This window comes from Lacticaseibacillus salsurae, from assembly GCF_045862175.1.
GTDB lineage: Bacteria > Bacillota > Bacilli > Lactobacillales > Lactobacillaceae > Lacticaseibacillus > Lacticaseibacillus salsurae.
Window position 1 is genome coordinate 1 of the sequence record NZ_BAAFZI010000007.1, and the last position, 57,671, is coordinate 57,671.

At 48.9% G+C, this 57,671-nt stretch carries 54 protein-coding genes and 1 rRNA gene; 18 read left to right on the forward strand and 37 right to left on the reverse strand.

Annotated features, from left to right (window positions below; translation table 11 throughout):
- From ACKTSG_RS03850 to ACKTSG_RS03860, 3 genes are all read right to left on the reverse strand, one after another.
- Positions 1 to 204, reverse strand: a 16S ribosomal RNA gene (locus ACKTSG_RS03850); the annotation flags it as partial.
- 478 nt (positions 205 to 682) lie between these two features.
- Entirely contained in the window at positions 683 to 1,051 is a 369-nt protein-coding gene (locus ACKTSG_RS03855; protein WP_407892138.1) for a CvfD/Ygs/GSP13 family RNA-binding post-transcriptional regulator, read from the reverse strand.
- Positions 1,052 to 1,636 carry a peptidylprolyl isomerase gene (locus ACKTSG_RS03860; RefSeq protein ID WP_407892279.1) on the reverse strand — a complete coding sequence of 195 codons (585 nt, stop codon included), beginning with the start codon at positions 1,634 to 1,636 and terminating at the stop codon, positions 1,052 to 1,054.
- Between the two features lie 122 nt (positions 1,637 to 1,758).
- Between ACKTSG_RS03860 and ACKTSG_RS03865 the strand changes: the two genes are divergently transcribed.
- The 3 genes from ACKTSG_RS03865 to ACKTSG_RS03875 all read left to right on the forward strand — a co-directional run bounded on the left by ACKTSG_RS03865 (position 1,759) and on the right by ACKTSG_RS03875 (position 3,971).
- Positions 1,759 to 2,742, forward strand: coding sequence for an NAD(P)/FAD-dependent oxidoreductase (locus ACKTSG_RS03865; RefSeq protein WP_407892281.1), 984 nt, complete (start codon positions 1,759 to 1,761; stop codon positions 2,740 to 2,742).
- 11 nt (positions 2,743 to 2,753) lie between these two features.
- Positions 2,754 to 3,257: a phosphatidylglycerophosphatase A family protein gene (locus tag ACKTSG_RS03870; protein ID WP_407892140.1), complete on the forward strand. Its 504-nt coding sequence runs from the start codon at positions 2,754 to 2,756 to the stop codon at positions 3,255 to 3,257.
- A 72-nt stretch (positions 3,258 to 3,329) separates the two neighbouring features.
- Positions 3,330 to 3,971, forward strand: coding sequence for a VTT domain-containing protein (locus tag ACKTSG_RS03875; protein WP_407892142.1), 642 nt, complete (start codon positions 3,330 to 3,332; stop codon positions 3,969 to 3,971).
- A gap of 35 nt (positions 3,972 to 4,006) precedes the next feature.
- On the opposite strand, the gene ACKTSG_RS03880 is transcribed toward ACKTSG_RS03875, so the two are convergent.
- The 8 genes from ACKTSG_RS03880 to ACKTSG_RS03915 form a co-directional block, all read right to left on the reverse strand.
- Positions 4,007 to 4,624 (reverse strand): TIGR01906 family membrane protein, encoded by a 618-nt coding sequence (locus ACKTSG_RS03880; RefSeq protein ID WP_407892144.1) that lies wholly within the window; start codon positions 4,622 to 4,624, stop codon positions 4,007 to 4,009.
- Between the two features lie 2 nt (positions 4,625 to 4,626).
- Positions 4,627 to 5,403: a TIGR01457 family HAD-type hydrolase gene (locus ACKTSG_RS03885; RefSeq protein WP_407892146.1), complete on the reverse strand. Its 777-nt coding sequence runs from the start codon at positions 5,401 to 5,403 to the stop codon at positions 4,627 to 4,629.
- A gap of 9 nt (positions 5,404 to 5,412) precedes the next feature.
- Entirely contained in the window at positions 5,413 to 5,967 is a 555-nt protein-coding gene (locus ACKTSG_RS03890; protein ID WP_407892148.1) for a YutD family protein, read from the reverse strand.
- A 109-nt stretch (positions 5,968 to 6,076) separates the two neighbouring features.
- Entirely contained in the window at positions 6,077 to 6,316 is a 240-nt protein-coding gene (locus ACKTSG_RS03895) for a hypothetical protein (protein WP_407892150.1), read from the reverse strand.
- 63 nt (positions 6,317 to 6,379) lie between these two features.
- Positions 6,380 to 6,973: a metallophosphatase gene (locus tag ACKTSG_RS03900; RefSeq protein WP_407892152.1), complete on the reverse strand. Its 594-nt coding sequence runs from the start codon at positions 6,971 to 6,973 to the stop codon at positions 6,380 to 6,382.
- A complete protein-coding gene (locus ACKTSG_RS03905; protein ID WP_407892154.1) occupies positions 6,970 to 7,704 on the reverse strand; it encodes a YibE/F family protein in 735 nt (244 codons plus the stop codon). The genes ACKTSG_RS03900 and ACKTSG_RS03905 overlap by 4 nt, the downstream gene beginning before the upstream one ends.
- Complete coding sequence (locus ACKTSG_RS03910; RefSeq protein WP_407892156.1) at positions 7,701 to 8,804, reverse strand: YibE/F family protein; 1,104 nt, start codon at positions 8,802 to 8,804, stop codon at positions 7,701 to 7,703. The genes ACKTSG_RS03905 and ACKTSG_RS03910 overlap by 4 nt, the downstream gene beginning before the upstream one ends.
- Positions 8,770 to 9,084 (reverse strand): hypothetical protein, encoded by a 315-nt coding sequence (locus ACKTSG_RS03915; protein WP_407892158.1) that lies wholly within the window; start codon positions 9,082 to 9,084, stop codon positions 8,770 to 8,772. The genes ACKTSG_RS03910 and ACKTSG_RS03915 overlap by 35 nt, the downstream gene beginning before the upstream one ends.
- A 46-nt stretch (positions 9,085 to 9,130) precedes the next feature.
- On the opposite strand from ACKTSG_RS03915, the gene ACKTSG_RS03920 reads away from it, so the two are divergent.
- A complete protein-coding gene (locus ACKTSG_RS03920; RefSeq protein ID WP_407892160.1) occupies positions 9,131 to 10,462 on the forward strand; it encodes a glycerophosphodiester phosphodiesterase in 1,332 nt (443 codons plus the stop codon).
- A 114-nt stretch (positions 10,463 to 10,576) separates the two neighbouring features.
- Positions 10,577 to 11,980 (forward strand): dipeptidase PepV, encoded by a 1,404-nt coding sequence (gene pepV, locus ACKTSG_RS03925; protein WP_407892162.1) that lies wholly within the window; start codon positions 10,577 to 10,579, stop codon positions 11,978 to 11,980.
- A 138-nt stretch (positions 11,981 to 12,118) separates the two neighbouring features.
- Here the strand turns inward: pepV and ACKTSG_RS03930 are convergent, their stop codons facing one another.
- Positions 12,119 to 12,802 carry a YjjG family noncanonical pyrimidine nucleotidase gene (locus ACKTSG_RS03930; protein ID WP_407892164.1) on the reverse strand — a complete coding sequence of 228 codons (684 nt, stop codon included), beginning with the start codon at positions 12,800 to 12,802 and terminating at the stop codon, positions 12,119 to 12,121.
- Positions 12,803 to 12,970: 168 nt separating this feature from the next.
- Here ACKTSG_RS03930 and ACKTSG_RS03935 point away from each other — a divergent pair, with 168 nt between their 5' ends.
- Positions 12,971 to 15,418 carry a transglycosylase domain-containing protein gene (locus ACKTSG_RS03935; RefSeq protein WP_407892166.1) on the forward strand — a complete coding sequence of 816 codons (2,448 nt, stop codon included), beginning with the start codon at positions 12,971 to 12,973 and terminating at the stop codon, positions 15,416 to 15,418.
- Between the two features lie 95 nt (positions 15,419 to 15,513).
- On the opposite strand, the gene ACKTSG_RS03940 is transcribed toward ACKTSG_RS03935, so the two are convergent.
- Entirely contained in the window at positions 15,514 to 16,617 is a 1,104-nt protein-coding gene (locus tag ACKTSG_RS03940) for an aminopeptidase P family protein (protein ID WP_407892168.1), read from the reverse strand.
- A gap of 202 nt (positions 16,618 to 16,819) precedes the next feature.
- Between ACKTSG_RS03940 and ccpA the strand changes: the two genes are divergently transcribed.
- Complete coding sequence (gene ccpA / locus ACKTSG_RS03945) at positions 16,820 to 17,821, forward strand: catabolite control protein A (RefSeq protein ID WP_407892170.1); 1,002 nt, start codon at positions 16,820 to 16,822, stop codon at positions 17,819 to 17,821.
- Between the two features lie 40 nt (positions 17,822 to 17,861).
- Here the strand turns inward: ccpA and ACKTSG_RS03950 are convergent, their stop codons facing one another.
- Genes ACKTSG_RS03950 through ACKTSG_RS03960 form a run of 3 tightly spaced genes read right to left on the reverse strand, consistent with a single transcriptional unit; the run spans position 17,862 to position 19,895 of the window.
- Positions 17,862 to 18,212, reverse strand: coding sequence for a hypothetical protein (locus tag ACKTSG_RS03950; RefSeq protein ID WP_407892172.1), 351 nt, complete (start codon positions 18,210 to 18,212; stop codon positions 17,862 to 17,864).
- 13 nt (positions 18,213 to 18,225) lie between these two features.
- Positions 18,226 to 19,518 carry a Y-family DNA polymerase gene (locus ACKTSG_RS03955; RefSeq protein ID WP_407892174.1) on the reverse strand — a complete coding sequence of 431 codons (1,293 nt, stop codon included), beginning with the start codon at positions 19,516 to 19,518 and terminating at the stop codon, positions 18,226 to 18,228.
- The gene (locus tag ACKTSG_RS03960) at positions 19,515 to 19,895 is read right to left on the reverse strand and encodes a DNA-directed RNA polymerase subunit beta (RefSeq protein ID WP_407892175.1); all 381 of its coding nucleotides are present in this window, start codon (positions 19,893 to 19,895) and stop codon (positions 19,515 to 19,517) included. Before ACKTSG_RS03960 ends, ACKTSG_RS03955 begins: the two co-directional genes overlap by 4 nt.
- Positions 19,896 to 20,779: 884 nt before the next feature.
- Here ACKTSG_RS03960 and ACKTSG_RS03965 point away from each other — a divergent pair.
- The 4 genes from ACKTSG_RS03965 (at position 20,780) to ACKTSG_RS03980 (ending at position 25,035) form a co-directional block, all read left to right on the forward strand.
- Positions 20,780 to 21,670, forward strand: a complete 891-nt coding sequence (locus ACKTSG_RS03965) for an ABC transporter ATP-binding protein (protein ID WP_407892177.1) — start codon at positions 20,780 to 20,782, stop codon at positions 21,668 to 21,670.
- Between the two features lies 1 nt (position 21,671).
- Entirely contained in the window at positions 21,672 to 23,294 is a 1,623-nt protein-coding gene (locus ACKTSG_RS03970; RefSeq protein ID WP_407892179.1) for an ABC transporter permease, read from the forward strand.
- 66 nt (positions 23,295 to 23,360) lie between these two features.
- Positions 23,361 to 24,017 (forward strand): TetR/AcrR family transcriptional regulator, encoded by a 657-nt coding sequence (locus tag ACKTSG_RS03975; RefSeq protein ID WP_407892181.1) that lies wholly within the window; start codon positions 23,361 to 23,363, stop codon positions 24,015 to 24,017.
- Positions 24,010 to 25,035, forward strand: coding sequence for a DNA glycosylase AlkZ-like family protein (locus ACKTSG_RS03980; RefSeq protein ID WP_407892183.1), 1,026 nt, complete (start codon positions 24,010 to 24,012; stop codon positions 25,033 to 25,035). Before ACKTSG_RS03975 ends, ACKTSG_RS03980 begins: the two co-directional genes overlap by 8 nt.
- Before the next feature lie 26 nt (positions 25,036 to 25,061).
- Here the strand turns inward: ACKTSG_RS03980 and ACKTSG_RS03985 are convergent, their stop codons facing one another.
- From ACKTSG_RS03985 to ACKTSG_RS04035, 11 genes are all read right to left on the reverse strand, one after another.
- Entirely contained in the window at positions 25,062 to 25,862 is an 801-nt protein-coding gene (locus ACKTSG_RS03985) for a glycosyltransferase family 8 protein (protein ID WP_407892185.1), read from the reverse strand.
- Position 25,863: 1 nt separating this feature from the next.
- Complete coding sequence (locus ACKTSG_RS03990) at positions 25,864 to 26,436, reverse strand: histidine phosphatase family protein (protein ID WP_407892187.1); 573 nt, start codon at positions 26,434 to 26,436, stop codon at positions 25,864 to 25,866.
- 203 nt (positions 26,437 to 26,639) lie between these two features.
- Positions 26,640 to 27,560 (reverse strand): FAD:protein FMN transferase, encoded by a 921-nt coding sequence (locus ACKTSG_RS03995; RefSeq protein WP_407892189.1) that lies wholly within the window; start codon positions 27,558 to 27,560, stop codon positions 26,640 to 26,642.
- The gene (locus ACKTSG_RS04000; protein ID WP_407892191.1) at positions 27,557 to 28,243 is read right to left on the reverse strand and encodes a PAS domain-containing protein; all 687 of its coding nucleotides are present in this window, start codon (positions 28,241 to 28,243) and stop codon (positions 27,557 to 27,559) included. The genes ACKTSG_RS03995 and ACKTSG_RS04000 overlap by 4 nt, the downstream gene beginning before the upstream one ends.
- Before the next feature lie 17 nt (positions 28,244 to 28,260).
- Positions 28,261 to 28,851, reverse strand: coding sequence for a hypothetical protein (locus ACKTSG_RS04005; RefSeq protein ID WP_407892193.1), 591 nt, complete (start codon positions 28,849 to 28,851; stop codon positions 28,261 to 28,263).
- Positions 28,852 to 28,865: 14 nt separating this feature from the next.
- The gene (gene spxB / locus ACKTSG_RS04010; RefSeq protein WP_407892195.1) at positions 28,866 to 30,638 is read right to left on the reverse strand and encodes a pyruvate oxidase; all 1,773 of its coding nucleotides are present in this window, start codon (positions 30,636 to 30,638) and stop codon (positions 28,866 to 28,868) included.
- 203 nt (positions 30,639 to 30,841) lie between these two features.
- A complete protein-coding gene (locus ACKTSG_RS04015; RefSeq protein ID WP_407892197.1) occupies positions 30,842 to 32,233 on the reverse strand; it encodes a DHA2 family efflux MFS transporter permease subunit in 1,392 nt (463 codons plus the stop codon).
- An 89-nt stretch (positions 32,234 to 32,322) separates the two neighbouring features.
- Positions 32,323 to 32,730, reverse strand: coding sequence for a MarR family winged helix-turn-helix transcriptional regulator (locus ACKTSG_RS04020; RefSeq protein WP_407892199.1), 408 nt, complete (start codon positions 32,728 to 32,730; stop codon positions 32,323 to 32,325).
- 58 nt (positions 32,731 to 32,788) lie between these two features.
- Positions 32,789 to 32,887, reverse strand: a complete 99-nt coding sequence (locus tag ACKTSG_RS04025; RefSeq protein ID WP_407892283.1) for an AraC family transcriptional regulator — start codon at positions 32,885 to 32,887, stop codon at positions 32,789 to 32,791.
- Positions 32,888 to 33,054: 167 nt separating this feature from the next.
- Entirely contained in the window at positions 33,055 to 35,739 is a 2,685-nt protein-coding gene (locus ACKTSG_RS04030; protein WP_407892201.1) for an alpha-mannosidase, read from the reverse strand.
- Between the two features lie 30 nt (positions 35,740 to 35,769).
- Positions 35,770 to 37,041, reverse strand: coding sequence for a glycoside hydrolase family 125 protein (locus tag ACKTSG_RS04035; RefSeq protein ID WP_407892202.1), 1,272 nt, complete (start codon positions 37,039 to 37,041; stop codon positions 35,770 to 35,772).
- A 121-nt stretch (positions 37,042 to 37,162) separates the two neighbouring features.
- Here ACKTSG_RS04035 and ACKTSG_RS04040 point away from each other — a divergent pair, with 121 nt between their 5' ends.
- Complete coding sequence (locus tag ACKTSG_RS04040; protein ID WP_407892204.1) at positions 37,163 to 38,200, forward strand: GntR family transcriptional regulator; 1,038 nt, start codon at positions 37,163 to 37,165, stop codon at positions 38,198 to 38,200.
- Between the two features lie 2 nt (positions 38,201 to 38,202).
- On the forward strand, positions 38,203 to 40,242 hold the full coding sequence (locus ACKTSG_RS04045) for a GH92 family glycosyl hydrolase (protein WP_407892206.1): 2,040 nt from the start codon (positions 38,203 to 38,205) through the stop codon (positions 40,240 to 40,242).
- 49 nt (positions 40,243 to 40,291) lie between these two features.
- On the opposite strand, the gene ACKTSG_RS04050 is transcribed toward ACKTSG_RS04045, so the two are convergent.
- Entirely contained in the window at positions 40,292 to 41,128 is an 837-nt protein-coding gene (locus ACKTSG_RS04050; protein ID WP_407892208.1) for a helix-turn-helix transcriptional regulator, read from the reverse strand.
- A gap of 161 nt (positions 41,129 to 41,289) precedes the next feature.
- On the opposite strand from ACKTSG_RS04050, the gene ACKTSG_RS04055 reads away from it, so the two are divergent.
- Both ACKTSG_RS04055 and ACKTSG_RS04060 read left to right on the forward strand, forming a co-directional pair.
- Positions 41,290 to 43,026, forward strand: a complete 1,737-nt coding sequence (locus tag ACKTSG_RS04055) for an ABC transporter ATP-binding protein (RefSeq protein ID WP_407892210.1) — start codon at positions 41,290 to 41,292, stop codon at positions 43,024 to 43,026.
- Positions 42,980 to 44,806 carry an ABC transporter ATP-binding protein gene (locus ACKTSG_RS04060; protein WP_407892212.1) on the forward strand — a complete coding sequence of 609 codons (1,827 nt, stop codon included), beginning with the start codon at positions 42,980 to 42,982 and terminating at the stop codon, positions 44,804 to 44,806. Before ACKTSG_RS04055 ends, ACKTSG_RS04060 begins: the two co-directional genes overlap by 47 nt.
- 153 nt (positions 44,807 to 44,959) lie before the next feature.
- Here the strand turns inward: ACKTSG_RS04060 and ACKTSG_RS04065 are convergent, their stop codons facing one another.
- Positions 44,960 to 47,404, reverse strand: a complete 2,445-nt coding sequence (locus tag ACKTSG_RS04065; protein ID WP_407892285.1) for a glycyl radical protein — start codon at positions 47,402 to 47,404, stop codon at positions 44,960 to 44,962.
- 180 nt (positions 47,405 to 47,584) lie between these two features.
- A complete protein-coding gene (locus tag ACKTSG_RS04070; protein WP_407892214.1) occupies positions 47,585 to 48,343 on the reverse strand; it encodes a DeoR/GlpR family DNA-binding transcription regulator in 759 nt (252 codons plus the stop codon).
- Between the two features lie 134 nt (positions 48,344 to 48,477).
- Here ACKTSG_RS04070 and ACKTSG_RS04075 point away from each other — a divergent pair, with 134 nt between their 5' ends.
- The 3 genes from ACKTSG_RS04075 to ACKTSG_RS04085 all read left to right on the forward strand — a co-directional run bounded on the left by ACKTSG_RS04075 (position 48,478) and on the right by ACKTSG_RS04085 (position 51,050).
- Entirely contained in the window at positions 48,478 to 49,272 is a 795-nt protein-coding gene (locus tag ACKTSG_RS04075; protein WP_407892216.1) for a glycyl-radical enzyme activating protein, read from the forward strand.
- A gap of 3 nt (positions 49,273 to 49,275) precedes the next feature.
- Positions 49,276 to 50,220 carry a sugar-binding transcriptional regulator gene (locus ACKTSG_RS04080; RefSeq protein WP_407892218.1) on the forward strand — a complete coding sequence of 315 codons (945 nt, stop codon included), beginning with the start codon at positions 49,276 to 49,278 and terminating at the stop codon, positions 50,218 to 50,220.
- A gap of 143 nt (positions 50,221 to 50,363) precedes the next feature.
- Positions 50,364 to 51,050, forward strand: coding sequence for a fructose-6-phosphate aldolase (locus tag ACKTSG_RS04085; protein ID WP_407892220.1), 687 nt, complete (start codon positions 50,364 to 50,366; stop codon positions 51,048 to 51,050).
- A 110-nt stretch (positions 51,051 to 51,160) separates the two neighbouring features.
- Here ACKTSG_RS04085 and rpsI read toward each other — a convergent pair whose 3' ends face one another.
- The 7 genes from rpsI to ACKTSG_RS04120 all read right to left on the reverse strand — a co-directional run bounded on the left by rpsI (position 51,161) and on the right by ACKTSG_RS04120 (position 56,649).
- The gene (gene rpsI / locus ACKTSG_RS04090) at positions 51,161 to 51,553 is read right to left on the reverse strand and encodes a 30S ribosomal protein S9 (RefSeq protein ID WP_054715218.1); all 393 of its coding nucleotides are present in this window, start codon (positions 51,551 to 51,553) and stop codon (positions 51,161 to 51,163) included.
- A gap of 13 nt (positions 51,554 to 51,566) precedes the next feature.
- Positions 51,567 to 52,013 carry a 50S ribosomal protein L13 gene (gene rplM, locus ACKTSG_RS04095; RefSeq protein ID WP_407892222.1) on the reverse strand — a complete coding sequence of 149 codons (447 nt, stop codon included), beginning with the start codon at positions 52,011 to 52,013 and terminating at the stop codon, positions 51,567 to 51,569.
- Positions 52,014 to 52,203: 190 nt separating this feature from the next.
- Positions 52,204 to 53,373, reverse strand: a complete 1,170-nt coding sequence (locus tag ACKTSG_RS04100) for an MFS transporter (RefSeq protein ID WP_407892224.1) — start codon at positions 53,371 to 53,373, stop codon at positions 52,204 to 52,206.
- A 25-nt stretch (positions 53,374 to 53,398) separates the two neighbouring features.
- Entirely contained in the window at positions 53,399 to 54,142 is a 744-nt protein-coding gene (truA, locus tag ACKTSG_RS04105; protein ID WP_407892226.1) for a tRNA pseudouridine(38-40) synthase TruA, read from the reverse strand.
- Between the two features lie 41 nt (positions 54,143 to 54,183).
- Positions 54,184 to 54,978: an energy-coupling factor transporter transmembrane component T family protein gene (locus ACKTSG_RS04110; protein ID WP_407892230.1), complete on the reverse strand. Its 795-nt coding sequence runs from the start codon at positions 54,976 to 54,978 to the stop codon at positions 54,184 to 54,186.
- On the reverse strand, positions 54,971 to 55,837 hold the full coding sequence (locus ACKTSG_RS04115) for an energy-coupling factor ABC transporter ATP-binding protein (RefSeq protein WP_407892232.1): 867 nt from the start codon (positions 55,835 to 55,837) through the stop codon (positions 54,971 to 54,973). The genes ACKTSG_RS04110 and ACKTSG_RS04115 overlap by 8 nt, the downstream gene beginning before the upstream one ends.
- A complete protein-coding gene (locus ACKTSG_RS04120) occupies positions 55,813 to 56,649 on the reverse strand; it encodes an energy-coupling factor ABC transporter ATP-binding protein (protein ID WP_407892234.1) in 837 nt (278 codons plus the stop codon). Before ACKTSG_RS04120 ends, ACKTSG_RS04115 begins: the two co-directional genes overlap by 25 nt.
- Between the last annotated feature and the right edge of the window lie 1,022 nt (positions 56,650 to 57,671).

The window sequence follows — 57,671 nt, forward strand, 5'->3', positions numbered from 1 at the left end:
TTCTGAGGTTTATGCAGTATTAGCATCTGTTTCCAAATGTTATCCTCCACTTAAGGGCAGGTTACCCACGTGTTACTCACCCGTCCGCCACTCGGTTTTAAAGCAATCAGTCCGAAGACTTCATGCAGCAAAACCTCGTTCGACTTGCATGTATTAGGCACGCCGCCAGCGTTCATCCTGAGCCAGGATCAAACTCTCATATAATGAGTTATTTGAATAGCTCGTTTGTTGTTCTTCACTAAAGCCGAAGCTTTAGATCCGAGATTTACTAGCGAATTGACTTCGCTCATGTTTAATTCTTTTCAATTAAGAAAAGCCCTATCACATTTACGAAACTTTGTTCAGTTTTCAAAGGACTACCGTTGCCACAAGACAACTTAATCAGTATATCTCGCAGGTAAGTCATTGTCAACAAGTATTTTTCAGTGATGAATATTTATTCACGCTGCTGAAACTTTACTTATGGCTGAGAAACAATCGCTCCTCATGACAACAACAAGTATCTTACCAGCTTTTGCTAGGGCTCGTCAACAATTTTCTCGACTTTTTTTGTCAGAACAAACTTCTCCGAATAACCCCGAAACAAATGCCTAGAGAATGAATATTCACCCAGCGTTTTTCCGAACAAAAGCATCTGAAACGTAGATAATGTTAACAAAAATAGATCGGCGATTGAGCCGATCTACTTGTCTAACCGTTCAAGATATTCATCGATCCAATCTTGTAAGTGACTGGCGATGGGGGCAAAGCCCGTGTGGACTTTGCGCGTGGTCCAATAATGCTTGCGGCGGCGAAAGGTGGTCATTTCTGGTGCTGGCATTAAAGCCCGCAGCGACAGCGAGATCTTGCCTGAAAACTCATCGATGTCCAAAATCACCACGGTTAAAGTCTGCCCGATGTGAAAATGGCTGTTTAACGACTTCACAAAGCCGTGTTGACATTCTGAAATATGCACGAGTCCTTGAGTGTGATCATCTAATAGTACAAACACCCCATAAGGCTGGATCCCAGTCACTTTACCTTCAATGATATCGCCGATGCGATAGTTCATTTATTCGCTGATCGTGACGGAATTGATCAAAATGTCTTCAACTGGCTTGTCACCTGGCAAGGTTTTGCACTTGCTGATGGCATCAACAACATCTTCGCCGGCTAACACCTGACCAAACACAGTGTGGCGATGATCTAACCACGGCGTGCCGCCATTTTTGTACGCTTCGATAATTGGTTCTGGATACCCTGCGGCTGGCATTTGAGCTGCCATTTGCGGGTTGAGATGTTCATTTGAGACGATGAAAAATTGTGAGCCGTTGGTGTTTGGCCCAGCATTGGCCATAGACAAGGCGCCTTTTAAGTTGAAAAGTTCGTTTGAGAACTCGTCTTCAAAAGGATGGCCCCAAATGCTTTCACCACCAGCACCGCTGCCCGTTGGATCGCCGCCTTGGATCATGAAATCGGCGATCACGCGATGAAACGAAATGCCATCATAGTAGCCTTTCTTGGCGAGGCCTAAAAAGTTCTCGACAGTTTTTGGGGCTTGATCTTTGAACAATGCAAAGGTCACATCCCCTTTGGTCGTATGCAAGGTCGCTTTGGGCCCGGCAAAGTTGGCTAAGTCTAATTGTGGGTACATAATTGCCTCCTAAAAGATTAATCTTACCTATTGTAACCGATGCATGACGCAATTGCGACGGAAGATAGTCGCAAGGCCTCAAATATGTTAGGGTAAAGCTATTAATTATTCCGTTTGGAGGATCCATTTTGACAACACATCGTTATGATATCACCGTGATCGGCGGCGGCCCAGTAGGTATGTTTGCAGCTTTTTATGCCGGCTTGCACAGCGCCGATGTTTTATTGTTGGAAAGCTTAGCCGAACTTGGTGGCCAACCTGGTAACTTGTATCCTGCTAAGATCCTTTATGATATTGGCGGCTACCCCCATATTTCTGGCCAAAAACTCGTTGAACAGCTTAAAACCCAAGTGGCGCACTTTAACCCGGCGATCCAAACCGCTACGAATGTGCAAACCATCACCAAAAATGACAGTGGTTTTACCCTAACGACCACCAATGGCACATTTGAAAGCAGATCTGTGATCATTGCGACTGGTGGCGGCGCGTTTACCCCACGCAAGCTGGCGATCGATTATGATCCGGCCTTAGACGATCACTTGGTCAATTATTTTGTTCGCGACTTAAACACCTTTAAAGACTTGGATGTGGCCATTGCTGGCGGCGGGGATTCAGCGATCGATTGGGCTTTGGCGATCGCACCGATCGCCAAAAGTGTGCATTTGATCCATCGCCGCAACCAATTCCGCGGGTTGGAATCCAGTGTTGAACAACTCAAAGCCAGCTCAGTCGTGCTGCACACCCCTTATTTGATCGATGGGGTCCAAGCTGACGGCAAGCGCGGCAATATCAGCTTAAAAGAAGTCCGTGGCGACCATACCCAAGTCCTCAACGTCGACAAATTGCTGGTCAACTATGGCTTCATGAGCGAAAACAAACAACTGCGCAATTGGGGATTGGATCTGGTCCATAACCAAATCGCTGTAGATTCGCAAATGCGCACCAATATTGCTGGTATTTATGCCATTGGCGATGCCGTCACTTACCCAGGTAAATTGAAATTGATCGCGTCTGGCTTTGGTGAAGCACCGATCGCGATCAATGAAGACTTACAAGCATTGTATCCAAATCGGCGCCAGCCTACTCACAGTACTCAGCTTTACCACTAAGGAGTCATATCATGACAAATGAAGAACGTTTAGAACAGCATACCCATGATCTGTTGACCGAACGCGGCGTTTCAATAGAAGCGATCGGCGAATTGGTCATGTTCTTACAAGAAAAATTCATCCCAGATCTGACGCTTGAACAAGCTTGTGACAACGTCAATATCGTCTTGCGCAAACGCGAAGTCCAAAACGCCGTGATGACAGGCATCCAGTTAGACAAGCTAGCAGAAGCCGGCCAATTAGACGCCCCTTTGGAAAATATCATTGCTGAAGATGAAGGCTTATACGGTGTCGATGAGATCTTAGCTTTTGCCATTGTTAATGTTTACGGCTCCATCGGCTTTACCAATTATGGCTATATCGATCGGGTCAAGCCTGGCATTTTAGCCAAGCTCAACGCCCATGAACCGGGGATCATTCACACCTTTTTAGATGATCTCGTCGGCGCGATCGCCGCTGCAGCTGCTAGCCGGTTGGCCCACGCTCATCCTGAACTTGAAGATGACAATTACTAAGTTTCAGCAAAAATCATGGCATCTTGCCTAAAAGCGCCTATAATCAAAGAAACTACGAAAAAGGAGTCGGGCATGCAACTGATCGATTTTATTTTACACATTGATGAGCACTTGATCTATATTGTGAACGATTTTGGCAACTGGACCTACTTGATTTTATTCGCGATGGTTTTCATTGAAACGGGTGTCGTGATCTTTCCTTTCTTACCAGGCGATTCGCTGTTATTTGCCGCTTGTGCATTAGCGGCAAACCAAGCCTATCACTTAAATGTTTGGTTGTTTTTCGGGCTATTTCTCGTTGCGGCAGTGCTTGGCGACACGGTCAATTACGAGATCGGCAAACACATTGGCTTGGCCGCCTCGAATTCCAGCGTGTTTGGGCGTTTGATCAACCACGATAAACTGGCTAGCGCCGAGCACTTCTTCAACAAGCACGGAGGCAAAACCATTGCCATTGCGCGCTTCATGCCGCTGATCCGGACTTTCGCCCCATTTGTGGCAGGCGGTTCGAATATGCATTACGGCAAGTTCATCCACTATAACTTCTTAGGTGGGTTCTTGTGGGTCACCATGTGTTGCACGTTAGGCTTTTTCTTCGGCAACGTGCCGTTTGTCAAAGCGCACTTTTCAGTCGTGGTCCTTGGGATCATCTTCATTTCCTTGATTCCAGTATTAGTCACCGCGTTGCGTAGCCGCAAACCCGTCACAGAATAGCAAAAATGCCTCCCCCAGTTTTGGGGAGGCATTTTTTAATGTCTGGCATCTTGGCGACCGCGCCAAATGCCATAGATCATCACCGCTTCAAATAAGATCAAGGCGAGGGCAAAACACGCTGAAAAGAAATCTTCTGGCAAGACATTGATGATTGGGTCAACTGCTGGGTCAAACAACCAATCATCGTTGCGAAACAACACTTCATGAAAGCGAATGAACACCGCATTAAAGTTCACCGCCATCAAAGCGCCTAACACCAATGGCACCACTGCACCGATTTGAAAACTGCGCACCATTTGCCAGCGCTGACGCTTTTGTGTCAGTTGCCGCCAAGTGCGCACCCCTGGGATCACCGTCAGCAAAAAAACGACAATGTCGAAGATAAATAACTTGCGCACATCAGCAAAATGCGTCGCGCCACTCACTGAATCGGTGAAATCAAGCATATGTAACTTCGGGATCCAAGGCAGCTGCAAGTAAGCCATCAACTGCACATAATTGTGATAAAGCCGGCCAAATGATAACCCACTGACGCGCGTTAAGCCGTCTTTGAGCACAAATACCGGAAAAATCGCGTAAGTCAACAACACTGTGCCCCACACCACGCCTGAAATGATCAATAACCATAAGGCGACTTTTTGCCACCAACGCATGGCTATACCTCCCAGTCTGCTAAGCTTTCCACTTGATGCGTCGGTTGGATCGGTTGCGCCGCGACGAATTCATGCGTGGAAATGCCGGTATACACCAGTAATTGATCGATATTGGCATTGATCCCAGCTTGAATATCGGTTTTGTAGTTATCGCCGACCATCACCACTTTATCACGCGCCAAACCCATGCGCTTCAAGCCTTGTTCCATAATGATCTTTTCTGGCTTGCCGATGTAAAAGGCTTTTTGTTGCGTGCTGCGTTCAACTAAAGCGATCACTGAGCCTGCACCTGGCACATGGCCGCGTTCATTAGGCAAGTTGGTATCGGCATTGGTGCCGATGAACTTGGCGCCGCGTTGGATCGCCAACGTCGCCAGTTCAAACTTGTGATAAGTGACATCATAATCCAGCCCCACTACCACATACTCAGGATCAAACTCGTTAAACGTCAGCCCCACATCCAGCATCGCTTGTTTCAAGCCGATCTCGCCGATCACATAAACCGAATGGCCATGGGCGTCGCCACCACAATCTTGTTGGATCCACGCTGCCGTGGCCAAACTCGGCGTATACACTTGTTCAGGGGTGGCATGGATGTCATGATTTTCTGCCAAGTTCTTGCAAACAGCCGCCGGTGATTTGGTGGTGTTATTGGTTAAAAACAAAAATGGGATCTGCGCTTTTTGCAGGCGTTCCACAAAATCTTTGGCTTCTGGGATGCGCTGGCGTCCGCGATAAACCGTACCGTCTAAATCGATCATGTAACCAGAATATTTCAAGTTGTGCCCCTACTTCTCATTGGATTCACGCTGGCGGATCGTAAAATGCCGCTTGCGTGGTTGACTTGGTGCAACAGTTTGCGCGTGTTGCTTTTTGATGCCACCAGTGGTCACTGGTTGGCGCCGTTCTTGATATGGTTTTTTATTGGTATTGCGGCGCCGTGAGCGCCCGCGTTCATTGCGACCTTTGTGCTTAGGCTTTGGTGCTGGTGCATCCAAGCGCTGCAACACAAAATACGCACAGCCAAAATTACAATATTCATTGATGTAATCCATCAACGTGGCAATGGTTTGGCCTTTAGTCGCATGGCGGCTGTCGTTGGCGTAAAAGCCTTTCAAACGCAACTGGTCATATCCCCAGTCACCGACGACAAAGTCATATTTGTCTAACACGTCGGTATAACGCACGGCAAAAGCCGCCACGTCAAAAGGTTGTTTGTGCAGCAACACGATCTTGTAGCGGCGCTGATCGATGGTGATCATATCGTCAGCAACTTTTGCCACTGCCACCAAAGGCAATTCCACGCGTGGTGGGGTTTGCTCATCTGGGTTCTTTTTTGGCATGAGACAGCCTCCTTTCATAATGTTTAAGTATAGCACTATCCTGGCACCAGACGAAACCGCCCCAGCTTGATGTGCCCATGAAAAAAGCCGCCGCAGCGACTTTTAACGATCAAGCTTGTACCAAGGCTTCAAACCTGGTGGCTAACGTGGATTGGGCGGCTGGCTGCAACAATGGTCGCAATTGAGGCCAAAAGCTGAAGTGAAAATACGCCGCTGAAAAACCGTGATCGGCTAATTTACGAAACCCCAAAGTGATCAACCCATTCACTTGCCCCAAATTTGGCGGCGGGGTGCTTGCTAACACGTCGCGGCGCAAAGCTTGCAACGCTTGAACATCATCTGCTGCCATTATCCCACCTCCTAGATGTATAATGACAGTTTATCTAGAATTCCATTAAAAATCAATGTGAAATCATCGGTTTTGGAGCTTTTTTTGTTTGATGGCAAACAGCTGATGGACTTCTGCCGCTGACAACGGACTGCCCCATGGGATCGGCAACCAGTCGCGTTCTGGCGCGTCAACCCCGACATTGAGATTTTCGGCGATCGGCACCATGTTGTGATGAATATGCCCGTGCAGATTCAACGTTTGTTTGGTGATCCCTAACAACATGGGGTAATGAGTCATAATGAATTGGGTGTGATCGTCTTTAATAATGGTGCCGACTGGATGAAATTCAAATTTCGCTTGCCCATGCCAGCCAGGGTCGTTTTTGTGCAAGAATTTAAACAAGCTTTGGTAATCGTGATTGCCTTTAATGAAGCGAATGCGGCCATTAAGTTGCAATAAAATCGCCAATACCGCTTGATCTGTCGGCACCTGTTCCGGATTCATGGCGATATCGCCTAAGTGATACACCACATCATTGTCATCCACACGCGCATTCCACGCGTGGATCAAAGCCGTATCCATGGCCTCAACGGAATCAAATAAGCGCGGGGCGAAATCATTTTGGCCGAGTAAGTCGCGATGAAAAAAATGGGTATCTGCAATAAAAAAGTTCATTTAATCGCTCCTTTTTGCCGCTGACGTACGACCCACATGGTGGTCGGTACCGTCAAGATCACGGCGATCACTGAAAATAACACTTGCAACAACTCGCCGACAAAGATCTGGTTATTTAAGATCTGCCACAGTGGATACTTCAACTGGGCAAACCAAATGAACAGCGCCGAAAAACCGCCAAAAAAGCCAAAAAACAAGGTATTCATTGCCGTACCGATAATGGTGGTTTCAATTTCCCGCAAACCAGGTACCGTCGCGGCATCCCCTAACTCGATCACCCCAGCGGCAACAGCACAAGCCGCTTCAGCAATGGCGCCAAGCGTACCTAACAAGCCGGTGGCGATCATCAATTGTTGAAAGCTGACACCGATATACACACTAAAGCCTTCCAGCTCTTCAGAGTCTTCTTGGCCAAACCCAGAAGTTTGGGACAACCACACGCCTAACACGACCACCAGCAACACGCCAGCCATCACCAGCAGCGACGCCACAAATGCCGGTCCGGCCACTTGCAAACGACTGGTACTCATAAAAATCGTCGTTGCCAACACCAATAAGCCGATCACAAACGCCACTGCCACTGGCGAAAAGCCGCCTGCCATCAGCACCACTGCTAAGATCATCAACACGGTATTGATCGCCAACGCCAAGAAATTACTGATGCCTTGCCTGCCACCGACTAATACCATTAACACCAATAACGCGATCACTAAGCCGACCATTGCATTCATGCCGCACGCCTACTTTCTTGCCAATGTGCGACCAAAGCCGCTAACCCGCTGGTCAAAGGGATCGCCAAGACGATCCCAAACGCTGAGATCAACGCTTGGGCAAACCCCAAACCCATCACCCAACTGACAGTGGTGGCAATGGCATTGTCATTGCGCAACCACAACACGGCTTCATTAAAGGTCCCAGCAATAAAAATCATAAACAAAACGGCGATCAGCGGACCCATCACATTGCGACCGATTGCCATGCCTGCTTGAAACCGGGCTTTGGCGCCATCGGGCAATTGAAAAATCGCCACCGCAATATCGGAGCATTCATCAAGCACTGCCCCAAGTGAGCCGATAATGATCTGCACAAAAAATAGCAACTGTGGCGCTTGTGTGACATAATTGACCGTTTCCAAATGCAGTCCTTGATAATGCGTCGCCGCAAAAATCGCATACCCTAACGCCACTGCCAAAGCCGTGGCTAAAATCGTCGCGGTGCTGACCACTGTAGCCAAGGGTTTAAATCCGACCACAAACAAAGTCGTGATCACTGCAAACGCAATGGCCACGAGGCTAAACAAGAAAAAAGCAAGCACTTGATGGCTGGCGATCTCCACATGCAACGCCAAAATAAACACCACCGCATTGGCTGCTAGTGAGGCCAAAGTCACCCATAAGTGCTTTTTCATGATCAACCCTAGCAATACCACCGTGGCTGCTACTAAGGCCAACAGTGTGGCATCGCGTTTGATTCCAGAGATCGTATAATGTGCAGCAGCATTTTGCGATAAGAACACTTGCGCGCCGACATGCAACTTGGCATCTTCAGCGCCGCTATTTGAATAGGCATTGCGCAAATGCAACACTTGCCCGGAATTTTTGGTGTTGAGCAGCTTGGCTTGCAACGCTTGGGTATGCAGGCGATCATGATTATCAAAGTTGTCAGTTTGCGCCACCGTACGAATGGTTTTTGTTGCCGTCACCCGCGCGATGGGTTTGGTATACATGCCAGCGTCAAATTGCCCGCCAACAAATACCACCACAAACGCCACGAGTGGCCACAACCATTTCAGCCACTTAGCCAATGTGATTTTGCCGTAAGATCTCGTCATAAGCGTCTTTGATCGGGCCTTGGGGCTTTTCCCATTGTTCCCAGTGGTCCAAATCTACCGGCGGCATAGTATAATGGTCATTAATGTAGCGTTCATACTTGCGCACTGCGGTAGAATGAGGAATATTAAGTTGCATGATCCGCACATACCGGATCAAGTGCTTCATGACCGCTTTTTCTGCGCGTCCATTCATTAAAATATTACCCAATTCATAATATCGGGTGCCATCATTCAAGGTGATCTCTTGAATCAAATCAAAAACCTGATCATTTTTAGCCATATTATCCCTCTTATTTCGTTATCGTTAATTTGCAAAGGAGCTCACGATGTCAAAAACTTTGCGCCTCTCGCTTTTGTTGGCTTTTTGGGCCTGTTTATCCGCTTTTGTAGTCGTCGGCCATCGCGGCGATCCGCTTGCTTATCCAGAAGAAACCTTCCAATCGGATTCAGCTGCGTTTGCCGCTGGCGCTGATTATGTGGAACTTGACGTGCAAGTCGCCAAAGACGGGACGTTAGTGATCCAACATGATCCCACCTTGTTGCGCACGACAGGATCAGATGTCACCATCGCCAGTTCCAATTATTCGCAAATCCAGCAATATCATACCAAAAATGGCGAACCGATTCACAGCCTCCAAGCGCTTTTTACCCATTATCAACAATCAAATGTGAAATTCCTGATCGAAACCAAAATCGAAAAAGGCGTCCCGCATCCCCAAATGGAACAAAGGATCGCCGCTTTAGTCAAACAATACCACATGCAAGATCGGGTGATGTTTCACTCTTTTTCGTTAAGTTCACTTAAACGCCTGCAAGTGCTGTTGCCTAACGTCCCGCGGATCTTCATTGTTGGGTCGCTGAAGCGCATCACGTTTGCGGTATTTCCTTATGTCACTGGCATCAATATTTCATCCACTTTAGTCACTGCCAAGTTGGTATCTGACCTGCACCACATTGGCCAAAAAGTGTATGTGTGGGACGAAATGAATGAAAATGCCGCCAAGTGGCGCTGGTTATCCAACATCCCCATTGACGGGGTGGTCACCAATTACCCTGCCTTGGCGCATCAATACCAACTGCTAACTAAAGATGCCCAAAGCCATCCGCTTGATGCGTTAGCCACCAACAATTCCACCAAAGCTTTGCCAGTATACGAAAATCCTTACATGCCAAACTTACGCAAACAAACCATCGCCCCTGGCAAAACCTTCACCGTGATACGTGCCATCCGCTCACAAGGGGTGACTTATGATCAAATCGACACCAATGCCTTTGTCCCAGCTAATACATTGAATTTGGCGCCGATGGCTGGCTGGGCGCAATTGCTCGTGAACCAACACGCCACAGTTTGTGCCAAAACTACTTGGCAAGTGCCCACGCGCGCTACTGCCAATGCGCAAAGTGCACAAAGCGGCACCTTGACTGCAGGATCGACTGTGACGATCACCGCCGTAAAATTGCACCGCGAACAGGTGTGGTGTCAAACCCAAGCTGGGTGGGTCAAAGCTAGCCACTTAAAATTACATTTGCACTTAACTGATGCGCGGTTGTGGTTGCGTCAATTCAATACTGTCACCACATTAACGCGCCCGCAGTTGAGTTTAGGCCAAACGTCTATCGACACCTTAGATTTTCAAGCATTAGGCTTAAGTGTGTAAATTCCAAGCGCTTCACCATCATGGTGAGGCACTTTTTGAATGCTGGTTTAAAAATAGCCAGCGCTTTGAAAATCTGTTATCGTGAAGGTATTAAATTAAAAGGCGGAAAATATCATGACAATCGATTGGCAAAAAGTTGCTGCAAGCTATGAACGCGACTTGTTAACAGATCTTAAAGCGCTGATCGCCATTCCTTCAGTGCGCGACGTTGACCACAAAACCGCAGACGCCCCTTTAGGCCCTGGCCCAGCCAAAGCACTGCATGCCATGCTTGATTTGGCCAAGCGCGATGGGTTTGACACCTTAAATGTTGAAAATGTTGCCGGTCGGATCAGCTTTGGCCAAGGCGACACCACCTTAGGGATGCTCGGGCATGTCGATGTGGTGCCAGCAGGTGATGGTTGGCAAAGTGACCCCTTTGTTGCCAAGATCCAAGATGGCCGCATTTACGGGCGCGGCAGTGCTGATGACAAAGGCCCTACACTAGCGGCTTATTACGCTTTGCGTTTATTAAAAGATCAAGGCATCACCCCCAAGCAAACGGTGCATTTTATCATTGGCACTGACGAAGAATCCAACTGGTACGGCATGGACCGTTATCAAGCGACGCAAACCATGCCAGATTACGGTTTTTCTCCTGATGCGGAATTTCCGATCATTAATGGCGAAAAAGGCATCAGCACGTTGCGCTTATCATTTGCCGCGCAACCCACTAGCGGCTACACCAGCATGACCGCTTTTGACGCTGGGTTGCGGGTCAATATGGTGCCACAATCAGCCACAGCCATTTTGCATGGTAACTTGCCACAAGACTGGCAAGCGCAAACTGACGCTTATGCCCAAGCCAACCACGTCACCATCAGCTATGGTGATACTGCCGATGGCGTGCAATTCACTGCGGTGGGCTTTGGGGCGCATGCCTTAGAGCCAAAGGCCGGGATCAACGCAGCGACGCATTTGGCCACGTTGTTGGCGCCTTGGGTCGATGACCCCGCTAGTCGCTTATATTTGCAAACCATTGCCGATCATTTGCACAATGATTCACGTGGGCATCAGTTAAATATCGCCTTTAGCGACGCGATCATGGGCGATTTGACTGCCAGTGCCGACTTATTTACTTTCCGGCCAAATGGCGAACAAACCATTGCCATCAATGTTCGCTATCCGCAAGGCATTGATCTGGCCACGATCCAAGCCAAGATGCAACAAGCTTTAGGCGATGCTGTCACCGTCGCCATTACTGAAGCTGGCCACACCCCACATTACGTCTCAGGCGATGATCCATTAGTCAAAACCTTGCTACAAGTGTATCAAGACCATACTGGCCATGATGGCCATGAACAATCCATTGGTGGCGGCACTTATGGTCGGATCATGAAACGCGGTGTGGCTTTTGGCGCCATGATGCCAGGGCGAGAAAATGTGATGCATCAAGCCAATGAATACATGCCGATCGAAGATATCATGCATGCTGTGGCGATCTACGCGGATGCGATCTATCGCTTGACACAAGCCTAGGCGCGGTAAGGTTTAGCCCACGTCTTATTTAGGCCCATTGCGGGTTTGCGGATGACGACGCGTTGATCTTGATCACCGATTTTGGTCAAGAATCCTTGCACCAATTAAAAAGCTGAGACGAAAATTCGTCTCAGCTTTTTAATTGGCCTTTACAATATGTAACAAGTCACTAAAGTCGTTGAATGTGTACGTGGCAAAAATCGGCCCGCGGTTGGCGTTGAAATGCGGATTGAACCAAGCCGTATCCAAATGGGCGTTGCGCCCGCCTTGAATGTCTGAGGTTAACGAATCGCCAATAATCAAACTAGTTTGCGGGTTAAAGTGCGGGGTGCGCTTGGCCACATAATCAAAAAAGGCTTTCGTGGGCTTAGGCGCGCCAATGGTATCTGACACGAAAATATCGTCAAAGTAATCGATCAAATGACTTTTCGTCAACCGATACCGTTGGGCCGCTTCAAAGCCATTGGAAACAATATACAAATGGTAATCTCGCAAGGCTTGCAAGGTGGCTTCAACGCGCGGGATCAACACTGCTTGGCGATTGACCAAGGTGAAGTAATCTTTTTCCACCGCTTCAGGATCGCCTGGCAGCGCCAGTTGCTTAAATAATTGTCGCATGCGTTTATAAAAGATCTGCTCGCGGGTGATGGTGCCTTGTTCATATTGGCGCCACAACTTGGCATTGATCGCCAAATAAGTCGCCTCTAGCTTCGCCGTATAAGCAATGTGGTGTTTTTCAAAGGTGGCTTGAAGGCTTTTGAGCTCGCCGGCTTCAAAATCCAAAAGCGTATCGTCTACATCAAAAAATAAATTGCGGTACATGAGTTGTTGACCTCCCAGCCGTAAACATGACTTAACGCTACCACGAGGCCAAGCTTTCGTCTAGCTGTAAAAATACTGTAACTGGACGGTGTTTCACCTTTAATGGTGTTTACAACAATCTAATGATAAAATGAGCCATATTGCACAATTTTAAAAGGTGGGAAAAATGTGAAGACGCCAAAAAACTGGTGGCGTGCGCTGATCGCTCGGCTCAACACCCGAGTTCGCGCCAACAAAAATGAACAAGCCCTTCCGGCGTTATCGACCAAAACCTGGCCTTTGTATTTAGACATCGTCTTGCAAGCCTTCAAAACCATTGTCTACTACGCTGTGGCAGTCATTGCCATTGGCGGCGTGTTTGGCGTCGGCTTGTTAGCCGGCTACTTTGCTGCGATCGTTTCTGATACCGCGGTGCCATCAAAAACTGCCATGGCGCGCACGTTAAGTAATGTCGATCAATCAACCAACTTATATTTTGCCAACAATGTCGAATTGACCCATGTAAAATCAGACCTGATCCGCGATACCGCCAATCTTTCTGATATTTCCCCATGGGTGCAAAAAGCGATCATCGCCACTGAAGATTCCGATTTTTACACCAACTCTGGGGTGTCGCCAAAATCGGTGATCCGCGCAGTATTTTCCGAATTCTCCGGCGTCGGCAGTCAAACTGGTGGCTCAACCTTGACCCAACAAGTGGTCAAGTTACAGTTCTTGAATTCTGAAACGACCTTCAAACGCAAAGTAACGGAAATCATGTACGCATTGCGGGTCAATCACTTCTTCTCCAAAAAGAATATTTTGCAGTCGTACTTGAACATCGTCACTTTAGGCCGCAACAATAAAGGCCAAAACATCGCCGGGGTGCAAACTGCAGCCCAAGGGTTGTTTGGCAAAAATGCCAAAGACTTGAACTTACCAGAATCAGCCTTTATTGCTGGCTTGCCGCAAAGCCCGTCAGTCTACACGCCTTACACTGCCAATGGCACGTTAAAAACGGACTTGTCTGCCGGCATCAGTCGTCAACATACGGTATTATTTCGGATGTATCGCGATGGCGCCATCACCAAAAAACAGTACCAAGACGCGTTGAAGTTCGACTTAAAAGCCGACTTCAAAGGCCATGACACCACTGATTCCGATGCCTCCACCAAGTATGCGTATGTGTATAACATGGTGACGTCTGAAGCCAAATCGATTTTGGCTTTACAATTGGCCAAACAAGACGGCCACACCCAAGCTGATCTCAACAAAGATACCGCCTTGGACAATCAATATCTCGCCGATGCGCAAAACTTGTTGACCACTAAAGGTTATCAGATCCATTCCACCATCAATAAACAAGTTTACGACTCGATGCAATCAGTCGTGAAGAATGCTTATCTTGGCTATACTTATACCAGCAGTGAAATCGACCCAGAAACCGGCGAATATGTCACCGACTCCGAACCTGTCCAAAACGGTTCCGTCTTACTCGACAACACCACAGGCGCTGTGATCGGGTTTGTCGGCGGGGTGTCTGGGGAACTCAACCATATTTACACCACCAGAAGCCCAGGTTCTTCGATCAAGCCATTGGCCGTTTATGGCCCGGCGATCGAAAATCAATTGATCGGCTCACAAACCATGTTGGCTGATTTTAAAACCAACTTTACCAACTATTCCGTCACCGATTATGGCGGCCAGATCCAAAACAAATTCATTTCCGCCACTGACGCGTTGGCGCAGTCTTACAACATTCCTGCCGTTAACTTATATAATGAAGTCCGCCAAAAAACCAACGTTAAAAACTACCTCACCAAAGCCGGCATCAACACCTTAACGGCCAACGATTACTCGCAACTGGGCTTAGCGCTTGGCGGGACTGATTATGGGGTATCCGTTGAAGATCAAGCCAGTGCCTACACCACTTTCGAAAATGGTGGCAATCACACGGATGCGTATGTCATTGACAAAATCGTCGATCCTGGCGGCAATGTGATCTATCAACATAAAGCCGCCAACACCCGGGTCTTTTCCCCAGCAACGACTTATATCATGCAACAGATGATGCATCAAGTCGTCGCCAAAGGCACGGCGGCCAGCTTGAATTACCAGTTGAGTTTCAACACCAACAACTTGATCGGTAAAACTGGGACGTCAAACGACTACAAAGATATTTGGTTCGTCGGCTCTACACCTGGCGTCACATTGGCGTCATGGATCGGCTATGACAATGCCAATGGGACTCAATATAACTTGTCTAGTTCCGCTTCAGACACCAACTTGGCTTACTGGGCGAAGTTGGCCAATGCTGCATACCGCGTCATTCCCGGTCAGTTCAAAGCCGACCAAACCAGCAGTGCTCCAAGCACGGTAAAGTCAGCCACAGTTTCCAAGCTCACTGGCGAAAAGCCAGGCAGCGTCACCTATGATGGCAAATCCTATAACGTTTCTAGCAGCGGTGGCACTGTCACCAGCTTGTACAACAACTACTTACCAGGCGTCACCACCGAAAACTTCGGGATCGGCGGCAGCTCTGATAACTACAAGAAGTTCTGGGAATATGTTGGCGGCAAAAAGTCCAACGGTTATGGCAAGATCACCACATCAAGTACCTCAAGCACCAACCAATGATCACTGGGGACTAATAGGTATTGCATACTAGTCCCTGATGCAACAACAACCGCTTTGCCAAATCGGCAAAGCGGTTGTTTTTTGATATCAAAGGATCATTGAATGATCTGGAATTCTTTTGGGGTATGGGTAAAGGGTTCACACCCAGTTGCGGTGACATGGACACAATCTTCGATCCGCACGCCAGCAACCCCTGGGATATAGATCCCAGGTTCAATAGAGAAGCACATGCCTTCAACTAATTCCATGTCGTTGCCTGCCATGATCGATGGAAATTCATGGGTGGACATGCCGATGCCATGACCTAAGCGGTGGTTGAAGTATTCGCCGTAGCCAGCTTTTTCGATCACATCTCGGGCGATCTTATCCAAATCACTGGCGCGCAAGCCAGGACGTACTGCCGCTTGAGCAGTGAGTTGCGCTTCTAAACACACATCAAAGATCTCACGCGCTTTTGGCGAAACGTCGCCGCCAAATGCCACCGTCCGCGTGGCATCTGACATATAACCATGGTTGTTGGTCCCAAGATCAAACAACACCAATTCGCCTGGCTGGATTTTGGTGGCTTCTGGGCCACCATGAGGGTCCGCTGCATCCATGCCTGCTTGGACGATCGTGTCAAACGACATGTGCATGACGCCTTGTTTCATCATCGCATATTCGATTTCAGCCACGACAGCTTGTTCCGAGCGGCCCGCTTGCAAAGCTGCAAACCCAGCAGCAAAAGCCGCATCGGCTTGTTGGCCAGCCACTTTCATGGTCGCCAGTTCCGCATCGGTTTTGATCAATTGTAAGGCTTGGATCTTCATGCTGACATCAGCGGGAAAACTGGCTTGTGGGAACTGGCGGGTAATGGCTTCAAATTTTTGCACCGCCAAATCAAGCTTTTCAATGCCCCACTTCAATGGGTTGGGGTTGATGGCGCGAATATGATCTGCGATCAAGGCAAAGGGATCTTCATGATCGAGGTAGCCAAACACTGGGTAGTCCCAGCCAGCCTTTTTCACGGCTTGAATAGACAAAGCTGGGGTGAACAAAAATGGTTCATGGTCTGGAAACACGAACAAACCGGTGACGCGTTCTTCTGGATCTTGAAAGAAGTTGGTAAAGTAGTTGATGTTGGTGAAATTGGAGATATAAGCGACGTCAAGGCCTTGGTCTTGGACCCATTGTTGCAAGTTTTGCAGTTGTTGATTCATCTTGTCTCGCTTCCTTTTTTCACAATTGTTTACTTGGGTAGTATACCATGAAAGCCGTCACACCGGCTTTCTGAAAAATGGTCGTGAAAGTTTCCCTGAAAAATTCAGTAAAACGCTTGCATTCCCTACCATAGTTTGCTAGAGTGAATTGTAAATTAAGCAAGTATTTATCGCTACTGTGAAATAAGGAGCTACACAAATAATGGAAAAACAAACAATTACGATTTATGATGTTGCACGGGAAGCAAGCGTTTCAATGGCCACCGTTTCGCGGGTCGTCAATGGGAACCCGAACGTTAAACCAGCAACGCGCAAAAAGGTCTTGGAAGTGATCGACAAACTCGATTACCGGCCAAATGCCGTGGCCCGTGGCTTGGCTTCTAAAAAAACCACCACTGTCGGCGTGATCATCCCTGATGTGACCAACATGTTCTTCTCAAGTTTGGCTCGTGGGATCGATGATGTGGCCACCATGTACAAGTACAACATTATTTTGGCTAATTCGGATGAAAACTCCCAAAAAGAAGTCCAAGTCCTTAACACCTTGTTGGCCAAACAAGTGGACGGCTTGATCTACATGGGCCATGATATTTCTGACAGCATTCGCCAAGAATTCTCCCGTTCCAAGACCCCAATCGTTTTGGCAGGTTCGGTGGATCCTGACGAACAAGTCGGTTCTGTCAATATCGATTACGTTGCCGCAGTGGAAGCAGCTACCACACAATTGATCAACTCTGGCAACAAAGCCGTCGCCTTAGTCACTGGTCCTTTGAGCCAACCAATCAACGGTGAATACCGCTTGCAAGGTTACAAGAACGCCTTGGCAAAAGCGGGTTTGGCTTATGATGAATCCTTGGTCTTTGAATCTGAAGCCTCTTATCATGCCGGCTTGGCTGTCTTCAAGCAATTGCAAAAAGCCGGTGCCACTGCCGCATTAGTCGGCGACGACGAATTGGCCTTTGGCGTATTGGATGGCGCGATCGACGCTGGCGTTTCGGTTCCTGATGACTTCGAATTGATCACGTCCAACAACACCAAGTTGACTGAAATGGCGCGTCCACAAATGACTTCCATTGACCAACCATTGTATGATATCGGTGCCGTGGCCATGCGCTTGTTGACCAAGATGATGAACAAAGAAGAAATCGACGCCAAAACGATCCGTTTAGGCTTTGACATCACCAGCCGCAAGTCAACCAAATAGTTTTGCTGAAATCAGGCCTAGTGCCTGATTTTTTTTGCGCTTAATCTGATTTTGGCACATGATAATGCGTGCTGGCGCCATGCCCATGGACATTATCATTAACGATATCGCGCCCTGGATGCACCAGGTGATGGGTATCGCGAAACTCGATGCGCATTTTAGTGTGAGCCCGCAGATCTTGCATCACTTGTTGATACTTGGCGGCATCGCGCGGCATTTCCATGAGATCATAGCTGTAATGCAAGGCATCACCAAAGCGCCACGCCTGCAAGAAAAACGAGTAGCGATCAAAATAATGATTATTCACCACCAATAAGACATAACGCCATTTATACTTGCGCAAAAAATACTTATCAAAATTAGCGATCAATTGCCGTGATTCTAATAACATAGGCCCCTCTTTTCTAGCCAGCATGCCCGCCGACCAACCCTGAACGATCGATCGCCGTGCCGCCATCAGTTTTGGAATAACCACGCACAATGGCTTTATACCCAAAGCGCTCGCGGATCTTATCGATGCTGGCGGCTAGTTTTTGTTCGGCTTCTAGTTGCTCAACATTTTCAAATAAGTCCGTTTGGATCGTGGCTGGCTTGCTGATGCGATTGACGCGCACGCCGACATTGCGGATCGCATTGCCTTGCCACTTTTTGTGGAGTAGATAACGTACCGCGCGGATCACGTCATCGGTGCGATTGGTCGGGTCGATATGCGTTTGCGCGCCCCAGTGAGTCTTGCCTTGCGCGTCTGGTTCGGCAAACCCCACGGAAATGCCCACAACTTCGCCAACCACCCCATGCTTGCGCAAGCGCGTGGCCACTTGATCGGCAATTTCTGACAACACGGTTTCTAGATCTGCCATGGTGGTGTAATCGCGCATCAACACTTGCGAATTGCCATACCCTTTGTTTTCGCTACGCGGCAAATACCGACGCGCCAGATCAGAGTAATCGATTCCCCATGCGTGAAAATACAAGGCATCCCCTAAAATCCCAAAGCGCCGATGCAGCAGTTGCCGGTCACTTAACGCCAAGTCTTTGAGCGAATATATCCCCATGGCTTCAAGCTTGGCTGCGGTTTTGTTGCCAATGGACCAAAAATCCGTCAGCGGATCGATCTGCCACAACTTGGTTTTCACATCGTCGTAATCCCATTTGGCGATCCACGGGGCTTTTTTCTTGGCCTCATTATCCAATGCCAGCTTGGCTAATAAAGGATTTGGACCAATGCCTACCGTAGTGAAAATACCAGTGGCTTGTTGCACTTGCTCACGGATCGCTTGGGCGATTTCGTCATTGCTGCCAAATAATTCATGTGAAGCCGTGACGTCGATAAAAGATTCATCGATCGAATACACATACCAATGTGCATCATCTGTGAACTTGCGGTAGATCTCATTGATGCGGTAATTGATCTTGATGTAATCGCTCATATGCGGGTCGACGACTTGGATATCCATATCCGGGCGCAATTCAAATTGCCGCGTGCCTAATTTCACCCCATAATCTGATTTGGTGTCAGGCGATGCCGCCAAAATCAACCCACCGGCAGATTCTGGCCGCGACAATACCGCGTTTTTTGCTGCAAGCGGATATTCTGCGCGGCGAACGGCTTCCACACTGGCATAAAATGATTTGCAATCGATACACATGATGTCGCGTACTGGCAAGCGTTTCGGGTCATCAAGCGGCGTGGTCATGCCGCCCACCAATGCTTAGAAGCCACGGTGCGCACATGACGCATATCTGCCACTGATAGTGCTTGGATCCCGCCATCTTGTGCTTGCAAAAACACCCGGCCAGCATCACACCCGACCACCACGCCAACAACTTCCGGCAAATACGCCGCATCCCACATAGCGTTAAGTTGAATGGCAACAACTTGCCGTTTTTGAAACGCTTGTTGCAACGTACTATCGATCGCCGCATCAGTCATCGCTGCGCGTGGTGCTTGCGGCTGATCCTTGTGGGCCGCTTGTTCCATAAAGGCGCTATGATCAGACAACAACCACCCCATCCAATTCATCATGCCGCGATCATCATATAACCACAGTTCTCGTGGTACCACATATGCCATTTGGATCACCTTCCTTATGCGTCTATTATACGAACAAGTGTTCTATAATTTCAAGAACGTTTGTTCGCTTTTTTCGTTGGCGTCATGTTTTCCATTAATTTAATGGCGCTGCATCAAATGATGTGTAGAATCGATTTGGCTTTTCAGGTGATCTTTTTGCAAATTTAAAAAAGCGCTTGCATTTTTTGGCCGGCGGTGTTATGCTTCACTCACCAACAAAAAGTAAGTGCCAGGGACTTGCTTTTGTTGGCAAAAGCACGAAGCAAAGCCGCGCGGTTAGGTACATCGTCTGCGCTTTGTGGCAACAAACATCCCCATGGTGTCGAAGCGTGGGGATGCGCATTCCGTGGGCAAAAAGTCGCTGGGGTACCGAAGAAAATTGTCAGCTATCACTTCGACAAAAGTGAGTCACAGAAGCGGCCCGTCGTGTTTGAGCGTTTCGCGACTGATCAGTGGATCATCAAGACAACTGTCGCCCAGTTTCGTCCGATGGCTCCCTGATCTTCGTCGCAACAACCTCATCACAACGAGTCGGATTGTGCAAAACCCGGGATCCACCTGCGCCACCGTTTTACCCACAGTGAGTTTTGTGCTGTGGCAGTTCGAGTGCCCACGGGCATGACAACGTGTGACCTCACCTCGGGGTCACGCTTCACAAACGAATGATAACGCACCTAAATTGGGTTAGTGGGCACTTTTTCAACCAAACGTTGGAAATGTGCCTATTTTTGTGAATTAGCTTTTCACTTAACTTTACCGTTATCTCAACATTTCGGCCGAGTACAAAATATTTGACTCGCAAGTCATTGACCATCCAGTCATTCGGTGATACACTGCAAGCGCAAAGATGTTGATGCAATCAATTTCCTTAAGGAGGCCACTTTATGGCACAGCCAGTGGTTCAGATCGAGCATTTACAAAAACACTTCGGCAAATTTCAAGCCTTGAAAGATATCACCTTTAACGTTTATCCTGGTGAAGTTTTCGGCTTCATTGGCCCAAATGGTGCCGGCAAATCCACCACCATTCGGACACTGCTGGGTATCCTCAAAAAATCCGGTGGCCAAGCCCGGATCTTCGGCCAAGATGTGTGGTCACAAGCGGTTTTGATCCACAAACGATTAGCTTACGTCCCTGGCGACGTGTATTTATGGCCGAATTTATCCGGCGGCGAAGCGATCGATCTGTTTTTAAAACTCAACGGTCAAAAGCACTCTGCTCACACTGATGCGTTGATCACCGCGTTTGATCTGGACGTCACCAAGAAAAATCGTGCCTACTCCAAAGGCAACCGGCAAAAAGTGGCGTTGATCGCCGCTTTTTCCACTGACGCTGATCTCTACATTTTTGACGAACCAACGTCAGGGTTGGATCCCTTGATGGAAGAAGTCTTCCAAAAACAAGTATTAGCCTTGAAAGCCGCGGGTAAATCGGTGCTGTTATCCAGCCACATTCTCAGTGAAGTGGAGCGCATGTGCGATCGCATTGCCATTATTCGCCAAGGCACGATCATTGAAACTGGTAGCTTGGCGGATATGCGCCAACTTTCTCGCACTCAAGTGACTGTGACTACCGTCAAAGACCTCAGTGCGATCCAACAAATGCCTGCCGTCCACGCTTTTAAACAAACTGGCAACAAAGCCTCTTTTGCCGTTGATTCTGAACATCTCGCCAGCGTGATGACTGCTTTGGCCCCACTTGAGATCAAGCAGTTGCAAAGTACGCCGCCAACTTTGGAAGACCTATTCTTGCGCTATTATAATCAGGAGGCTTGACATGTTTGCCACACATTTTGCCAAAACTGGCCAATTATTGCGCTTGGATCTGCGCCGTGATTGGCTGAAGATCACTTGTTGGTTGATCGGCTTAGTCGGCTTAATGGCCGGCGCAGCAGCGAAATTCAACGGCTTATATGGCACGTCAAAAGCCATGGGGACGATCATCACCACTTTAAAAACGCCAGCAATGGTATCCTTATTAGGCCCGTTCACCGCCAAATCCCCTTATTCAGTCGCGCTGGTTTATGCCGCTGAAATGATGGTTTTCATGGGCTTATTTACCGCTATGATGAATATTTATTTTGCCATTCATGCCACGCGCGCGGATGAAGACTCTGGGGTTTTGGAATTGATCCGAGCCCACAGTGTTGGCCGCTTTAGCGCGTTGACTGCCGCCATTGGGGAATTGGTATGCCTCAACTTACTGGCAGGTGTACTAGAGGCATTGGGGTTGCAAGCCAGTGGCATGACCGGCATGGATCAAGCCGGCAACTGGTTGTTTGGGTTGGGCTTGGCAATGTTTGGCTTGATGTTTGGGATCTTCAGCTGCTTTTTTGCCCAAGTCGCCACTTCTGCTCGTGGGGCGACGATTTTGAGTTACAGCTGGTTAGGCCTGCTTTACGTGGTGCGCATGGGTACCGACGTCAAAAACCCTGACGCCACTTGGTGGACGATCTACGGCTGGATCGAAAAACTTGATATTTATGGTCAAAATCACTGGTTGCCTGTGGTTTTGATGCTAGCGATGAGCTTGGTGATCGGCACTTTAACGTATGCCGTTGGCGCAACTCGCGACGTGGGCGCCGGTTTACTGCCAGATCGTCGCGGGCGCCGACACGCATCGCGGTTTTTGGCTGGCCCGCTTAGTTTGGTCGCTCGCTTGGAACGTACCAGTACCAGTATTTGGTTGATCGGTTTGTTGATCCTTGGCGCCACTTATGGCTCGATTTTTGGCACCGCCGGCGATTTGTTGAAATCCAATCCGATGATGGCCAAGCTGATCGGCACCGCCGCCACTGATGCGGCCAACCGCGCGATCGTGTTGTCATTTGCCAATAAATTGACCATTATTTTTGCCGTACTAGCCACCATTCCAGGCTTGATCACTGTGTTTCGTTTGAATGGCGATGAGCGTAAAGGTTATTTTGAGCAACTCCATGCGCACAGCGTGTCACGCGCACACCTGTATTTTGCCATTGCGGGGTTTGGCTTGATCGTCAGCTTAGCGAGTTTTGGACTCGCGATTTGTGGGATGTATTTAGCCGGCGTTGCGTCAATGGGCGCCAATATGCCTGATTTTTCTCGCTTTATGCGCGGATTTTGGGGCTTTGCACCCGCGTTGATCACCAGTATCGGGGTCGGGGCCTTGCTTGCTGGTTGCTTGCCGAAATGGCAAAATATTACTTGGATCTTGCCAGCATACGGCTTTTTCTCCTTGTATTTAGGGGCGTTAATGAATTTTCCCAAGTGGGCGACGCAACTGACGCCTTTTGGCTGGGTCAATACCGTACCGCTTAAAACCGTTAATGTTGGCACTGCCATTTGGATGACTGCTTTAGGGATCGCTTTGGTGGTGGTTGGATTTGCAGCATACAAGCGGCGTGACTTATTAGTCAATTGAGCATCAGTGGCGTAGTTGGCTTCTTGCGCCGCTATTGGTGTCAGTAATCGAAGAAATGGAGTTATCATGGCAAAATCTCGTTTGACGATCGATCCTGAAAAACAAACTCGCATCTTAGAAGCAGCGATGCACCAATTCGCCCATCATGGGTTTCGCGACACCAAAACCGACGCCATCGCGCAAGCTGCTGATGTGTCCAAAGGCTTGATCTTCAATTATTTTGGCTCTAAAGCAAACTTATATTTAGAAACTGTTCGGCGCACCTACGCCAAGATCTTAAAAGCGGCAGATATGTCAGTATGGCAAGATTCGCCTGATCTGGAAACGATGGTCGCACGCGCCTTGCGCTATAAAATTCAAATGCAACTCGATTATCCAGATGAGTTTGCTTTAGCAATGCAAGCGTATGCCGAAGTCGGCAATTTGCCAGCCGAATTACGAACAAAAGTCGCAGCGATTTGGACGACTGTCACTGAAAACAAAGTGCCTGACATGATCACACCAGTGCTCAAGCGCCTACCGATGCGTCCTGGTATCGACACCCAAACCGTGGTCAACATGATGACGATGATGATGAACCTGATCGGCGAACCAGCCAAAAAAATGATCCGCGATGATCCCAATATTCAAATCAATGATTTTGACCCGATCATCGCCCAAGTCCTGCAATATGTTCGAATACTAGAATATGGTTTCTTAGACCCCGAGGACAAACATGACTGATCTACGAATTCAGCGGCTGGCCGCATTAGGCAAAGCCCATACCACTGAAACGCTCACCCAAGCCTTGAGCCAAACTGTCGGCATCCAAGCGCAGCAATTACGGCAAGCAGAAGTTGGCTTAGCCTTGCAGGTACCGAGTTTGACGCGTAATGAGCTGGTGGCTGCTTATGACAGCGGCGTCGTGGTGCGTGTTTGGGCGCAACGTTGGACCTATCAACTCATGACGCAAGCTGACTGGGCATTAGTGATCGCTGCGCGCTTAAATGAGCAGTTGCCGACGGCTTATTTTCAAGGTCAGCAAACATTATTTAAAACGCTGGCAACAAGCTTGACGCAATACTTGGCCACCATTGATCACATCAGCCAGGCTGAAGTCGACTATTACCTTGAAAAACTGGCAGGCAAAACCTTGTTGCCGCAAGAACGCTACGCCATTCTTCAGTTGGTCGCGCATACTGGCGCTTTCACCTTTGTTCCTAAAGCTGGTAATCAATATGAGCTGCGCGTCCAGCATGTCTCACTAGTGGCGCCAAATACCGCGATCACACAGTTGATGCCGCGGTATTTAGCCGGATTTGGGCCCGCTTCGATCAACGATTTTTGTAAATGGGCTGGCTTGACCTTGAGCCGCGTCAAGCCGCTGTGGCAACACGCGGCACAGGATTGGGTGGATGTTGGCAACGGTTTGTTTGCCCTTGATCTGCCAGCAACCACTGAGTTTCCGGAAGTGGTACTAACTGCAGGTTTTGATGCCGCAATGACCGGCTACGCTGATAAGAATTGGTTGACCGATCTCACCCATCAACGGCAATTATGGACGGTCAACGGCATTTTGAAGCCTTTGGTGATCATCAACGGTGCAGTGGTCGGTACTTGGCATTTTAAGGTGCAAGGCAAAAAAATGCGCGCCACTTTGAACGCTTGGGCACCTTTAACGTCCGCGCAAATCGGAAAGCTCACTGCAAAGTTGCAACACGTCGCCCAGTTTTTGAATTTGACCTTGATCTTTCAACCCTAAAAACGCTTGGCAGCTGGCCAAGCGTTTTATATGCGATTCAAATAATTGAGATACAACGCCGTAAAGCGCGTATCATGTCCTGGCTGCCAAGGTTTGGCACTGCCGCAAAAATGCAAGATCGCCGTATGCGCCATCACCCAAGGCATATCGTGTTTACCGCGACTACGCGTGTAATAAGCCAAAAATTTGCGCGCATCATAGTTATAGCGCTGTTCATCTAATGGCAAGATCTGATCGCCATACAACAGATTCAACAGATCTTGATCTGGCAACAGCAACTGGCGTTCATAGCGGCGCAACGCTTGATTGATAGTCGTCAAATTGATCTGTTGGCGCGCTTTTTGAACGTCGATCACCAACACCCCAGAATTATAATACCCATGGGTTTGATTTAATCGCACGCGGTTGAGGTCGTTGATCATATCAGTGAGTCCGGAATGCGTGGCAGCAGCAAACAAATGACCAGCCAAGCGCTTGCGCCACAGCGGCTTTAATGAATGCAAAACCAATATATCCGGATCCAGATAGATCACTTTTTTAACGGTTTGCGGCAACAATTCACCACATAATAAGCGGTAGTACATTTCCTGCGGATAGCGCTTGGTGGTTTTGGGTGCGCTAAAATGCTCAGCGGCCACTTGAATGGCAGAAAATTGCCATCCCCAAGCTGCAGTTCGCGCTGTTAAGTCGCTGACTTGCGCGTCTGACAAGTGACGATGCAACAGCCACACATGCCAATGGTCATCAGGTGCCGCTAAATGTAGCGATGTCAGCATCACCGTTAACGGTTGCAGGTAATTTTCATCGATCGTCACTAATAGATCCATCTTACCCCTCCGGATGGATCACGCTTTGCAAGGCAAACGTGCCATCAGCATAAGTGTATTTCAACATGGTGCAGTTGCTTAACTGCTCATGGGCGGCTTGAAACTTGTCCCAACCGAACTGATGCACGAAATTATAACAAGCGCCACCATGTGACACCACCAGAATCGTTGATGCCGGATCTTTTTCTGCGATCGCCATTAATGTGGCGACCACGCGCTTTTGCACATCGCTTTGGGCCTCGCCACCGTAAGCCACAAAATAATCCCCATAAGGCGCTGGCGGGTTCAAATACTCAGGCTGGCCTTCAAAGCGGCCGAAGTTCCATTCCTTCAACCCTTTTAGCCGGGTGATCGGCAAGGTGGGACAAACCAAGCTCAACGTGTCACTAGCGCGCTCTTGGGTGGAACAATAGCCTGATTCAATGTGGATCTGATGAGCTTTTAACCACTGGCCAGCTGCTTGCGCTTGGGCGCGCCCAGTTGGGGTCAAAGGGGAATCACACCACCCTTGGATGCGTTGTTCTTGATTAAATAAGGTTTCCCCATGGCGCATTAAATAAATCGTTTTGGTCATGATCTTACCTCCGTTGTTTCCAGACTACCGCCAAATCAAGGCGCTTTCAACAAAAATGGGGATGATCCTTCAATCCCTTAGTCGCATTCCCCCAAAAAACTGTGCCTAGACATACAAACGCCGGTACCCCGCGATTTAAACCATAAATCGTGAGGTACCGGCGCTGGTATTTTGGACTAAAACCGCTTTAGCCTTGATTTTTTTCAATGACGTAAGGTGACGCCGATGGTTTCATGGTGCCCATCTTGAAAGGCAAACACTGCCCCAAAATGTTGCGGATCGTTTAGCCAGCCATCAGGGGCCACCCCAGCGAAGAATAAACGCTTGGCTTCTAGTTCGCCTTGGATCGAATCTTTTGTAAAAACAGTGACGCCAGCAAGCTTGGTTTGCAGCGGATAGCCGGTGCGCGGATCAAGCAAGTGATGATACTGCTTGCCGTCTTTGATCAAAAACCGTTCGTAAATACCGCTAGTGACTGCAGAACACGCAGGTAAAACCGTCAACCCTAGATCTTCATGGCGCTTTTTGGCAGGGTCTTGGACCCCGATCACCCACTGGCCATCAGCCCGCCTTGGCGAGTCCCCGACAAACAACAAGTTGCCACCAAGATCGATGATCCCAGCTTGCACGCGATACGCCTGCCACAAACTGCGGATCTGATCGGCAATATCCCCTTTGGCGATCCCGCCAAGATCGAGTTCCATGCCTTTAGCCAATAACTTCACCGTATGGTTGCCGGCATCAAGTTCAACTAATGCAGGGTCACATAAAGCCAAGCGCTGTTTGACCTCAGTGTCACTAGGAACATTGGCCCCTTTAAAACCGATTTTCCACAACTTGACTAAAGGTCCGATCAACGCATTAAAGCCAAACTGTTCCCGACTCGCAACGATTGCTTGTTGGATCAGTTGAAACGTCGCACTAGACACCGCCACTGCCTGCACGCCAGCAGCCGCATTGACTGCCATCACTTCAGAAACTGTGCGATTGACAGTGAGGCGATCTTCTTGTTGGTTGATCAAATTTTCAGCAGCAGTCAGAGCTGCGGTGTCCAACTCGCCAAAAACGGTCAACTTGATATGCGTTCCTAATGCGTGCAACGTGAGTGTTTTAGGCGCGATCATAAGTCGTAATTAAACGGGCCAGGTTTATTCGCCGCACTCGTCTCGGATTCAGACGCACCAGTATCGGCATCCGCTTTAACTGGGGCTGCTTCTTCTTCAGACGCACCAGTATCGGCATCGGCTTTAACTGGCGCTGCTTCTTCTTCAGACGCACCGGTATCGGCATCGGCTTTGACTGGCGCTGCTTCTTCTTCAGATGCACCAGTGTCGGCATCAGGTTGGCCAGTTTTGCCGTCTGCTTTAGACGCGCCACTGGAGGCATCTGACCAGCCGCCATTTTCATAAGCGGTTAAAATCGGTTCTGCTGAGCCGGTAAATTCGATGGTGCCAAGGTACTCACCATCAACATCGCGCAAGGCAAAATATTGAATAAACACGCGATGCCCGTGCATCATCAGTGGCCGCGTCACAAAGTCGCGACTGCCATCTTTGAAACTGTTGATGATCCCCATCACCACTGGCAATACCCGCGCGGGATGACACTCGGCGACAGTTTCGTTGAGCTCATCAACAGTCCGCACATGCTCACGGTTGGGTTTGTTTGAATACCAGGTGAAGTGATCCGTATGATCGATCAAGTCGATTTCAAACGGGATCGTTGAAAAAATTTGTTGTACTTCAGTCAGCGTCAGCCGACCAGTGGGAAAATTGATATATGCGCCATCATATTCTGGTTTTGCCATGATAAATTCCTCGATTCTTATCCTGCGACGATTTGTTGGTGCTCATCAAGTCGATGACCTAACAAGCGCTCAGCTTCTTTGAAGTGGCCAGCTTTGCGCAACTGGCGAATACGCGTTGAAGAGATCTTTTCGCGATCTTGGGTCAAGCACGCCACCACGCGAGTTTCAAAGTGACTTCGCCCTAGCGTTTCCAAAGCTTCCACGCCAGCGGCGCCAAATTGACCAAAGGTGTAATCAAACCCGCATACCACCACTTGTGCTTGCAGTGCGACTAAGTAGTCGTTGACAAATGCTGGCGGGGTCAGTGCCGCAAATTCTCGCGTAAACCGCGCGACATATAACGTTTGGACCCCTAAGTCAGCCATTAAAGCCGCTTTTTGATCCAAGGTGGTCAAGTAGTCAAACGGTCGCTTTGAAAATAGCGTGCTGGCGTGGCGATCAAGCGTCATCGCCGCCAGTGGCAGCTGGCGTTGTTGGGCGATTTGCCGAGCGGTTTTGATCACGTGCTGGTGACCTAAATGGACCCCATCGAAAAAGCCGAGCGCCAACACACATGGCTGCGTGGTGATCTGATGGATCGCAACGTTATCGATCATAACGATTGCCATGTGCGTGCCTCCGATCACTTCTTTTTGTTTGCTTTGGCCGGCTTGGCTGCTTTGGCTTCAGCTAAAAATGTCCGCAACGGCGTTAAGCTTTGCGCATCATACTTCGCCACAAATTCGTCGATATCAGATTGCTTTTGATAAGCTGGATCTAAGAACATATGCTGGGTGGTAAATGGCATTTTGTGGGTCAATTTCACATCGATGACGACTGGCAGAGTAGTATTTTTCGCGTCTTCGATCGCCGCTTGAAATTCCGCTTTGTTGTGCGCGGTATAGGCTTTGGCGCCCATACCAGCCGCAATGGCAGCCCAGTCGGTGTCAGGAATATCCACGCCTGATAATGGTTGATGAGAATCGTCGCGTTGTTCGGCTTCAATAAAGCCTAACGTGGCGTTGGAAAATACCACATTGACCACATGCAAGCCATACTTCACTTGAGTCAACACCTCTTCGACCAACATGGCAAATGCCCCGTCACCAGACAAGCTGTACACATCGCGTTCTGGATACAAGATCTTAGCCGCGATCGCCGCTGGTAAGCCGTAACCCATGGTGGCGTATTTCCCAGAAGTGGTCCATTTTTGGGTGTGTTTGATGTCCAACAAGCGTTCAAAGTTGATATTCACGTTGCCGACATCAACTGCAAACACCGCTTTTTTCGATGCAGTTTGGTTCAACACATCAAAAATCGGTTCTGGACGCACTGGCGACTCGGTTGAATCTTTAAAGCTATTTTGCCATGCGACCCAGTTTTGCTTGTTGGCCAAGCAAGCTTGATAAAATGGTGTGGCTTGCCGCGGCTTGCCGGCTTTAAGCATGGCTTTCAGCGCCGCTTTGGCATCTGCTAAAATCGCCACATCGTTATGGCGCCGCTTGCCTAATTTGGTGGATTCAATATCGATTTGGATCACTTTGGCTTTCGGGTTGAACAACATGCTGGCAAAAGGCACATCATTGCCGACCCAAAGGATCAAATCAGCCGCCATGCCGGCTTCGACCCCAGGCTTTGGCGCAACGCGCCCGGTTGAGCCTAAATAAGCAGGTTCGGATTCATCCACGATGCCTTTGGCCAAGACACTTGAGATCATCGGCATTTTAAACATTTGAGAAACCGCTGACAATTGTTTGCGGGCGTGTTTAGCCCCTAAGCCAAAGTAAATCAGTGGGCCTTTGGCTTGTTGGATCAATTTCACTGCTTCTTGGATCTTTTGCGGATCTGGCGTGATCGCGTAAGGCTTGATTTGGGTGTTGGCATTGGACACATAGGTATCTGGGATCTGCGCCCAACCGAAGTCTTTGGGAATGGTGACGACAGCAACGCCTTTTTTCTCGTACGCTTCTTGGATCGCTTCATCGATCACTTTCGGCAAGGAACGCGCCGTCATCACCGTGCGGTTGAAAACAGCCACATCGTTAAAGATCGGTTCTTCATTCATCGCTTGGAAGTAGTCGATGTTCATGTTGCTACTTGGCACTTGCGCCACGATTGCTAACACTGGGGCGCGATCGATTTTGGCGTCATACAACCCATTAAGCAAATGCACCGCCCCAGGGCCAGCTGAGCCAAAACAAACGCCGATCTTACCGGAAAGTTTGGCTTCTGCAGACGCGGCAATGGCGCCAGCTTCTTCATGCCGCACTTGAATGAACTTGATTTGATCTTGTTGGTTGTGCAAGGCGTTCATCGTGGAATCAAAACTGCCGCCAGGATAACCGTAAATATGGTCGACGCCCCATGATTCGATGACTTTTAAGACTGCATCGGAGCCGCTGATTGTATTTGTCATGATTGACCTCCAAATATATATGCCGTAAGCGCTTTACAAGATTAAGTCTAACGCCAATGTAAGCGATTCACCATGTTTGTACGTGCCTAAAAACTAGTGCAGAAATGACATGCTGTTATATTCTTCACAACCATAAACAAAAGGCGACCCTATCAGCACACGGGGTCGCCTTGTTTATTCACATAGTTAAATCTGTAATACAGTCATGATTTTACTTGTGGTGCTCGTCGAGTCATCCACCACATCATGACAAATGCGATCGCCAATAAAACCACTAAAACGGTAAAACTGTTCACACTGCCACTGATCGTCCCAGCTGCTTGCGAGGTGGCCGCTTTTTGCCCAGCAGCCACGATCGCCGCAGCCATACTGGTTCCAAGTGCTGCCGCAAATTGCTGCAACGTATTAAAAATGGCATTGCCATCAGCGTGAAATCGTGATGGGAGTTGATTCAAGCCAAAGGTCATTAAGTTCCCATAACCCAAACCCATTCCCAACATAAACACAATGTACCAACCTAAAATCAAAGCATTGGCCAGATGCTGGCCAAACAGCCAAAAACCAACTGTACCGATCAACAACAACGTGACACTCACGCGCAAGGGTTTTGTTGCCCCAACCCGATCAAACCAGCGCCCACTCAACGGTCCAGCCACTGCACCAAGCGCCGCGCCAGGTAACACCACTAACCCGGCGATCAACGCCGTGTTGTGATTGACTAGCTGAATATAGTTCGGAAGCAAAAAACTCAATGCCAACGCACTGACTTGCAAACCCACAAATGCGATCACTGCTTGGACGAAAGTGGGTGTTTGAAATAAGCGCAAGTTGATGATCGGCATTTGAATCTTTAACGACCGCACGCTAAAGGCGATCAACGCCACCAATCCCACCAGCAAAGCCCCAGCCACTGACACGCTGAAAAACGGTTGCGATCCCCAACTCGAGATCCCAAAAATCAATCCGCAAAAGGTCAACACGATCAACGCCACACTGCCTTGATCGATTTTAGCAGCACTGGTTGCCGATTTTTGCGAGATACAAAGCACCCCAATGACCAAGGCCACGATCAACACTGGCAACAATAACGCAAAAATGTAGCGCCAAGACATCGTGGAGACGATCAATCCGCCAAACGTCGGCCCGATCGCAGGCGCTACGCCAGTGATCATGGTGCCGACCCCCATCATCATCCCGATTTTGCTGGCAGGAACTTGTTCCAAAATAATATTAAACATCAACGGCAGCGCGATCCCAGTGCCTAAGCCTTGCACTGCACGGCCTAACAACAACACCCAAAATGCTGGTGCCACGCCATCAAGCACCACGCCCACAATAAAGAAGCTGATCGCAACTAAAAAAAGCGTGCGGGTTTTGAATCGTCGTTTCAACGTTGCCGACAGCGGCACCATTGATGCCACCACCAGCAAATATAATGTGGTCATCCATTGTACTGTATTAGTCGCCACATGAAATTCTGTCATTAACGTGGGAAAGGTGATATTCATTGCCGTTTCAACGATCACGCCACAAAACGACATCAAGCCAGTGGCAATGATCGCACCGATGACCTTGGGTGAAATTTTCTCGTTCATAAAGTCCTCCATTTCGTTAGCTAGCTAACGAAAACCAGTGTACACCTTTTTACCGTCGCGAACAAAAAAATCGCCTTTCACGGCGATTTTTAGCGATTCAAGTCGATGAAATACTCAAGCATCCGGGTAAACGTGGCACATTCTGTGGGACTGAACGTTGCATTCATGGCCGCTTGTTGCTTGGCAATATAAGCGCCAACCGTTTGATGCAAGGCTTGCGCTTTATCCGTTAACGCGACTGTTTTTTGCCGCGCATCGTCAGGCGCACTTGCCCGAGTGATCAAGCCCGTTTTTTCCATGCGTTGCAACGCCACAGTGGCTGTGGAGCGTTGAATGTTGAAAGTTTGTTCAATGTCGCGTTGCAAACAATTCGGCTGGTTGCCAACGAAATCGATGATCGACATTTGCATCCCCGTCAAGCCAAATTGTTTGGCATACGCATCCATGCCTTTGCTCATTTGATTGTTGGCCAGCCTGACTAATTTTCCGTAATTCATCCTGCCACCTCTTTGTTAGTTGCCTAACATGATACGCAAAACCTCAGGCGCATGCAACTTAGGCCGTGGCCACTTCTCGAAATTTTTGTGGGGACATGCCCGTTTGATCTTTGAAGATCTTATAAAAGTAATTGGGATTGGTGTACCCGACTGCCAGATATTAGCCAAAATAAACTGACTCGTCACATGCGGTATGCATTGGGAAGGCATTTCAAACCCGTCTTCTAAGTCAAGTCCGACCCTCGAATAGCCAAGACCGGATATGCTTATTAACGGGTGCTTAAGCGCACGGCAGGTCGAGATTTTTCAGGTACGCCGATAAACTTAGTCATCATTAACCTCCGTAAATGCATAAGTCCGAATTTCTGCCGGTTTCAGCTCATCAGTCACTGGCTGTTTTAAAGGCTGATCAACCAGATCCAGCAATTGGTCAGCCACAAAGCCATCATGCTTCACGACCAACGGCGTCTTTTGCCCAGTCATATTGTAGCCACGTACGATCAACTGTCGACCCGCCATTTTTGTTGCGGTGACGGCAAAACTTGGATCGCTTACGGTTAAATACGTCCCGCTTGGTTTTTGTTTACCCACTTGTTGTGGTTCGACTACGCCGCTGATCACTGGGATCTGAGCGGCCCGAGCAGCTTGTTGCGCCAAAAGCTGTTCGCGTTGGCTACCATCAGTAAAGGCAATCGAGAAGTCGGCGGTAAACGTCCCTAGGCATTGCGAATCATGGGTTTCAAAATAGCCCCAATCACCCATTTCGCCGACACAACGCAATAAGGTGACGGCTAAATATTCACCTTTTTTGCCAACTTCATACTCATTTAAGCCAATATTGCCGACCACGAGCCCACGACCAGCGTCAACGACACTGGCAAATGCTTGTTGATGCTGCGGATTCGTCGGATTTTTCCAGTTTGGTCCGACGGCATTTGGTCGTGTGACCACTTCAAAAATCGATTCCGCCGTGTGGCTACTCGTGTGCATTCCGGTATGGATCACCGCGCGGATCCGGTGATCTTTGGCGGCATTGTTGCCGCTGACATGCACTTGCAGGCGATTATCGTGATCCAAACGCAATTCAATATGCAGGGTCAACGCAACTAACTGTTTGCCCCGCGTGCTGGTGCGGTTGGTGATGTCGATCACCGCTTGGCGTTCATAATCCAAGCTGGCGGCCGCTTGACTGGGCACTTGCCAAGTCAGATCAAACCGCATGACTTGGCCACTGGCAGTGGCATCAGTCGCTAAGTGAGTGAGCTTGGCGTCTTGCGAGATCAAGGTCAATTGATCAGCCGACTGGCGATAAATATATTCATTGCCCATGTCGCCGGTATCTTCAAAGCCTAACGCATCTTGGTAAACTTGCGCCGTTTGTTTATCGGTGACCGTAACGGTGTGGTCTGACTCCAGCCGCACACTCAAGCGATCATTGGCAATTTCATTGACGGCTTGAGGCGCAACCAAAGCGCTGGCAGCCCCCGCTGCCACGGCCAACGTTTGCCAGCTAAATGCCGGCAAGTCGGCGGCCACTTCGACATCGACGTACAAGGCCATAAATGGCACCCGAAAAGCATGATCTGGCAACTCGTAGTTGAAACGCACATGTGGGTTGGAGATCTTGGCGGGAATTTCTTGGCCGTTGGCATCGATCACATGCATTTCCGGCAGATCAGGGATCTCAGCGACGAGTTTGTCATATTGGGCTTGTGGCATACCGTCTTTAAATAAAGCCCGCTTAAGTTCAACTTCAACTTGGACGCTTTCATGCTTTGCCGCGCCGGCAGTATTCATTAAGACGAATGGATGCGTGTCAGCGGCAAAACTTTCCGTATTCAGCTGTGCGCTGAACGCCGCCAAGGCATGTTTGCTCAAGCTAGTCCCAATTTGTTGCGCCGCAGCAAAACGCGTCATCATCCGTTGATGGACTGGGTCGATCGAACAACCACAAATCGAATCATGGGGATGGTTTTGTAATAACAAATGCCAAGCATAATCCAAACGATCTTGATTCGATTCACTATCCGTATGGCTCAACGCTAGTAGTGGTTCGACTTGATCTTCCAGCAAGCGTTCAGTTTGGGTATTTTGTTGTTTCAAGTAAACCCGACTGGAAGCAGTGTTGGCCAAAGTGTACCAACCGTCAGTTGCTTGGGAAGTCAATTCGCCATGGATCGTCGATAAGTCATCAGGTAGATCCGCTTTTAACGCTTTGATGTAATCGGCAAAGTTGGAGTGAATGAATTCATAATCTGGATACAATTCCCGCGCCGTGGCTAAAGCCGCCGATAAGTCTTGTTGGACTGGTTGGTGATCGACCCCATTCATGAATAACAGATCTGGCGTTGCGGCATAACGCTCAGCGTCGGCGAGTTTTTGATCCCAATAGGTTTTAGCTGCGGCAGGATCGACTGGGATCTCGTTGCCGTTAGAGTACCAATTGGCAAACAAAATGCCCAGCACTTTAGACGCATCCGGTCCTTGCCACCACATTTCCGAATACGTGGAATCAAAATCACCATGGCTGACTTGATTATTCAACCCCGTTGGCGTTACCCCACGACCAAACGCAACTGTATCCAAGCCAGCTAATTGCATCATTTGCGCGGTTTGCCCCATGTTGCCAAAGGTATCTGGGAAATAGCCTAACGGCGTGGGCTGACCCCACTGTTTGGCTTGCTTCAACCCATATTGTGTGTTGCGCACATTGGCTTCTGGGCTGATCAAAAAATCGTCTTGAAGAATATAAAACGGCCCAATGCGCAATTTACCTAATTTGATCCACTTGGCTAATTCATCGCGTTTTTCTGGGCGCACTTTCAAATAATCATCCAAAATGATCGTTTGCCCATCCAAGTGAAAACTATTGAACTCAGGATCATGTTCAAATAAATCAAACAAATCATCCATCAACGAGATCAAACGCATATGGTGATGCTCATAACCCATATACCATTCCCGATCCCAGTGACTGTGTGAGATCACAAACACTTTCTTTTTGGTCATATCATTTCTCCTTATCAACTGGCAGCGTGATCACACGCGATCGCCAAAGTAGGCCATCACCAATTCGCAAAACATCATATTGGCCCATGAGAACCATTCGCGAGTGTATTGACTGGGATCTTCAACATTGTAGCCTTCATGCATCATTTTGGTGCCATTGGTGGTGGCCACCAACTGATCCAAAATGGCCTTTTGGGCCTCACGATCAGTGGTAGTCAAGCCTTCGACAGCTTTGGCGATCGGCCAAATATATTCCGCAGGGGTGTGCGGTGACCCAAGGCCTTGACCGTATGTGCCGGCATAATAATAGGGATTTTCTTTGGAAAACATCGTCTTGCGCGTGGCTTGATAAATCGGATCATCCAACGTGGTGGCGCCTAAATATGGTAACGACAACAAGTTTGGTACATTGGCATCATCCATGACCAACACGTGGCCCAAGCCATCAACTTCAAACGCGTAGATTGCTTCGCCGGCAGCATTTTTAGTCAGGCCGTATTTTTGCACCGCCGCTTCGATCTTATCGGCTAAGAATGTGAAGCGTTCCGCTGGCTTGTGCAAAACGTCGGTATAAATTTCGGCCAATTGGCGCAAGGATTCAACAGCAAACAAATTGCTTGGGATCAAATAGCCGTAGACACACGCATCATCACTTGGCCGAAAGCCATTCCAACTTAAGCCACAATTGGCCACTGGCCGACCGACACCATTGATCAAGGTATCTTCTGGGCGGTCTTCGGTGCGTTCAAAGCGATATGGTGAATGCGCGTGGTCTTGTTCTTGGGTGATCACTTGCAAGAATTTCTCGATAGCTTGTTCGAATTGCGCATCAAAAATATCAGTACGCTTCGTGTTTTTCCAGAAGTTGTAAGCCAGCGATACCGGATAACATAGCGAATCCAGTTCGTATTTGCGTTCCCAGATCCAAGGCGACATTTCAGTATGGTCGCTTTGATGTCCCGCATGGTTGGCAGTTTGATTAAAGGCGTTGGCATAAGGATCTAACGCCATATTAAAAAATTGGCGATGACTGACACCGGCGATCACATCTTGCAATTCCCGATCGTTTCGTGCCGGCACCAAATAAGGCCGCAGTTGCGCCGTGGAATCGCGTTGCCACATGGCTGGAATATCGCCAGTCAGCACAAAAATGCGACCGTCAACATCAGGTACTAAGGCATTTTTCAACGTATCCGCGTAAGTCAAGGCAAACGTCTCTGCCCATGCGCGATGTTCATCACCGCACAAGTCAACGATTTTTTGGATATAGTCAGTGGCGCCTGCAGTTAAATAATTTGCCATTGTATTTTCTCCCTTGGTATGTTTTTACCCTTGCAATATACCATGTTCTGTGGCAGGATTGTTGCAAGCGCTTAGATTTTTTAAAAAAGTCGACTTATCCCGTTATACCAACTGGAGGATCATGGCTAAATATCAAGAATTATTCGATCATTTGCGCACCGCGATCTTACGCGGCGAATACGCGCCAGATGATCGTCTACCAAGTGAAAATGCGTTAGCCATTCGCTACCATGTGTCGCGCATCACCACCAAGCATGCGTTGAACGCTTTGGCTGACGCCGATTTGATCTACCGCGTGCAAGGCAAAGGGAGTTTCGTCAAGCCCCATTTGGCGTCACGTTCACGTCAGTTGTTGCTGGTGTTGCCTTTTTTGGATCCGCAAATGGGCGATTACGCCAGTGGCATCAAACAAGAACTCACCGGCACCACTTGGCAGCTGAGCACCTGCACCACCCAACAGCTCAAGCAACGCAACTTAACGGACTACGCCGGGATCTTTTATTACCCGCAAGATCTCAACGCCGAAATGCCGACGTTGATCCACTGCGCCCAAAATCGCATTCCGTTAGTGGTATTAAATGATGAACCAGCGCAACTGGCCTTGCCTAGCGTCACGTCTGACAATGCGACTGGTGGGGCGTTGGCAGTCGAACACTTACAAGCTTTGGGGCACACCCGCATCGCTTTTTTCAGTCGCGTCGCTTTTTGGCATGATTGGACTGGCACGGTGGCTGCGCGATTTTTTGGGTATATGAACCACTATCATCAACCTGGCGTCGATGGGTTGAAATGGGCGCAAGCGCTTGGGACCAGCTTGGACGTTCAAACCGTAGCCGCTTATTTGCGTCAAGAACAGATCAGCGCCTTGATCATGGGCAACGATATCGAAGCGGTGAAATTATCAACAGGCTTGACCAAACTAGGTTGGCATTTGCCTGAAGAGCTGTCGTTGGTCGGATTTGACGATTTGGCGATCGCCGCCAACAACACCCCACCGTTGACCACTTTGACGCAAGACTTTCCGGAAATCGGCCGTCATGCTGTTGATTTATTGTTGGCTCAGATCAACAATCCGCGTTCAAGTTGTGCCACTCGCGATACTGTTGCAGTTAAATTGGTCGAGCGCGCTTCGACCATGATGAAAAAGGAGCGAAATTGAATATGTTACTAGCTGACATCGATACCCGCATCGGCACAAAAAGCAATTACACTTTTTCACACGGGAATACCTTGGCTTTGACCGGCGTGCCGCATGGGATGAATTATCTCAGCGTACAAACCACGTTAGATGACACCAGTTGGTGGTTTGACCCGCAAGCCAAAAGTTTTGCCGGTATTCGCTTGACCCACCAACCTAGTCCTTGGATCGGGGATTTTTCAAGTGTGTTGTTCACCCCATTAGCCAGCAAGGACCAAACTTATTTAGGCACTTATCAAGACGCGACGTTTCATCCCCATGAACTCAGCGGTCATGCCGTTGAAGCAGATGTTACTTATCGCGCCACGGCAGGGATGTACAGTGGTAGTTTGCAATTAAGTGGCCATACGCCTTTGATGTTGAAAGTCACCGCCAAAAATTCGCATGTGATCACGCAAACGCCGACCCAACTGACTTTAGCCTTGTGCAATTTCTCCGGCAGCGAAGATGCTAACTTCACCATGTATCTCACCTTAGCGTTACCTAAAGCCACGCAAGTCACCACCCAACCTGATACGGTGATCTTGGAATTTGCAACGCTTGAAACCACTTTGAATTTTGCCACCAGCTTCATCAGCGCTGAGCTTTCCAGACACAATTTGGATCTGCGGCCCTATGCGGCACAATTGGCAGACACTGTTGCTGCTTGGCGAACGAACTTGGCCAAAATTTCCGTGAAAGATGCCGATGCCAAACACGTCGCCTTATTTGAACATAATTTCTATCGCGCCCTGCTGTTTCCGATGCGCTTTTATGAATTGGATGCTGAGCATCAACCCGTCCATTACGACACCACTGGCAAAACCGTGCGCCCTGGCATGGCCTTTACCAATAACGGCTTTTGGGACACCTATAAAACCTTGTTCCCTTTGATGTCGTTGATCGATCCTCAATTATATGCTGACATGTTGCACGGCTTTTATAACAATTACTTAGAAACCAGCTTTTTGCCGCGGTGGTTATCGCCTGATGAACGTGGCATGATGCCTGGGACCATGATCGATGCGGTGATCGCCGACGCGGCTGTCAAAGGTATCGCCGAAGACTTGATGCCTGATTTGTTACAAGCGATGATCCAAGGTGCCACCGTCGTCAGCCAAGATGTCAAATATGGTCGTGAAGGCTTGGCGGAATACTTACAACTTGGCTATGTACCGGCAGATATTGGCGAATCCGTCAATAAGACGCTTGATTATGCTTATTCCGATTGGCTGATCAGTGTCGTCGCCAAGCATTTAGGCCAAGATAAACTGGCGGCGACTTACTTGACCAAAAGTCACAACTGGCAAAACCTGTTTGACCCACAAAGCCAATTGATGCGGCCAAAAGATCGCAATGATCAGTTCCTACCCGATTTGTCACCGACCACTTGGGGCAATGGCTACACTGAAGGCAGTGCTTGGCAAAATAGTTTCGCTGTGTATCAAGATCTACCTGGCTTGATCAAAGCTTCTGGCGGCAAGCAGGCGTTTGCCAAACATCTCCACCACTTAGTCAACCAACCGGCGACATTCAACGTCGGCAGTTATGGCCAAACGATCCACGAAATGCGCGAACTGGCTGCCCAACCTTATGGTCAAGTCGCCATTTCCAATCAACCTAGTTTCCACTTGCCTTACTTGTTTGCCTTAGCTGATGATGCCGCAAGCGGCGAAGTGTTGATCAAAACCATGTTGACTCACGCCTTTAGCGCTGGGTGGGACGGGTATCCTGGAGATGAAGATAATGGGTCCATGTCTTCTTGGGTATTGTTTTCCATGTTAGGCTTTTATCCAGTCACACCTGGTTCGGGTGAGTATGTGCTTGGTATCCCGCTACTAGACTCAGCAGTATTGCACTTGCCAGCAGGAGATCTAACCATCACGACTGAAAATAATCTCCCAAGTTTCAACTTTGTCGCGCAGCGTGGATTTAATGGCGACCCCACTGGTGCCACGATCAAACACCACGACTTGGCGCAAGGCGGCTCACTGGCTACCCGTCTTCAATTGTTACCTCATTAAGGCTAAAAACGGCTTGGACGAATTTCGTCGTCCAAGCCGTTTTTAGTGCTCAATGGTCTGATTGGATCTGCGAAGGTGATCGACCAAAATGCTGTTTGAACAACCGGGAAAAATAAAACGGGTCTTGATAGCCGACCACGCCAGAGACTTGATTGATCGGTAAATTGGTTTCATCCAACAGTTGCTTGGCTTGATTCAACCTTAACGCGGTCAAATAGCTCATCGGGCTTTCCCCTTTAAACGCTTTAAAGGTGCGCGACAAATAACTTGGCGACACATGCAACGCTTGTGCCACTTCAGCGACACTAACGCCGCTTTGATAATGGGCTTGCAAATAATACTCTGCTTGCGCCACCAAAGCTTGTTGATCAACGCTGGCATGCGCTGGCGTCACCGATTCAAAGTGATCCGCGGCGACTTGGTTGTTGGGTAGCGCGCGGATCAAACAGCACAATAGCTCAACGATCTGTGCTTGTAACATCAACTCATGCCCAAAAGCATCCGTCGCCTTAGTTTCCTTGGCGATGCGGTGCGCACAAGCAAAAAATGCGGCTTTTTGTTCGCCAAGATCAACGATACTTTGCGCAAAAGGTAAAAAATCTGGTTGTAATCCAGGCAAGGCGATATGGCGAAACCCGATATGAAGCTGTGTACTGTGCGTATTTGGTGGCTGCGTCTCTTGGTGATGGACGCCAGGATTGAACAATAACGCTTGACCGGCATGGATCTCTTGGTGCAAGCCTTCAATGTGATAACGTGATGCCCCTTGCAACATGATCGACAACTCTAAAAATTCATGACTGTGGTAAGGATAAGTGCCTGGCTTGTCGTTTTGGTAAACGAATGCGTACAGCACATCTGGCGAAAACGTCTTTAAGTCCAGCATTTTATCCCTCCTTCATGTAATCGGATTCATTGTAAGCGAACGCCAGCGCAAAACCAATCAAAAAATCATAGGCATTAGTCAAAAAACTCCAAGTCTCCAAGCGGTTTTCTCCATTCACGCCAGGCGACAAAGCTTGGATAATCCAAGCTGGAGGAACGCTTATGAACCCATATACTTGGATTTGGCAATATGTCAAAAAAGACCAGGCCCGTTTAATTTTTGCCATGATCTTGGTGGTGATCAATGCCATCGGCGTGATCATTGTGCCGATGTTAGGCGGGATGATCGTCGATACCGTCATTGATGGCGGGCACACAGAACAATTGATCCCGATGCTTGCAGTGATGATCGGCGCCACTTTGATCCGTACGGTGATGCGCTATGGCTACATTATATTGTTTGAGCGGATCGGCCAAAATGCGCTGTTCAGCTTGCGGCACGATCTCTTTGCGAAATTACAAAGCCTTGATTTTACATACTTCAACACGGTGCGTACAGGCGATCTCATGGCGCGCATGACCGGCGATACCGATGCGATCCGCAATATGATCTGTTGGGTCTCCTACAATGGCATGGAATGTATCTTATGGTTTTTAGCTGCGGTGGTCGTGATGGGTGCGATCAATTGGCAACTCATGATCGCCTTGGTGATCGTCACGCCTTTGATCGGTATTTTGACTTATCACATGTCCAAACAAGCGTTGCCAGTGTATTTCAACATCCGTCAAAGTTTTGCCAGGCTCAACACCATGGTGGAAGAAAATATTTCTGGCAACCGTGTCGTCAAAGCTTTCACCCGCGAAGATTATGAAATTGCCAAATTTGATCGCCTCAACCACGATTACAAAACCCAAAACATGGCGGCGGCTGGGATCTCGCGGCGTTATTTGCCACCACTAGACTTCTTAGCCAGCTTACTATCAGTGATCGTATTGCTGCTGGGTGGTGGGTTGGTGATCGCCAAGCGGATGAGTTTAGGCGACTTGGTCACATTCAATGGCTTTTTGTGGCTATTGAACCAGCCAATGCGCATGAGCGGTTGGCTGATCAACGACGCGCAACGCTTTTCTGCCGCCACGATCAAAATTCGCGCATTACTTGGGGCCAAATCATCCATTCAAGCCCCTGTCATTGAAAAGCCGCGCCAAATGCAAGGCCGCGTGCAATTTGACCATGTCAGCTTCGCTTACCCTGACGCCCCTGAAGCGCCAGTGCTTGAAAATATCAACTTTACTGCCGAGCCCGGACAAACTATTGGGATCTTAGGCGAAACTGGTAGCGGCAAGTCAACGTTGATGGATCTGATCGCCAGATATTATGACCCGACTAAAGGGCGCGTGTTGGTGGATGGCGTCGATTTAAAACAGTGGCCGATCAATGCCTTGCGCGATCAGATCACTGTCGTCATGCAAGATCTGTTTTTGTTCTCAGACACCATTGCCGACAATATCAGCTATGGCAACCATGAAGCGCCAGTGCCTTATATTCGGCAAATGGCGCAAGTCGCGGCCGCTGATCAATTTATCAATGCCATGCCTGAAGGTTATCAAACCGTCGTCGGCGAACGTGGGGTCGGCCTTTCCGGTGGCCAAAAACAGCGTATTTCCTTAACGCGCGCGTTGGTCAACGATCCTAAGATCTTGATTTTGGATGATACCACCAGTGCGCTGGATATGGAAACTGAAGCCGAGATCCAGCAGCATTTAAAAACAGTTGCCGCTGATAAAACCGTTTTTATTATCGCCAGTCGCATTTCAAGTTTGCGTCATGCCGATCAGATCTTAGTGCTCCAACATGGCCGACTCGTCGCCCATGGCACCCATGAAGAATTGCTGAAACAAGGTGGCTATTATGCCACCACGTATGCCCAACAAACTGGAGGTGATCCGCTTGGCTAAGCGCAATACTTATGATGTCGATGAAGCAGAAAACGACCGGTTCAACTGGCATGATTACGCGAGATTGGGCCATTACCTCAAGCCTTACCGCCTTAAATTACTGTTAGCACTAGGCTCGATCTTAGTTGGAAACGTGGCATTGATCTTAGGGCCTTATTTGATGAAATTGGCGATCGACACTGAGATCCCGCAGCATAACTTAAAGGCATTGCTAGGCTTGTCGGCAACGTTTTTGCTTAGCTTGATTGCAGCATTTGGCTGCTATCGCTACCGGATCTGGACCATCACTGAAGTCGGCCAAGATCTCTTAAAAGACATGCGCCGCGATGTGTTCACCCATTTGCAGACTTTACCCAACAGCTATTTTGATTCCCGCCCGCATGGTAAGATCTTGATTCGCGTGGTGAATTACATCAATACCTTGTCTGATTTGTTAAGTAACGGTTTGATCAACTTGATCTCCGATTTGTTGAATTTGGTGATCACCTTGGTTTTTATGATCGCGATCAATTGGCAACTGACCTTATATTCCATGGCGTTGATCCCAGTGCTATTGATTTGGACTTATGTCATTCAAAAAAAGCAAGCCGTGGCGTTTGCGGCACTATCAAATAAACAATCAAACTTAAATGCCTATATTCACGAAGGCATCGCCGGCATTAAAGTGACCCAAGACTTTGCCCAAGAAAAAACTGCGATCGGGCATTTTGATCATGTCGCTGAAGAAAATCGGCACGCCTATATGCGCGCCGTGCATGTGCAGTATGCCTTGTCTCCTGGTGTTAACAACATTGCGACGATGACCACGGCGTTGATCTATTTTGTCGGGATCTCGCATTTAGGCGTGGCGGTCACTACTGGGACTTTAATCGCCTTTTTAGGCTATATCAATAACTTCTGGAACCCTGTGATCAATATCGGCAATTTCTATAACTCACTGATCACTGCCACGGCTTATCTCGCACGGATCTTTGAGTTGCTGGATGAAAAGCCAGCCGTTGCCGATGCTCCTGACGCGTTTGAACTGCCGCCGATCCATGGTGACGTCCAATTTAATTCAGTATCGTTTGCTTACGCACCAGACGAACCGACAGTGCTTCATCATGTCAGCTTCCACGCTTTGCCTGGCGAAACGATCGCCTTAGTTGGGCCGACTGGCGCTGGCAAATCCACGATCATTAACTTATTGTCGCGTTTTTACAATGTCTCTGATGGCACGATCACCATTGACGGCATTGATATCAAGCGCGTCACGTTGGCCTCCCTGCGCGCACAAATGGGTGTGATGCTTCAAGATACTTTCATCTTTTCTGGCACCATCGCCGAAAATATCCGCTACGGCCGTTTAGCTGCCACAGACGCTCAGATCCAAGCAGCCGCTAAAATTGCGCGTGCTGACGACTTCATCCAAACCCTACCTGCCGGCTATGACACTGTGATCCAAGAACGCGGCGCCAGCTTAAGTGCCGGCCAGCGACAATTAATTGCTTTTGCCCGCACCATTTTAGCCGATCCCAAGATCTTGATTTTAGATGAAGCCACCGCGGCGATCGACACGCACACTGAGCAGTTGTTACAAGCTGGTTTGCAAGGCCTGCTACAAGGGCGCACCAGTTTCATCGTGGCGCACCGCTTGTCAACGATCCGCAACGCGGACAAAATCTTAGTGATCGATCATGGTCAAATCGTCGAATCTGGCGATCATGACACGTTGATGGCTAAACACGGGGCGTACTTTAACTTATATGACGCGCAAATGCGTATGCTCAAGCAAGATTGAAAAAAAGTGGACCAGACATTAATCACATCGTCGCGAGACATTTTGTACCGCCAAGTCAAACAAGCGGCTCTGCACCGCGATTCAGTACGAATCGTGGTGCAAAGCCGCTTGTTTGATTGACTAAAACTGCGTATGCCACGTCCCTGTTTTCAGTTACATGCTTTGTTCTGTGCGTTCGATGATATCGTCTTGCGTCTCTTTGGATAACCCGACGAAAAATGCTGAGTACCCCGCGACCCGCACGATCAGATCCCGGTGTTGTTCGGGATGTACTTGCGCATCGATCAACGTCGCGCGATCGACAATGTTGTATTGCACGTGGTAGCCATGCAGGCGATTGAAAAAGGTCCGCAATAACGCGACTAACTTCATGCATGATTCTTCACTGCGTAAGATCTGCGGCGACATTTTTTGATTGAGCAACACGCCGCCAGTGATCGCACCGGTATCTAGCTTGGACACACTTTTAAACACCGCAGTTGGGCCGTTGGTATCCATGGCATGTTCTGGTGAGCACCCTTCTGCCAACGGCGTGCGCGCATGGCGACCATCAGGCGTGGCCAGCGTGGAATGGCCTTGTCCAACATTAGCCGAAATCGAACTAGTGCCAGCGTAACGCAAGCCACCGATCGGACCGCGCCCATAGCGGGTGTTTTTATACTTGGCGATTTCATCAATATATGGCGCATAAGCTTCCGTGATCAGTGAATCGACGTACTCATCGTCATTGCCATATTTAGGCGCATCGTTAAGCAACATTTGGCGGATCTTTTCGCCTTCATCCCCGGCAAAATCAGACTGCAGTGCATCCCACAATTGTTCTGGTGTTAACTTGTGTTCATCAAAAATCAGCTTCTTGATCGCCGCCAGCGAATCTGCCAAGTTGGCGATGCCGACTTGTAAGCCAGAAATAAAGTCGTAAACGGCGCCGCCTTCTTTGATCGTTTTGCCGCGCGCAATACAATCATCAGTCAATGTTGAACACAAAATGTCTGGGTAGCCTTGTTCCAACACCATATCGCAAGTATTTTCGATGATCACCGATTGCCGCGTGATCTCACGCAACGACTTGTCCCAAGCATCCAGCAATTGTTGATAGCTGGTCATTTCGGGAAAACGGCCATAATTTGGTAGCAATTGTTTGCCCGATTCTGGATCGACGCCACCATTCATCACGATCAACAGCGTTCTTGGGAAGTTGATGAAACTCATCCCAGTGCAGCGATACCCCCACTTGCCAGGTACCGCCGTTTCGACACAACCGATGGATGAATAGTTATAGGCATCGGCTTTTTTGACGCCGCGTTTGATAAACGACGGAATGATGATCTCGTCATTATTAAATGCCGGCATCCCCAACCCTTGCTTGATCACTTGCACACACGCCAGCATAAAGTCGTCAGACAACCCATGATGATAACGCACGGTTAAATTCGGTTGCGGTAGATGAGCTTGGGCAATGGCTTGTAAGATCAAATAAGACATTGGATTGACGGCATCGTGGCCATCTGGCGTCTGTCCGCCAATGGTGATATTTTGATACAGCGGCGACCCAGCTGAAAACTCAGTGTGCTGCCAAGAACGCACTTTGTTGATGGTCAAAGTCTTCAAGGCCAAATTGGTGATCAATTCCACTGCTTGGTCTGGCGTGATGCGCCCAGCTTTGAGATCTGCTTCATAAAAAGGATCCAAATATTGGTCCACGCGCCCATAGGAAACCGAGTGCCCATTGGATTCGATCTGCAACACCAAATGCACCAACCAAACCGACTGGATCGCTTCGCGCAAAGTGTGTGCTGGTTCATAAGGTACGCGCGTTAAAATATCTGCGATCTGCAAGTAATTGTCGCGTTGGGCTTGGTCGTCAGTCGCTGCAGCTAATTGTTGAGCTTTAGCGACATAGCGCTTGGCAAAGTTTTTCACCGCATCAATGGTGATCAAACTGGCTTGATAGAAGTAAAGTTTCTTTTGCTGGTCATAATCAGTGAGGTCTAAAGCGGCCATCGCCTTTTGGACGCGGGCTTCATACCATTTCAAGCCTTTATTGATCAAGGCCGTGTAGTCCACGGCAATATGGCCGTCGCCGCTGGTGATATTGCCATCAGCGCCAATGATCCCCAAATCGTAAAATACCCGACTCTTAGGTGGAAATGCTGCCAAGCCGCGATCTTCCAAGGTGTTGTGTTGCCAAAAAGGCGCAATGGCACGTAATTTGGCTTTGGTGTCTTCAGTAATATAAAAAACATCCCCAGGGCGCTTTTCAAAGGTGTCCAATTCGTCGATCACCCAATTCATCGAATATTCTGGAAAGACTGGGGCCCAACGGTTTTGTTGGGCTTGATTGCCCGCGATCAGCGTTTGTGGTTCGATGAAGATCGTCATTTTATCGAGGATATGGGCCAACATTTTAGCCCGCAACACATCTAGTTGTTCATCTTGGTGAGCTTGATAAGCTTCTGTGGCCAACACCGCCCGTTGCGGATCGACATAAGGCTTCGCATCAATGATCGTTTCGCGCAGATCATGCATGCGCTTGGTCAACTTTCCGAATTCACCTTTCGCGATCGGGCTTTTGGCAATTGTGGTTTGGGTTTTCATGGCATCCATTTTGAATTTCCTCCTTGAAATCGGTTTATGTTTACGTTCATAATGTATCATCGTTTCAAACGAAAATCAATTTAAAAACAACGATCAGGATAAATTCTCACAATTGTGCAGCTCACCATTGATTCTCCGCACAAAAAAACGGTCGATTCTTTGATCGACCGTTTAATCGTATTATTTTGCTTTTGCCACTTTGACGCTGACGTTGACAGCTTCCAGTTGCTGCTTGACCGCATCCGAGATCCCGCTATCTGTCACCACTTCATCCACATCATCAAACCCTAACTGGTGAACCAAACTGGTGCGATTGAACTTCTGCGAGTCAGTCAAGATCGTCACTTGATCAGCATGTTTGGCCATGCTTTGGACGATCTCGCTGCGCATCAAGTCATTGCCAAAAAAGCCTGAATCCGCGGCATAGCCATCCGTACTCACAAAACATTGGGTCACTTGAAACTGTGCTAGCATCGTTTTAGTCAAAGGACCAACCACCACTTGAGCAGCGGCTTGATAATTACCACCGAGCAAGATCACTTCGATATTCGGATAATCGCTGACATAATCGGCGATGAAACTAGAGATCGTGATAATGGTAACGCGCTTACCTTGTTGCCCTAACACTTCTGCCAATAACGCACAAGTTGAACCGGACTCGATCATGATGGTACTTTGATTTTTCACTGAATTGGCTGCCCGCAAGGCGATCTGGCGTTTGGTTTCGTAATTTTGGGCCAAGCGCGAACGCAGATCAGTGGGATCATTGATAATGGCGACGCCGTGTTGGCGCTGCAGCAACCCTTTTTCTTCTAATGTGGTGAGGTCTTTGCGAATGGTGACTTGCGACACTGATAATTCTTTGGCTAGTTGATTGACTTCCACTTCGCCGGCTTCTGTCACCCGCTGTAAAATGCGATCGATTCGTTTTGCGACCATGGCGAACACCTCCGATAGCCATAGTTTAGCACGCCTGTGACGCAAATACGAGTCTATTTTAGACACTAACGTAAATTATTTATTTACGTTTGAAACCAAACGTGCTACATTATGCGTAAAGGAAGGTGAGCGTCATGGCAGAGCAAGACAAACTCGGCTTGATCTTCAACATTCAAAAATTCAGTCTCAACGATGGCCCTGGGATCCGGACGGTGGTGTTTTTCAAAGGCTGTCCATTGCGGTGTCAGTGGTGTTCCAACCCAGAATCGCAATCTGGCTTGGAAGAACCCATGTACGACGAAGCCAAACAACGCAACGTCACCGTTGGCAAATGGTACACCGTTGACGCGGTAATGAAGGTGATTGAACAAGACCGTGACTTTTATGAAGAATCTGGCGGCGGGGTCACCTTATCTGGTGGCGAAGTCTTGTTTCAACCGACATTTGTCACTGCTTTGGCCAAAGCTTGTCATGAAGCTGGCATCCATGTGGCTTGTGAAACTACCGGTTACGCAAATCCTAAAGTCTTCGCTGACATGGCGCAATACATTGACTTGATGTATTTTGACTGCAAGCAATGGGACAGCAAGAAACATCAAGCCGGCACCGGCGCCCGCAACGAGTTGATTTTGAAAAATCTACAAACTGCCATGCAAATACCCGACTTGACCGTGCAAGTCCGCATTCCTGTGATCCCAGGATTCAACTACTCAGACGACGATGCCAAGCATTTTGGTGAGTTGTTCAACCGCTTGCATGTGCCATCAGTGGAACTATTGCCATTTCACCAATTTGGCTTAAAGAAATATGCTGACTTGCACCGCGAGTACGCCTTAAAAGACGTCAAACAACTGACTGCCGATGATCTGCAAAGCTTTCAACGTCAGCTGCAAGCCGCTGGCATTCGCGCCACGATCAACGGGTGGTAGCCGATGCAAGAGGTTGAAAAGATCCACTTGATGGCCAAAGCGGCGTACTTATATTACGTTGACGATCGCACCCAATCGCAAGTGGCCACCATGTTGCAAGTCGACCGCTCGACAGTCAGCCGCTTACTCAAGCGCGCTAGAGATACTGGCATCGTCACGATCCAAGTCCATCACTTCGACGTGGCGACTTATCAGTTGGAACAACAACTCCAGCAGCGCTTTGGCTTAAACGATGCCATCGTCATACCGACTGACCCCAACGCTGACAGTGCGACGAAAAACCAACAACTGGCCAAAACAGCAGCGCAATATTTGAAACGTATCATTGCCCCGCGGCAAAAAATCGGCTTTGCTTGGGGCACGACACTTTCGGGCATGGTCGGCCAATTAGATCATCCGATCAAAACCAATGCCACCTTTGTCCCTTTAGTCGGCGGTCCCAGTTCGGCAAATGCCAAATACCATGTTAATGGGATCGTGTATGATGCCGCTCGACAATTCGGTGGTGAAAGTTTGTTCATCGACGCTGCAGCGGTGCAAGAATCTAAAATGATCCGCGATGGCATTTGGCAATCGCAATATTTTCAAACCATCCGCCAAATTTGGAATCACTTGGATATCGCCTTTGTCGGCATTGGCGGGGCGTTGAACCGCGGCACCAGTCGCTGGCGAGACCTTTTATCCGCTGAGGACATCGCGGCATTACAAGATCGTGAAGTGATCGGCGATTGCTGTTGCACCTTTTTTGATCGCCATGGCCGCGTGCTTAAAGGCGCCTTGCATGATCGCACCATCGCCATTGACCTCAAGCAACTCAAGCAAACGCCAAATACCGTCGGCGTGGTGCGCTCACTGACCAAAGCCCCAGCGATCAAAACGTTTTTGACCATGGGGGTGTTGAACACCTTGATCACCGACAGTGAAACCGCTCAGCGCATCTTGTCTTGAAACGCACAAATGTGCATGTCTAGACCAATTGTCTGCCGGAATGCTTGGAACATCAACGTTTGCGGATTTCGGTAGCTGAACTTGCTGAAGCATTTGTGCCAACCACGCTACACTAGAACTATCAACAATATGAGGTGAGAAAAATGGAATTTTTACTCGATACGATCCATCTTGACGACATCAAAAAATATAACGCCATGATCGCTTTGGCTGGGGTCACATCAAACCCGACCATTGTGAAAAAAGAAGGCAAAGTCGATTTCTTCAACCATATGAACGCGATCCGTGCCATTATCGGCTTGGATAAGACCTTACATGTCCAAGCAGTCGGCCGTAGCACTGAAGCGATCGTTCAAGATGCGCACACGATCCGCGAACGCATTGATGATCATGTTTTTGTCAAAGTACCAACCAATGCGCCAGGCTTAGCGGCCATGAAGATCCTTAAAGCAGAAGGCTTCAACGTGACTGCCACCGCGATCTACTCCGAGATCCAAGCACGCTTAGCCATTGAAGTCGGTGCCGATTACTTAGCCCCTTATTTCAACCGCATGGTCAATATGGGCCTTGATGCCAAACAGATCTTAGGCAATATTCAAGCCACTATCGATCGTCAAAATAGCGCCAGCAAGATCTTAGCTGCTTCTTTCCACACTGTCGGCCAAGTCAACGATGCTTTTGAAGTCGGTGCGGCGGCTTGCACCATGGGCGCAGATATTTTAGGCGCAGCTTTAGGCAACCCAGCGATTGAAGCTGCAGTGGATGGGTTCACCAAGGACTGGGAAAGCCTTTATGGCCAAGGCACCACGATTTCTAGTCTTGCCAAATGAAATTTCAAAAGCCGTCTGGTTTGCAACCAGGCGGCTTTTGTGTTGACGAAAAAAGCACCCCACCAAAGTGAGATGCTTCCACAAATCTCGTATAAACGCTGATCCGAAGATTAACGCTTGGAGAATTGACTTGCTTTACGAGCCTTCTTCAGACCTGGCTTCTTACGTTCCTTCATACGAGGGTCACGTGTGAGCATGCCGCCGCGCTTTAAAGCACCACGGAAGTCTGGGTCAACGGTAAGCAACGCACGGGCGATACCGTGACGAGTTGCGCCGGCTTGGCCAGTATAGCCGCCGCCGTTAACGTTAACAAGGACATCATATTGACCCGTGGTTTCGGTCATGCCGAAAGGTTGAGTCATGTCCAAGATCAAGTGTTCGTATGGCAAATAGTCATGAACGTCTTTGCCGTTCATTGTGATTTTGCCAGTGCCAGGTACTAAGCGTACGCGGGCAACAGAGTTTTTGCGGCGACCAGTGCCGCTGTAAGATACTTGAGCCACAGTTGTATCCTCCTTAGATTAAGTTCGTGATGTCGAGTACTTCAGGCTTTTGGGCAGCATGGGAATGATCTTCCCCTGCATACACGTGAAGCTTCAAGAATTGTTGGTGACCAAGAGTGTTCTTGGTAGGCAACATCTTCTTGACGGAGTATTCAACCAAACGAGCAGGGTTGTTTTTCAGCAAGTCGCCAGCGACTTCATGCTTCAAACCACCTGGATGTTGGCTGTGACGGTAGTAGATCTTGTCAGAGGCTTTTTTGCCAGTTAACTTCAGCTTGGAAGCGTTGATCACAATGACGTTGTCGCCAGTGTCAACGTTAGGGGTAAAGGTCGGCTTGTTCTTGCCACGCAGGATGCTGGCAACAACAGAAGACAAACGGCCGAGGCTGATGTCTGTTGCGTCGACGACATACCATTTGTGTTCAATTTCGCCTGGCTTAGCCATGAATGTTGTACGCACGATTTGTTTCCTCCAAAAATTGTTCAGTGAGTGTTTGACACGTTAAGTTTCCGGGGCTTATCGTGGGGCAAACAATACCAGCTACTACTATATCGCAAATTCACGTCAACGTCAATCAAAACCTCTGCGCAGGCTTGGCAAAAAAAGGCTGAACATTTCCCTGATGCCTAGCATTGAAGCCCAGTCGACGTTACGCCGCAATCGCAGCGTGCTTGGCGATGATCGCGCCGATCATCCCCATTAACAAACTCAAACCTAAGCACACGCCAACGACTCCAGACCACGCGATCACTTGCGCCAACCAAGCAAAACTTACCGGTCCGACAGCCGCCAAAATATAGCCGCCGGATTGTGCCATACCAGATAAACTGGCAGTCCCTTGGGCGCTTTTGGTCTTCTTTTGGAAAAACACGATACAAAGGGAAAATGCCGCGCCACTGCCGGCACCCATGATGATGGCCATCACGGCTTGAAGCCAAAATACAACTGGTGCCATTAACACCCCGACCAAGCCGATTACAAAGCCACCAGCAGCGATCACGACCACAGTCATTAAACCATGCCGTCGTTCTGCCAGCGCTGGGGTCAACATATTCAGTGGCAAGCCAAATAACTGAAACAATGTTGCCAAGGTGCCAGCCGTCACCGCATCAAAGCCAGCATGTTGCCAAATCGCTGGCAGCCAGGTCAACAACGAATAATAAAGGACGCTTTGAAGCCCGAAAAATAACGCGATCAACCAAGCCAAAGGCACCTGCGTCAAGCGTATTGTAGCCATCTGAGGGGTATCGGCATGTGGGTGGCCTTTTAACTGGGGTAAAACGCCTAACCAAACTACTAATGCGACCACGCTTACAGCACCAAACACGGCCATAGTTGATGTTGCGCCAATATGTTTGGCCAAAACGCCGCTGGTGCCGGTACCGACACTTGCCACCAAACCCATTGCGGTCGTGTACATCGTGGTCATGATGGCAATGCGCCGCGGAAATTCACTTTTGATCAACGCTGGCAACAATACATTGCCACCAGTGATCCCAAGCCCAGCCAAAGCCGTCCCGATCAACAGCCCCCAAACATTTGGCACTAAGCGCAAACCAGCCCCTAATACCAATGCTAATGCGGCAAAAGTCAACACTCGCCCAGCGCCGAATTTGGCGCCAAGTTTGCCGATCATCGGCGACATCACCGCAAACATTGCCAGTGGGATCGACGTGACCAAGCCAGCTAAACTGCTTGGTAAAATGCCACTGGCACTTAACGCTTTTAATAATGGCGGCATCATCGTGATCGGCAGCCGTAAGTTGGCCCCGATCAAAAATACCCCAAACACAATCAACCACACGTGTTGCTTTTTCAAACCGTCGACTCCCCATTCATGTTGGTTAATAATAGACTTCTTTGAGATACAACCCCGACGCCGGCGCGGTGCCGCGAGCTTGTTGGCGATCTTTCACTTCGTATAAGCGCAAGAAGTCATGCACATCACGGCGACCACTACCGATTTCCAGCAACGTCGCCACCAAAATACGCACCATATTATACAAAAAGCCATTCCCGTAAAATTCAAACACGACTTCATTGTGCGCTGGATCATCGCGCACCGTGGCTTCATAGATTGTGCGTACTTTATCCACGATCACCCCGCCACTAGCCGCAAAGCTGGTGAAATCATGAGTCCCCACCACATCATTTAACGCGACTTGCACCTTTGCCAAGTCTAAAGGATAAGGCCAATGCCCCGTATACAAGCGATTGAATGGATCCGTGAAACGACCGCGCGCCACGCGATACAGATAACGTTTGCCTTTGGCAGAATAGCGCGCATGAAAATCTGCTGGTGCAAATTCTGCTTTTAAGATCTCGATATCTAACGGCATCAACGAATTCATCGCCCGCAGCATGGCTTGTTCTGGGATCTCAATGGGAAAATCAAAACTCACCACTTGGCCGAGTGCATGCACCCCTGAATCGGTGCGCCCAGAGCCATCGATATGGATCGCATCGACTTTCGCCATTTTGCCTAAGGCCTTTTGCAACACGCCTTGAACTGTGCGTTGATGGGGTTGGATCTGGTAGCCGGCAAATTTGGTCCCATCATATGCCAGCGTTAATTTGTAATGGGTCATGATTTACTCCTAAATAAAAGCCGGCTTCTTCAGCCAGCTTCCTATGCTCTAAGAAACACTAACAATCCGGTCAAAGCGGCCATCACCACAGCCGCAGCGACATCTGAGCGGTGATATTGTAGCACCCGAAACTTGGTGCGATGATCGCCACCTTGATAGCCGCGCGCATCCATCGCCGTGGCTAAGTCTTCGGCGATCCCGAAACTATCGACGAATAACGGGATCAACAGTGGGACGACAGCTTTCATTTGCTGAAACAAATTCCCAGTCCCAAAATCCACCCCACGCGCACGTTGGGCATTCATGATCTTGGTGGTTTGATCCATCAAAGTCGGCACAAACCGCAAGGCGATCTGTAACACCAAAGCCAATTCGGTCACTGGCACATGCAACACTCGCAGTGGCTTGAGTAATGACTCCACCGCATCTGCCAAAGACAGCGGCTGAGTGGTCAATGTCAGCAATGTGGAAATGAAAATGATCAACACAAAGCGCATAAAGATAAACGCGCCATTGGTCAGCCCAAATTGCGTGACCGCTAGCCACCCCCAAGACCAATAAGTGGTGCCACCTTTGGTAAAGAAGATCTGCAACGCGACAGTAAACAAAATCAGCCAGATCATTGGGCGCACGCCGCGCAAGAAAAAGCTCAGCTTCACTTTGGACAGCTGGATCATCACCATTGTCGCGACAAACATCAACAAATAACTTTGCCAGTTATTTGCCAAGAAAATGATCGCGATGTAATAAAAACTCGCCATTAACTTGGTCCGCGGATCCAAGCGATGCACCATTGAGTCGCCTGGAATGTAGCGGCCTAAAATCAATTTATCCAAGGTCGCCACCTCCTAGCTGTGGCATCAGATCATCTGCTAATTCAGCTGCCGTCAACGGCATTTGTTGAAAGGTAAAGCCGAGTTTTTCAAGGCGTTCGGCAAACGCTGTGGTTTTCGGCAAGCCCAGTTGCTTTTGGCGCAACCAATCCGGATCAGCAAAAATCTCTCGCGGTGTCCCTTGGCGCACCAAGGCGCCATGTTCCATCACCAACACGCGATCGGCATAGTCGGCCACGTCATCCATTTGGTGCGTCACTAACACAATGGTCAAGCCTTGCTCATCATGGAGCTTTTTGAACATGGTCATCATTTCCAAACGGCCAGCAGGATCTAAGCCAGCAGTGGGTTCATCCAACACCAAAATTTCCGGTTGCATCGCCAAAACCCCAGCGATCGCCACCCGCCGCATTTGCCCGCCAGATAGATCAAATGGCGATTGTTGCAAGATATCATCAGGCAAGCCCACTAACTTAACCATTTGTTTGGCTAAGGCTTTGGCGTCTGCTTCTGGTACGCCGAAGTTCATGGGGCCAAACGCGATATCGCGTTCGACTGTTTGTTCAAATAATTGATTTTCTGCAAATTGAAACACCATACCGACTTTTTGCCGTAAGGGTTTCAAGTTCTTGTTATTGGTTTCCGGCGTGATTTGGCGATCGCCGATGGTGACAGTGCCGCTAGTCGGCTTTAACAACGCGTTTAAGTGTTGCAACAACGTCGATTTACCAGAGCCGGTATGCCCGATGATCGCCGTGTAGTCGCCACCTTTGATCGTGGTGGTGATATCTTTGAGGCCGTCGCCAGCAAAAGGGGTGCCAGCTTGATAAGTAAAACTTACATGGTCGAATGTAATGTCCAAAGCGCCTTTGCCAGTCCTTCCTCATCTAAATACCCTGCCGGCATTTGCACACCGCGCTTGGCTAACGCATTTTTAAGTTTTTCCGGATAGGGAACGTCCAAACCTAATTGTAACAAGGCTTCCCCATGCGCAAAAATTTCTGCTGGGGTACCGATCTCTTTCACTTGACCATCATCTAATAACAACACTTGATCAGCCCCAGCCGCTTCATCGATATCATGTGTGATCGACAATACCGTCAGAGACTGGCGTTGGCGCAGTTGCTTGATCAAATCGATGATCTCCAAGCGCCCCGCTGGATCAAGCATCGACGTGGCTTCATCTAAGATAATGATATCTGGACGTTGTGCCACGATCCCTGCAATGGCGACGCGCTGTTTTTGCCCACCAGAAAGGCGTGCTGGCTCGCGGGTCGCAAAAGCTTGCATATCGACGGCTTCAAGCGCGGCTTGCACCCGAACCAGCATTTCATCGCGCGGCACCGCCCGGTTTTCCAACCCAAACGCCACATCATCCGCGACTGTCGCCCCAACAAACTGGTTGTCCGGATTTTGAAAAACGATCCCCACTTTGGCCCGAATATCCCAAACCGTTTCTTCAGTGAGTGGCATCCCAGCAACCGTTACTTGACCAGATTCAGGCGCCAATAAGCCGTTGATGTTTTTGGCTAACGTTGATTTCCCACTGCCGTTATGCCCGATGATCGCCCACCACTGCCCTGCAGGCACAGCAAATGACACGTCATTTAACGCCGCTTTGGGACTTTCTGGATAATGATAACTGAGGTGTTCAACTTCGATCGCGTTTGCCAAATCACCAACGCTCCTTCCGTGCTTTCATACTGTCATATCATATCATATTTTCCCACTAGACTAACAGTCTCATTACCCCTGTCACCGTTTCGGTGCGCCAAACGGTGGCAATCGTTTCCATGACCTTCACAAAACGCATGCAGCATCATCATTTGGCACAAATGCGATCTGTTGCATCCAAGTGGCAATACTGTGCTGACATTCTCACCAGGTGGCCGAAAATCCGCAGCTATGGAAAATTGGCGTCACTGTGGCGCACTGTCAAAGTTGCCGTGCAGCCGGCTTCTGAAATCGCCAAGCCCGACGTCATCAGGCACTCAACAGACCTTGACTAGTAGGTTATGCATACTAGTGCCAGACTAGGTCTACCTGACATCGATTGTCAAAGATAGCGTCGAAACCGTTGGATGTTTGCACTTGAAAGAGAGGCGAGATGTCCCAACTCTCCCACGTTCTAGGTTGGCCGCCATCACTGACCGAGCAGATCTCAGCTAGTATGCCATGCATACTAGTGCCAAACGCTATCGAAGCGACACCGAGTATCGGATAGTGGCGCAATTGAAGGGCGTTTGAATTTGGGACGGAGGTTTGCCACCCCTGCATGGTGAGATTTCCGTTGGCGATTTATCGCCTACGGAAAGCCGCAGGAAAAGATCCGGCGGGTGGCAAGCAAAGCGAGACATCCCGGCTAGCTTTTTCGAGGACCCTCACCATGCAGGGGTGGCAAGCCGGAGCCCCAAATTCAAACGCCCGAACCGAACCACACAGCACGCAAAAAGCGGTGAGCCTCAACAGGTTCACCGCTTAATTTATGTACAAAAAAAATCATTCAATGATGGAGACACCAGTTGCCCGGTGCTCGAAGCTAGACTAAGCTATCACACATGGGATAGCCACCATCTCAAACGCTCCATCGATCAAATGACCAAAGTGCTGTGGCCACGTGGGTCACAACGGTTTTGAAAAGGTGATCACCGTTGCCGGCGAATCACGTAATGTTAATGGCGCCAGGCGAAGCTGGC

Excerpts from the sequence above, each read along its gene's own strand:
- ACKTSG_RS03855 (WP_407892138.1), bottom strand. The coding sequence starts at position 1,051 with ATGAACTATCGCATCGGCGATATCATTGAAGGTAAAGTGACTGGGATC.
- ACKTSG_RS03870 (WP_407892140.1), top strand. The coding sequence starts at position 2,754 with ATGACAAATGAAGAACGTTTAGAACAGCATACCCATGATCTGTTGACC.
- ACKTSG_RS03875 (WP_407892142.1), top strand. The coding sequence starts at position 3,330 with ATGCAACTGATCGATTTTATTTTACACATTGATGAGCACTTGATCTAT.
- ACKTSG_RS03880 (WP_407892144.1), bottom strand. The coding sequence starts at position 4,624 with ATGCGTTGGTGGCAAAAAGTCGCCTTATGGTTATTGATCATTTCAGGC.
- ACKTSG_RS03890 (WP_407892148.1), bottom strand. The coding sequence starts at position 5,967 with ATGCCAAAAAAGAACCCAGATGAGCAAACCCCACCACGCGTGGAATTG.
- ACKTSG_RS03895 (WP_407892150.1), bottom strand. The coding sequence starts at position 6,316 with ATGGCAGCAGATGATGTTCAAGCGTTGCAAGCTTTGCGCCGCGACGTG.
- ACKTSG_RS03900 (WP_407892152.1), bottom strand. The coding sequence starts at position 6,973 with ATGAACTTTTTTATTGCAGATACCCATTTTTTTCATCGCGACTTACTC.
- ACKTSG_RS03905 (WP_407892154.1), bottom strand. The coding sequence starts at position 7,704 with ATGAATGCAATGGTCGGCTTAGTGATCGCGTTATTGGTGTTAATGGTA.
- ACKTSG_RS03910 (WP_407892156.1), bottom strand. The coding sequence starts at position 8,804 with ATGACGAGATCTTACGGCAAAATCACATTGGCTAAGTGGCTGAAATGG.
- ACKTSG_RS03915 (WP_407892158.1), bottom strand. The coding sequence starts at position 9,084 with ATGGCTAAAAATGATCAGGTTTTTGATTTGATTCAAGAGATCACCTTG.
- ACKTSG_RS03920 (WP_407892160.1), top strand. The coding sequence starts at position 9,131 with ATGTCAAAAACTTTGCGCCTCTCGCTTTTGTTGGCTTTTTGGGCCTGT.
- pepV (WP_407892162.1), top strand. The coding sequence starts at position 10,577 with ATGACAATCGATTGGCAAAAAGTTGCTGCAAGCTATGAACGCGACTTG.
- ACKTSG_RS03930 (WP_407892164.1), bottom strand. The coding sequence starts at position 12,802 with ATGTACCGCAATTTATTTTTTGATGTAGACGATACGCTTTTGGATTTT.
- ACKTSG_RS03940 (WP_407892168.1), bottom strand. The coding sequence starts at position 16,617 with ATGAATCAACAACTGCAAAACTTGCAACAATGGGTCCAAGACCAAGGC.
- ccpA (WP_407892170.1), top strand. The coding sequence starts at position 16,820 with ATGGAAAAACAAACAATTACGATTTATGATGTTGCACGGGAAGCAAGC.
- ACKTSG_RS03950 (WP_407892172.1), bottom strand. The coding sequence starts at position 18,212 with ATGTTATTAGAATCACGGCAATTGATCGCTAATTTTGATAAGTATTTT.
- ACKTSG_RS03955 (WP_407892174.1), bottom strand. The coding sequence starts at position 19,518 with ATGACCACGCCGCTTGATGACCCGAAACGCTTGCCAGTACGCGACATC.
- ACKTSG_RS03960 (WP_407892175.1), bottom strand. The coding sequence starts at position 19,895 with ATGGCATATGTGGTACCACGAGAACTGTGGTTATATGATGATCGCGGC.
- ACKTSG_RS03965 (WP_407892177.1), top strand. The coding sequence starts at position 20,780 with ATGGCACAGCCAGTGGTTCAGATCGAGCATTTACAAAAACACTTCGGC.
- ACKTSG_RS03970 (WP_407892179.1), top strand. The coding sequence starts at position 21,672 with ATGTTTGCCACACATTTTGCCAAAACTGGCCAATTATTGCGCTTGGAT.
- ACKTSG_RS03975 (WP_407892181.1), top strand. The coding sequence starts at position 23,361 with ATGGCAAAATCTCGTTTGACGATCGATCCTGAAAAACAAACTCGCATC.
- ACKTSG_RS03980 (WP_407892183.1), top strand. The coding sequence starts at position 24,010 with ATGACTGATCTACGAATTCAGCGGCTGGCCGCATTAGGCAAAGCCCAT.
- ACKTSG_RS03985 (WP_407892185.1), bottom strand. The coding sequence starts at position 25,862 with ATGGATCTATTAGTGACGATCGATGAAAATTACCTGCAACCGTTAACG.
- ACKTSG_RS03990 (WP_407892187.1), bottom strand. The coding sequence starts at position 26,436 with ATGACCAAAACGATTTATTTAATGCGCCATGGGGAAACCTTATTTAAT.
- ACKTSG_RS03995 (WP_407892189.1), bottom strand. The coding sequence starts at position 27,560 with ATGATCGCGCCTAAAACACTCACGTTGCACGCATTAGGAACGCATATC.
- ACKTSG_RS04000 (WP_407892191.1), bottom strand. The coding sequence starts at position 28,243 with ATGGCAAAACCAGAATATGATGGCGCATATATCAATTTTCCCACTGGT.
- ACKTSG_RS04005 (WP_407892193.1), bottom strand. The coding sequence starts at position 28,851 with ATGGCAATCGTTATGATCGATAACGTTGCGATCCATCAGATCACCACG.
- spxB (WP_407892195.1), bottom strand. The coding sequence starts at position 30,638 with ATGACAAATACAATCAGCGGCTCCGATGCAGTCTTAAAAGTCATCGAA.
- ACKTSG_RS04015 (WP_407892197.1), bottom strand. The coding sequence starts at position 32,233 with ATGAACGAGAAAATTTCACCCAAGGTCATCGGTGCGATCATTGCCACT.
- ACKTSG_RS04020 (WP_407892199.1), bottom strand. The coding sequence starts at position 32,730 with ATGAATTACGGAAAATTAGTCAGGCTGGCCAACAATCAAATGAGCAAA.
- ACKTSG_RS04030 (WP_407892201.1), bottom strand. The coding sequence starts at position 35,739 with ATGACCAAAAAGAAAGTGTTTGTGATCTCACACAGTCACTGGGATCGG.
- ACKTSG_RS04035 (WP_407892202.1), bottom strand. The coding sequence starts at position 37,041 with ATGGCAAATTATTTAACTGCAGGCGCCACTGACTATATCCAAAAAATC.
- ACKTSG_RS04040 (WP_407892204.1), top strand. The coding sequence starts at position 37,163 with ATGGCTAAATATCAAGAATTATTCGATCATTTGCGCACCGCGATCTTA.
- ACKTSG_RS04045 (WP_407892206.1), top strand. The coding sequence starts at position 38,203 with ATGTTACTAGCTGACATCGATACCCGCATCGGCACAAAAAGCAATTAC.
- ACKTSG_RS04050 (WP_407892208.1), bottom strand. The coding sequence starts at position 41,128 with ATGCTGGACTTAAAGACGTTTTCGCCAGATGTGCTGTACGCATTCGTT.
- ACKTSG_RS04055 (WP_407892210.1), top strand. The coding sequence starts at position 41,290 with ATGAACCCATATACTTGGATTTGGCAATATGTCAAAAAAGACCAGGCC.
- ACKTSG_RS04060 (WP_407892212.1), top strand. The coding sequence starts at position 42,980 with ATGCCACCACGTATGCCCAACAAACTGGAGGTGATCCGCTTGGCTAAG.
- ACKTSG_RS04065 (WP_407892285.1), bottom strand. The coding sequence starts at position 47,404 with ATGAAAACCCAAACCACAATTGCCAAAAGCCCGATCGCGAAAGGTGAA.
- ACKTSG_RS04070 (WP_407892214.1), bottom strand. The coding sequence starts at position 48,343 with ATGGTCGCAAAACGAATCGATCGCATTTTACAGCGGGTGACAGAAGCC.
- ACKTSG_RS04075 (WP_407892216.1), top strand. The coding sequence starts at position 48,478 with ATGGCAGAGCAAGACAAACTCGGCTTGATCTTCAACATTCAAAAATTC.
- ACKTSG_RS04080 (WP_407892218.1), top strand. The coding sequence starts at position 49,276 with ATGCAAGAGGTTGAAAAGATCCACTTGATGGCCAAAGCGGCGTACTTA.
- ACKTSG_RS04085 (WP_407892220.1), top strand. The coding sequence starts at position 50,364 with ATGGAATTTTTACTCGATACGATCCATCTTGACGACATCAAAAAATAT.
- truA (WP_407892226.1), bottom strand. The coding sequence starts at position 54,142 with ATGACCCATTACAAATTAACGCTGGCATATGATGGGACCAAATTTGCC.